The 50516-nt window shown below is 62.5% G+C and carries 47 protein-coding genes and 1 pseudogene; 27 read left to right on the forward strand and 21 right to left on the reverse strand.

Annotation, left to right across the window (positions count from 1 at the left end; genetic code table 11):
- Positions 1-99: 99 nt before the first annotated feature.
- Positions 100-2226, reverse strand: coding sequence for a TonB-dependent receptor (locus QMX97_RS16390; RefSeq protein ID WP_282397264.1), 2127 nt, complete (start codon positions 2224-2226; stop codon positions 100-102).
- Between the two features lie 93 nt (positions 2227-2319).
- On the reverse strand, positions 2320-2709 hold the full coding sequence (locus tag QMX97_RS16395) for a DUF2946 domain-containing protein (protein WP_065906318.1): 390 nt from the start codon (positions 2707-2709) through the stop codon (positions 2320-2322).
- Between the two features lie 92 nt (positions 2710-2801).
- On the opposite strand from QMX97_RS16395, the gene QMX97_RS16400 reads away from it, so the two are divergent.
- Together QMX97_RS16400 and QMX97_RS16405 are read left to right on the forward strand one after the other, a co-directional pair.
- Positions 2802-3239, forward strand: a complete 438-nt coding sequence (locus tag QMX97_RS16400) for a DUF3995 domain-containing protein (protein WP_065906320.1) — start codon at positions 2802-2804, stop codon at positions 3237-3239.
- A 1110-nt stretch (positions 3240-4349) separates the two neighbouring features.
- On the forward strand, positions 4350-6848 hold the full coding sequence (locus QMX97_RS16405; RefSeq protein WP_282397265.1) for a TonB-dependent siderophore receptor: 2499 nt from the start codon (positions 4350-4352) through the stop codon (positions 6846-6848).
- Between the two features lie 70 nt (positions 6849-6918).
- Here the strand turns inward: QMX97_RS16405 and QMX97_RS16410 are convergent, their stop codons facing one another.
- A complete protein-coding gene (locus QMX97_RS16410; RefSeq protein ID WP_282397266.1) occupies positions 6919-8304 on the reverse strand; it encodes a PLP-dependent aminotransferase family protein in 1386 nt (461 codons plus the stop codon).
- Positions 8305-8487: 183 nt separating this feature from the next.
- On the opposite strand from QMX97_RS16410, the gene QMX97_RS16415 reads away from it, so the two are divergent.
- Both QMX97_RS16415 and QMX97_RS16420 read left to right on the forward strand, forming a co-directional pair.
- Positions 8488-8928, forward strand: a complete 441-nt coding sequence (locus QMX97_RS16415) for a carboxymuconolactone decarboxylase family protein (protein WP_120448339.1) — start codon at positions 8488-8490, stop codon at positions 8926-8928.
- Positions 8929-9020: 92 nt separating this feature from the next.
- Entirely contained in the window at positions 9021-9350 is a 330-nt protein-coding gene (locus QMX97_RS16420; RefSeq protein ID WP_065906328.1) for a hypothetical protein, read from the forward strand.
- Positions 9351-9361: 11 nt separating this feature from the next.
- Here QMX97_RS16420 and QMX97_RS32120 read toward each other — a convergent pair.
- Positions 9362-9496, reverse strand: a pseudogene (locus QMX97_RS32120) (LysR family transcriptional regulator); the annotation flags it as partial.
- A gap of 125 nt (positions 9497-9621) precedes the next feature.
- On the opposite strand from QMX97_RS32120, the gene QMX97_RS16425 reads away from it, so the two are divergent.
- The 4 genes from QMX97_RS16425 to QMX97_RS16440 all read left to right on the forward strand — a co-directional run bounded on the left by QMX97_RS16425 (position 9622) and on the right by QMX97_RS16440 (position 12063).
- The gene (locus QMX97_RS16425) at positions 9622-10317 is read left to right on the forward strand and encodes a fumarylacetoacetate hydrolase family protein (RefSeq protein ID WP_282397267.1); all 696 of its coding nucleotides are present in this window, start codon (positions 9622-9624) and stop codon (positions 10315-10317) included.
- Between the two features lie 36 nt (positions 10318-10353).
- A complete protein-coding gene (locus QMX97_RS16430; protein WP_201144139.1) occupies positions 10354-11253 on the forward strand; it encodes a helix-turn-helix domain-containing protein in 900 nt (299 codons plus the stop codon).
- A gap of 99 nt (positions 11254-11352) precedes the next feature.
- Positions 11353-11799: a GNAT family N-acetyltransferase gene (locus tag QMX97_RS16435; protein WP_282397268.1), complete on the forward strand. Its 447-nt coding sequence runs from the start codon at positions 11353-11355 to the stop codon at positions 11797-11799.
- Between the two features lie 3 nt (positions 11800-11802).
- Entirely contained in the window at positions 11803-12063 is a 261-nt protein-coding gene (locus tag QMX97_RS16440; RefSeq protein ID WP_065906336.1) for a hypothetical protein, read from the forward strand.
- A gap of 264 nt (positions 12064-12327) precedes the next feature.
- Here the strand turns inward: QMX97_RS16440 and QMX97_RS16445 are convergent, their stop codons facing one another.
- Positions 12328-13272, reverse strand: a complete 945-nt coding sequence (locus QMX97_RS16445) for a GGDEF domain-containing protein (RefSeq protein WP_282397269.1) — start codon at positions 13270-13272, stop codon at positions 12328-12330.
- A 248-nt stretch (positions 13273-13520) separates the two neighbouring features.
- Between QMX97_RS16445 and QMX97_RS16450 the strand changes: the two genes are divergently transcribed.
- Complete coding sequence (locus QMX97_RS16450; protein ID WP_065906338.1) at positions 13521-13769, forward strand: DUF1652 domain-containing protein; 249 nt, start codon at positions 13521-13523, stop codon at positions 13767-13769.
- Here QMX97_RS16450 and QMX97_RS16455 read toward each other — a convergent pair.
- Positions 13766-13906 carry a hypothetical protein gene (locus QMX97_RS16455; RefSeq protein ID WP_162946075.1) on the reverse strand — a complete coding sequence of 47 codons (141 nt, stop codon included), beginning with the start codon at positions 13904-13906 and terminating at the stop codon, positions 13766-13768. The genes QMX97_RS16450 and QMX97_RS16455 overlap by 4 nt on opposite strands.
- 226 nt (positions 13907-14132) lie before the next feature.
- Here QMX97_RS16455 and QMX97_RS16460 point away from each other — a divergent pair, with 226 nt between their 5' ends.
- From QMX97_RS16460 to QMX97_RS16475, 4 genes are read left to right on the forward strand one after another with little or no spacing between them, the layout of a single operon-like run.
- Complete coding sequence (locus tag QMX97_RS16460; RefSeq protein ID WP_106804209.1) at positions 14133-14444, forward strand: YXWGXW repeat-containing protein; 312 nt, start codon at positions 14133-14135, stop codon at positions 14442-14444.
- 31 nt (positions 14445-14475) lie between these two features.
- A complete protein-coding gene (locus tag QMX97_RS16465) occupies positions 14476-15054 on the forward strand; it encodes an RNA polymerase sigma factor (RefSeq protein ID WP_201144142.1) in 579 nt (192 codons plus the stop codon).
- Positions 15051-15476, forward strand: a complete 426-nt coding sequence (locus QMX97_RS16470) for a hypothetical protein (protein WP_213550733.1) — start codon at positions 15051-15053, stop codon at positions 15474-15476. The genes QMX97_RS16465 and QMX97_RS16470 overlap by 4 nt, the downstream gene beginning before the upstream one ends.
- Positions 15473-15940 carry a periplasmic heavy metal sensor gene (locus QMX97_RS16475; RefSeq protein WP_065906345.1) on the forward strand — a complete coding sequence of 156 codons (468 nt, stop codon included), beginning with the start codon at positions 15473-15475 and terminating at the stop codon, positions 15938-15940. The genes QMX97_RS16470 and QMX97_RS16475 overlap by 4 nt, the downstream gene beginning before the upstream one ends.
- Before the next feature lie 215 nt (positions 15941-16155).
- Here QMX97_RS16475 and QMX97_RS16480 read toward each other — a convergent pair whose 3' ends face one another.
- Positions 16156-17589 carry a serine hydrolase gene (locus tag QMX97_RS16480; protein ID WP_282397270.1) on the reverse strand — a complete coding sequence of 478 codons (1434 nt, stop codon included), beginning with the start codon at positions 17587-17589 and terminating at the stop codon, positions 16156-16158.
- Positions 17590-17613: 24 nt separating this feature from the next.
- Positions 17614-18528 (reverse strand): LysR substrate-binding domain-containing protein, encoded by a 915-nt coding sequence (locus tag QMX97_RS16485; protein WP_065906350.1) that lies wholly within the window; start codon positions 18526-18528, stop codon positions 17614-17616.
- Between the two features lie 378 nt (positions 18529-18906).
- Here QMX97_RS16485 and QMX97_RS16490 point away from each other — a divergent pair, with 378 nt between their 5' ends.
- From QMX97_RS16490 to QMX97_RS16530, 9 genes are all read left to right on the forward strand, one after another.
- Positions 18907-20469, forward strand: a complete 1563-nt coding sequence (locus QMX97_RS16490) for an ABC transporter substrate-binding protein (RefSeq protein ID WP_065906351.1) — start codon at positions 18907-18909, stop codon at positions 20467-20469.
- Positions 20470-20471: 2 nt separating this feature from the next.
- Positions 20472-21413 carry an ABC transporter permease gene (locus QMX97_RS16495; protein ID WP_282397271.1) on the forward strand — a complete coding sequence of 314 codons (942 nt, stop codon included), beginning with the start codon at positions 20472-20474 and terminating at the stop codon, positions 21411-21413.
- On the forward strand, positions 21410-22288 hold the full coding sequence (locus tag QMX97_RS16500) for an ABC transporter permease (protein ID WP_016977188.1): 879 nt from the start codon (positions 21410-21412) through the stop codon (positions 22286-22288). The genes QMX97_RS16495 and QMX97_RS16500 overlap by 4 nt, the downstream gene beginning before the upstream one ends.
- Entirely contained in the window at positions 22285-23928 is a 1644-nt protein-coding gene (locus QMX97_RS16505; RefSeq protein ID WP_106804203.1) for an ABC transporter ATP-binding protein, read from the forward strand. The genes QMX97_RS16500 and QMX97_RS16505 overlap by 4 nt, the downstream gene beginning before the upstream one ends.
- A gap of 111 nt (positions 23929-24039) precedes the next feature.
- A complete protein-coding gene (locus QMX97_RS16510; RefSeq protein WP_065906358.1) occupies positions 24040-25293 on the forward strand; it encodes an OprD family porin in 1254 nt (417 codons plus the stop codon).
- Positions 25294-25489: 196 nt separating this feature from the next.
- On the forward strand, positions 25490-26608 hold the full coding sequence (locus tag QMX97_RS16515) for a succinylglutamate desuccinylase/aspartoacylase family protein (protein WP_213550723.1): 1119 nt from the start codon (positions 25490-25492) through the stop codon (positions 26606-26608).
- 131 nt (positions 26609-26739) lie between these two features.
- Positions 26740-27933: an ornithine--oxo-acid transaminase gene (gene rocD, locus QMX97_RS16520; protein WP_282397272.1), complete on the forward strand. Its 1194-nt coding sequence runs from the start codon at positions 26740-26742 to the stop codon at positions 27931-27933.
- On the forward strand, positions 27930-30584 hold the full coding sequence (gene acnA / locus QMX97_RS16525) for an aconitate hydratase AcnA (RefSeq protein WP_282397273.1): 2655 nt from the start codon (positions 27930-27932) through the stop codon (positions 30582-30584). The genes rocD and acnA overlap by 4 nt, the downstream gene beginning before the upstream one ends.
- Positions 30577-31290, forward strand: coding sequence for a transporter substrate-binding domain-containing protein (locus tag QMX97_RS16530; protein WP_065906367.1), 714 nt, complete (start codon positions 30577-30579; stop codon positions 31288-31290). The genes acnA and QMX97_RS16530 overlap by 8 nt, the downstream gene beginning before the upstream one ends.
- On the opposite strand, the gene QMX97_RS16535 is transcribed toward QMX97_RS16530, so the two are convergent.
- Positions 31276-31638 carry an NUDIX domain-containing protein gene (locus QMX97_RS16535; protein ID WP_282397274.1) on the reverse strand — a complete coding sequence of 121 codons (363 nt, stop codon included), beginning with the start codon at positions 31636-31638 and terminating at the stop codon, positions 31276-31278. The genes QMX97_RS16530 and QMX97_RS16535 overlap by 15 nt on opposite strands.
- Before the next feature lie 127 nt (positions 31639-31765).
- Here QMX97_RS16535 and QMX97_RS16540 point away from each other — a divergent pair, with 127 nt between their 5' ends.
- Both QMX97_RS16540 and QMX97_RS16545 read left to right on the forward strand, forming a co-directional pair.
- A complete protein-coding gene (locus tag QMX97_RS16540) occupies positions 31766-32746 on the forward strand; it encodes a Gfo/Idh/MocA family oxidoreductase (RefSeq protein WP_065906370.1) in 981 nt (326 codons plus the stop codon).
- Positions 32747-32780: 34 nt separating this feature from the next.
- Complete coding sequence (locus QMX97_RS16545; RefSeq protein ID WP_065906371.1) at positions 32781-33410, forward strand: ribonuclease T2; 630 nt, start codon at positions 32781-32783, stop codon at positions 33408-33410.
- Here QMX97_RS16545 and QMX97_RS16550 read toward each other — a convergent pair.
- On the reverse strand, positions 33407-33844 hold the full coding sequence (locus tag QMX97_RS16550; RefSeq protein ID WP_092488675.1) for an Rrf2 family transcriptional regulator: 438 nt from the start codon (positions 33842-33844) through the stop codon (positions 33407-33409). The two genes, QMX97_RS16545 and QMX97_RS16550, sit on opposite strands and share 4 nt — an antisense overlap.
- Before the next feature lie 144 nt (positions 33845-33988).
- Between QMX97_RS16550 and QMX97_RS16555 the strand changes: the two genes are divergently transcribed.
- On the forward strand, positions 33989-34873 hold the full coding sequence (locus tag QMX97_RS16555) for an NAD(P)/FAD-dependent oxidoreductase (protein ID WP_282397275.1): 885 nt from the start codon (positions 33989-33991) through the stop codon (positions 34871-34873).
- On the opposite strand, the gene QMX97_RS16560 is transcribed toward QMX97_RS16555, so the two are convergent.
- Positions 34863-35561 carry an SDR family oxidoreductase gene (locus QMX97_RS16560; protein ID WP_282397276.1) on the reverse strand — a complete coding sequence of 233 codons (699 nt, stop codon included), beginning with the start codon at positions 35559-35561 and terminating at the stop codon, positions 34863-34865. The genes QMX97_RS16555 and QMX97_RS16560 overlap by 11 nt on opposite strands.
- A 105-nt stretch (positions 35562-35666) precedes the next feature.
- Here QMX97_RS16560 and QMX97_RS16565 point away from each other — a divergent pair, with 105 nt between their 5' ends.
- Positions 35667-36116: a helix-turn-helix domain-containing protein gene (locus QMX97_RS16565; protein ID WP_120448353.1), complete on the forward strand. Its 450-nt coding sequence runs from the start codon at positions 35667-35669 to the stop codon at positions 36114-36116.
- Positions 36117-36158: 42 nt separating this feature from the next.
- Here the strand turns inward: QMX97_RS16565 and QMX97_RS16570 are convergent, their stop codons facing one another.
- Positions 36159-37001 carry an alpha/beta hydrolase gene (locus tag QMX97_RS16570; RefSeq protein WP_065906377.1) on the reverse strand — a complete coding sequence of 281 codons (843 nt, stop codon included), beginning with the start codon at positions 36999-37001 and terminating at the stop codon, positions 36159-36161.
- A 314-nt stretch (positions 37002-37315) separates the two neighbouring features.
- Here QMX97_RS16570 and QMX97_RS16575 point away from each other — a divergent pair, with 314 nt between their 5' ends.
- Positions 37316-37903 carry a LysE family translocator gene (locus tag QMX97_RS16575; RefSeq protein WP_106804195.1) on the forward strand — a complete coding sequence of 196 codons (588 nt, stop codon included), beginning with the start codon at positions 37316-37318 and terminating at the stop codon, positions 37901-37903.
- Here QMX97_RS16575 and QMX97_RS16580 read toward each other — a convergent pair.
- The 9 genes from QMX97_RS16580 to QMX97_RS16620 form a co-directional block, all read right to left on the reverse strand.
- Positions 37845-38738 carry an AraC family transcriptional regulator gene (locus tag QMX97_RS16580; protein ID WP_282397277.1) on the reverse strand — a complete coding sequence of 298 codons (894 nt, stop codon included), beginning with the start codon at positions 38736-38738 and terminating at the stop codon, positions 37845-37847. The genes QMX97_RS16575 and QMX97_RS16580 overlap by 59 nt on opposite strands.
- A 63-nt stretch (positions 38739-38801) precedes the next feature.
- Positions 38802-41264 carry a TonB-dependent siderophore receptor gene (locus tag QMX97_RS16585; RefSeq protein WP_282397278.1) on the reverse strand — a complete coding sequence of 821 codons (2463 nt, stop codon included), beginning with the start codon at positions 41262-41264 and terminating at the stop codon, positions 38802-38804.
- Positions 41265-41363: 99 nt separating this feature from the next.
- On the reverse strand, positions 41364-42314 hold the full coding sequence (locus tag QMX97_RS16590; protein ID WP_282397279.1) for a FecR domain-containing protein: 951 nt from the start codon (positions 42312-42314) through the stop codon (positions 41364-41366).
- Entirely contained in the window at positions 42311-42832 is a 522-nt protein-coding gene (locus QMX97_RS16595) for a sigma-70 family RNA polymerase sigma factor (protein ID WP_213550707.1), read from the reverse strand. The genes QMX97_RS16590 and QMX97_RS16595 overlap by 4 nt, the downstream gene beginning before the upstream one ends.
- Positions 42833-42955: 123 nt before the next feature.
- Positions 42956-44557: an ABC transporter ATP-binding protein gene (locus tag QMX97_RS16600; RefSeq protein WP_065906389.1), complete on the reverse strand. Its 1602-nt coding sequence runs from the start codon at positions 44555-44557 to the stop codon at positions 42956-42958.
- 1 nt (position 44558) lies between these two features.
- A complete protein-coding gene (locus QMX97_RS16605) occupies positions 44559-45578 on the reverse strand; it encodes an ABC transporter permease (RefSeq protein WP_065906391.1) in 1020 nt (339 codons plus the stop codon).
- 1 nt (position 45579) lies between these two features.
- Positions 45580-46653 carry a microcin C ABC transporter permease YejB gene (locus QMX97_RS16610; RefSeq protein ID WP_065906392.1) on the reverse strand — a complete coding sequence of 358 codons (1074 nt, stop codon included), beginning with the start codon at positions 46651-46653 and terminating at the stop codon, positions 45580-45582.
- Positions 46654-48492, reverse strand: a complete 1839-nt coding sequence (locus tag QMX97_RS16615; RefSeq protein WP_201144154.1) for an extracellular solute-binding protein — start codon at positions 48490-48492, stop codon at positions 46654-46656.
- Positions 48489-50318 (reverse strand): extracellular solute-binding protein, encoded by a 1830-nt coding sequence (locus tag QMX97_RS16620; RefSeq protein ID WP_213550705.1) that lies wholly within the window; start codon positions 50316-50318, stop codon positions 48489-48491. The genes QMX97_RS16615 and QMX97_RS16620 overlap by 4 nt, the downstream gene beginning before the upstream one ends.
- Between the last annotated feature and the right edge of the window lie 198 nt (positions 50319-50516).

Here is a 50516-nt window from a genome sequence, read left to right on the forward strand (position 1 = left end):
GGCTTGCTCGCGAAAGCGGTGCGTCAGTCGCTGGAGAGGCTGACTGGTCCACCGCCTTCGCGAGCAAGCCCGCTCCCACATTTGGGGTGTATTCCAAGGCTAGAACTTGGTCTGTACCGCCAGCTCAAACGTGCGCGGCGCGCCCAGGTAGTACGCCGGGGAGACATGGGCAAACTCGGCATAGACTTCATTCGTCAGGTTACGCACGCGACCGGTGATCGAGGTGTGTGCGTCGACCTTGTAGCGCAGGAACGTCCCGAACAGCGTGTAAGCCGGCACTGTCTGGGTATTGGCGTTATCCGCGTACACCTGTGCCACGTACCGCGCATCCACGCCGCCTTGCCAATCCTCGGCAAAATCATACGTCAGCCACACATTACCCACGCGCTTGGGCACGTTGGTAGGCGTATTGCCCTTGCGCGAGACCACCGCGCCGCTGGCGATTTTCTCGTTGAACTCGTCGTACTCGGCATCTACCCAGGCGAAGTTGCCTTCTGCCAGCAGCCTTGGCGTGATGCGCAAGGAGCTGGCCAGTTCGATGCCTCTGGACGACTGCGCGCCGACCGGAATGCTGCTGGTGGGGTCTTGCGGATCGGTAACCGCAAAATCCTTGCGCTCGATTTTGTAGGCCGCCACGGTGGCCGAGCCCCGGCCGTCCAGATAATCGAACTTGCTGCCCACTTCCCACTGTTTGCCCGTCGATACATCGAACACTTGCGTGGTGGTACTCGGTTGCTCGGCAGCGGTGCTGTATTGCACATAGACATTGGCCGAGGGGATGAACTGGTACGTCAAGCCCACACGGCCGGTCACCGGCTCCCAGCTGCGGGTGAAATGCCTTGGGTTGCTGGCGGTCACCGCGCGGTGGTTGGTGACATCCAGGTCGATGGCGTCATAACGCAGACCGGTCAGCAGCGACAATTTGTCAGTCAAACCCAGGCGATTCTCCACGAACAGCGCCTTGGTGGTGACTTCGCTGGTCTTGTCCTTGCCGAAGCTTTCCCGGGTGCGCGGGATGTCGTAGAAGTGCCCTGGATCGAAGTTGTTCGGATCCACTGTGCTGTTGCCCGACACATTCAGCGGGGTGTTGGTGGTGCTGTTGACCTTGTACTCAAAGCCGCCGGACCAGGTGGTCGACAAGCCGAAGAGGCTGTCTTCGTGGCGCAGTTCGAACTGGTTGCCGTGCTGTTCACCCTGATGACGCACCTGATAGGCAGTAGAGCGGTTCACCGCGCTGTTGTCGGCGTTGTACTGGTAGGTTTCCAGGTTGCGGTAATCGCGCTGACTGTCCAGGTGGTAGAGCGTGTTCTTCAGGGTGGTGCTGTCGTTGATACGGTAGTCGATGATCGAGCGCGCCCAGATCGTGCGTTGCTCGTAACGGCCATCGGCGACGTTGTAGTTGTTGAAACGGTTGTGCTTGTCGATCTTCAGCTCGCCGGCCTTGGGGTTGAGCACCGGCGTGCCCCAGTAGGGGCTGTCCTCGTGTTCATCCTGATATTCCAGGGCCAGCGTATGCGAAAGGTTGGGAGTGAGATCACTGAGCAGGGAAAACGCCAGGCTCCAGGCGTCGCGCTGGTCGCGATCGATGTAGCTGTGGTTGGTATTGCGGCTCACATCCAGGCGCGCGTAGTGCTGGACGTCGGCGCCAGGGTCGGTGAGCGCGTGGTTGACCCCCAAGGCCATGCCGACGGTGTCGTAGCTGCCGTAGGTCAGTTGGCCCTCGGCGGCCTGTTCCTCGCGGGTGGCCAACTTGGTCACGTAGTTGAGTGACCCCCCCACGGAGCCGGCGCCGTTGATCAGGGAGGAGGGGCCGCCGACCAATTCCACTCGGTCATAAATCCAGGCATCCACCGGTCGGGCCAGGCCCGTGGCGACGTTGATGCCATTGAACATCTGGGTGATCTGGTTGCTGGTGAAGCCACGATACGACACAAATCCGCCAAACCCCGGCGGCGCGCTGGCGTTGACGCCGGGCAGGGTGTTGGCCGCATCGCGGAAGGTCTTCGCCCCATGGCGCTCGATATCGTTGCGATTGGCAATCGCCACCGACGCCGGGGTTTCCCGCACGCTCAAGCCCAGCCGCGAAGCGACGCCGCTGGATTGGTCCAGGGCCAGGCCGGGCTCGGCGGTTTGTTCGCCATCAACGGTGGTAGGCGCCAGTTCAATGGCCCAGGTGCAGACAGGCAGGCAGCCGAAAAGGCCCGCCAACAGAGGTAAATGTTTCATGTTGAATCCTGAAAAACTTGGCTCGAAAACAACGCACGGCCGCCCGTCCTTCCTTGCGGAAACGGTGGTCAGTGCAGATCGGAACGCGAAGGATCAGGCGAGGGCGGGTGGCGCACGCGGATGGGCCGTGGGCCAGGTGAAACGGGCAGGGATGTCAGCGGCAGCAACGATCGCCGGCGGTGGCGCATGGGGTTGCGGCAACACCGCCACATTCAGGCTGGAATTGAGCGCCGGGCCCATGCCGCCGGTCGAGCACAACGGGCAACCAAACGCCTTGGACAGCGTCGGCAACTGCTCATCGGCGGAGTTGGACGGCTTGGGTGCCTGGGTACGCGGGTCGACGGTACAGAACTGCCCGCCGATGCCGTTGAGTTGCATCCCGACCATCTGCCCATGACCAATACTGCAGGCGAACACATTGAACAGGACGCAGCAATACAGCATCCAGGCAATGAGCGAGCGGTCGGCACGGGCGATTTTCATGGGGCGGCACTTTACCATCAGCCGCCGACGAAATGCCTGCAAAAAATCTCAGGGCGACTATCCTGTCTCGCATCTTTTCAGGGAGAACCGTCATGAGCTTTGTCATCGCACGATGGATCGTCGGCGTATTCACCTGTATCAGCATGGTGCACCTGTACTGGGCCGCCGGCGGCAAACTCGGCAGTCTCGCCGCCATCCCCCAACTACCCGGTGAATTCGCCAGCGGCCCACGCCCGGCGTTCAAACCCTCGGCGCTGGGGACCTTTCTGGTCGCGATGGGGCTAGTGGCGATCGCGCTGCTGGTGTGCCTGCGAGCGGGTTTGTATTTCTCGGCGGTGTCCCATGGGGCGTTGCAATGGGGAATCAGCGCGATTGCCGTGGTGATGTTTGCCAGGGCGATTGGGGATTCGGAGTTGGTGGGGTTCTTCAAGAAAGTCGGTGGGTCGAGGTTTGCGCGACTGGATACGTATTTTTATTCGCCGTTGTGTCTGGTGTTGGGGGTAGGGTTGTTGGTGGTGGCGTGGGGGTGAACTTGGCTTCGTTAGCCTAAGCCCAACTGACGCAGTCATGGTCGTCCATGTAAATCAAGAACGACAAACTTATGTCCGTCATCCTAAATGGATATCCCGTTCTTTCAGATAAAATACGTTCAAGTTGTCGGGAGTTTTCAATCGGTCGGGAAAATCGCACCCAGCGGCGTAAAAAGTTTCGCAAAGAGATATTATTAATACCTTCAACTCATCGGTGTTAAGTTTTCTGTTTTTGATCCATGGCTTTTCTAAAGCTTCATCAAGCTCTGTTTCTAAGTAAATCATTGAGTAATGCCAATGCTAGAGCGGCTTACGCGGAGTGGTTTAATCAAAAATGGCATTGGGTGAAGGGGGCGAATGGAGGCTGGCTACGGGGCATAGGAAGCCCATCATGTATTTATGAACTCAAAAAAATAATCATCAGCTCCGTTCATATAAATATTTGGTTCGCAAAGTGAAATGTATTTAGCCTTGAATTCAATTGATGCGTTTTTGTTGGTTGCTTGAAAGTAAAATTGATCCTCATTGCGTGTGATGGTCAAGAAAAACACTTTTCGGATGGGTAGGTTTTTTATTTTCAAGTCGCGAATGCCATGGCAATCAATCCCCATTCTGCAAGTGTTATAGCCTTTGCCCTCCTATTCTATCTGCAAAGAAAATAATGCGATTTTTCCAATCTCTACAGGTTTGATGAATAACTTCTCGAAGACTATATTTCTCTCTAGTTCATTCCAGTATTTCATTCTTATCCTGAAATCGTAATGTTCCTTGGCTGTGCGTAGGGCGCGAAAACAAAGCGTCCAGCTGTTGCGCAGAACCATCGCCCTGCACCCGTACTTGATAGCATCCGTGACGTCTCGGCAAAGGGCAAGGCATCGGATTCTGCCGCAGGAAAAAACCGCTGGATGAGCGGTTCCAAAAATCAGAAAAGGCCCACCCATCGAGGGAAAAGCCTCAAAAAAACACCCCCCGAAGCAACACAAAAAAGCGCCGCAGCTGATTGCAGTTGCGCTGGCAGAATGAATCTCAAATAAAAACTTCTCTCATTACTACCCGATTTCCGGACATGGCCGTCATGGTTTATAGAACCTCTCCTACACAGGATTTCCCATGTCGCGCCTCGCTCGTCCTTTGCATCCACTGGCCCTTTCAGTGGCGATAGCCTTTGCCGCCGTGCCGTTGCTGACCGTCCAGACCTCCTTCGCCGAAGAAAGCCGCGCGGTGCGTGGTTTCCAGATTCCGGCTGGCGACTTGAGCCAGGCTCTCAACAGCCTGGCCGAGCAGGCGGGCCTGGTGCTGGCATTCGACGCAAGCCTGACGCGAGGTAAGCACAGCAACGGCCTGAGCGGGCAATACGATATCGACGTGGCGCTGACCCAGTTGCTCGCCGGCAGCGGCCTGCAGGCCCTGAAGCTCTCCGCCGATCGCTACCGCCTGGAGGCCATCGCGCAGAGCGGCGGCGCCATGGAGTTGCAGGCCACCACCATCAGCGGCGCGTACCAGAGCGAAAGCCCCACCGGGCCGGTCTCCGGTTATGTCGCGACGCGCAGTTTGTCGGGGACCAAGACCGACACCGCGGTGATCGAGACCCCACAGTCGATCTCGATTGTCACCAAAGACCAGATGCGCGCGCAAAATGCCGAGAGCCTCAACCAGATCCTGCGCTACAGCGCCGCCGTGATCCCGGAAACCCGTGGCGCCACCGCGTCGCGCCTGGACCAACTGACCATTCGCGGCTTTGCCCCGGCCACCTACCTGGACGGCTTGCGGATGCCATCGAGCCGTGACGCCTTGCCACAAAAAGACGCGTTCGACCTGGAGCGCGTCGAAGTGCTGCGCGGCCCGGCCTCGGTGCTGTACGGGCAGGGCACGCCGAGCGGGGTGGTCAACATGGTCAGCAAGCGCCCGCTGGATACACCGTTCCACGAAGTGGGCGTTGAATACGGCACGTTCAACAAGAAACGCACCACCTTCGACCTGAGCGGCCCGATCGATGACCAAGGCGTGTATTCCTACCGCGTCGCCGGCCTTTTCGATGATGCGGACGGCCAGGTCGAACACACCGAGACTCGCCGCCAGTCGCTGTCCAGCGCATTCACCTGGCGCCCGGATGAGGACACTTCGCTGACCTTGCTCGGGCATTTCCAGAAGGATCCCAAGGGCGCGTCCTACGGTTCAATCCCGGCGTGGGGCTCGGTGCTGCATAGCCCGACCGGGCGCAAGATCGATGTGGATTTCTACGACGGCGAGAAGAATTTCGAAAAAAGCGACCGCGAGTACTACTCCCTCGGTTATGCGTTCGAACATCACTTCAACGATGTGTGGACGGTGCGCCAGAACGCCCGTTACCTGCGCACCGAGGGCCAGTACCGCAGCCTCTACAGCAACTACCTGTTGACGGACTACCGCACCATCCGACGCTCGACCATCGCCAGTGACGTCGACATGGATGCCTACACCCTCGACAACCAGCTGCAGGCCAAGTTTGACACCGGGCCGTTGCAGCACACGCTGTTGATGGGCCTCGATTACCAGAACACCAGCACCGACACCAAGTCCGGTTCGGGCGTTTACACCGCCGGGCCGACCCTCGACATTTTCAATCCGGTCTACGGCGCGGCCGTCCCGGTACCGGCGTACACCACGGATGGCACCTCGCGCAGCGAACAGACCGGCGTGTATCTGCAAGAGCAGATGAAGTGGGACAAGTGGGTGCTGCTGCTGGGTGGTCGCTATGACTGGGCAAGCACCGACAACAGCACGCAGACCCTGAGTACCGGTGCCAAGACCAAGTCTTCCCTGGACAGCAAGGCGTTTACCGGCCGGGTCGGCCTGGTCTACCTGTTCGACAATGGCCTGGCGCCGTATGCCAGCTATGCGGAGTCGTTCAACCCGCAGTCGGGCACCGGGTATGGCGGTTCGGTATTCAAGCCGACGGAAGGCAAGCAGTACGAAATCGGCATCAAGTACCAGCCGCCGGGCAGCAACAGCTTTATCACCGCGGCGATTTTCGACCTGCGCCAGACCAATGTACTCACGACCGACCCGGATCCGACCCACCTGTGCGGTTCCGGTCGCTGCCAGAGCCAGGACGGTGAGGTGCAGTCGCGAGGCTTTGAACTCGAAGGCAAGGCCAGCCTCAACGACAACCTGGATATCACCGCGGCCTATGCCTACCTGGATAACCGCATCAGCAAGTCCAACAGCACCGTGCGCTATGCACCGATCAGTGATATCGGCGTAGGCCCTGCCATCGACGCCGAAGGCACCACCACCTACGCGGTACCGCGCCACACCGCTTCGGCGTGGGCCGACTACACCTTTCACGACGGCCACCTCAAGGGCTTCGGCGTCGGCGCCGGCGCGCGCTATGTCGGTTCGTCCTGGGGCGATACCGCCAACACCCTGAAGGTGCCGGGCTACACGCTGTTCGACGCGGCGGTGCACTACGACATCCCGAATATCGCCAACCTCAAGGACAACCTGCGCCTGGCGCTCAACGCCACTAACCTGGCGGACAAAGAGTACGTCGCCTCCTGCTACTCGTACTCGTGGTGCTGGTATGGCTCGCAGCGCACGGTGCAGGCGAGCGCGACCTACCAGTGGTGATCTGAACAAAGGCCTTGGCGAACACGTACGCGAGCAGCATCGCCAAGGCTTGTCAGGGCGCGCGTGAACGCTAGCCCGTAAGGCATTCGAGGAGACGTTGACCCAAGGCCTCGGCGCTGGCCTGGGAATCGATATTGGCAAAGCCCAGCAGCAGGCCGGGGCCGGTTTGCTGCACCATGCTCCAATCGCTCAAGGCCTCGGCAAAAATGCCGGCGTCGGCCAGCTTCTTCACCAGCAAACGGTCCGATAGTGGAGCCTTGAGCCGCAGGACCAGGTGCATCCCGCCCGGCTGCGCATCGATGCCAATATGCTCGCCCAACACCTTGCGCAGGCCGTTGGCGGTGGCGTCGCGGCGTTCGCCATAGAGCTTGCGCATGCGCTGGATATGGCGGGCGAAATGCCCCTCGGCGATAAAGCTGGCGACGATCGCCTGGGTCAGTTCCGGGCAATGGCCGAGAAAGCTCTGGCTCACCTGCGCAAAGTGCGCAACCTGGGAGGAGGGTACCACCAAGTAGGCCAGGCGAATGCCGGGGAACAGCACTTTGCTGAACGTGCCGGCGTACAGCACGCGACCCTCGCGGTCCAGGCTCTTGAGGGCAGGCAGCGGGCGGCTGACATAACGGTATTCGCCGTCATAATCGTCTTCGATGATCCACGCCTGCTGGCGCGTGGCCCATTCCAGCAACTCCAGGCGACGCGGCAGCGACAGCGACACGCACAGTGGGCTCTGGTGGGCGGGGGTGACGATCACCGCACGGGCGTCGCCGGCCTGGCGCACGCACAGGCCATCGGCGTCTACCGGGAGCGGCACGGTGTTGATGTGCAGGTACTCGAGCAGGGAGCGTGTCGGCGGGTAGCCCGGGTCTTCCACCAGCACCCGGTCGCCGGGCTTGAGCAACGCGTGGGTGATCAGGCTCAAGGTGTTGCGATAGCCCGAGGTGACAAACACCTGCTCCGGCGTGCAGTGGATACCCCGGGCCACCTGCAAATAGCTGGCGATGGCGGTCCGCAGCGCGGGCAGGCCCTGGACCGGCGGGTTGGCCATGTCGGCCAGTTGCGTGGCGCGCACGCAGCGGGCGGCGATTTTCGACCAGATCTTGCGCGGGAAGGCATCCAGCGCGGGCAGGCCCATCTGGAAGGGCAGCACCGGCTGCTGACGGCGCACCGCGTGGTAGGGCGCGGCCACCACGCGCGTGGGCAGGGCGGCCTCGATACCCTGGGCCACCACCGTTCCGGCCTGGCCGCGCGACTCCAGGTAGCCCTCGGCGGTGAGCAATGAGTAGGTGCTGTCGATGGTGCCGCGCGCCAGCCCCAGCTCCTTGGCCAGGGCCCGCGCCGCCGGTACGCGCTCGCCCGGCTTGAGCAGCCCTTCGGCAATGGCACTGCGAAAGCGCCAGTAAAGCTGGCGGTAGATCGGTTCGGCGTCGGTGAGATCCGGCGGGGGCAGGGTGTACATGGGGCCTGGCTCCAGGTCGTGGCTGATCGCACTCTACCGGGGCCATGACCCATTCCCAAGTGCCATAACTGCTATTAATGACCAGGCCATCATGGTCTATGCATCAGCGCCATTCTTGGCTCTTCAGAGGTGAGCCATGGCGCCGCAAGATGGCCCCTTCACTCAACCGCAACAGGATTTACCATGACCACTCGCCTCGATTACACCCAAGCATCCCCGGAAGGTTACAAGGCTTTCGGCGGCGTCTACGTCTACCTGCAGAACAGCGGCCTGCCCAAGGCGCTGATCGACCTGGTGTACCTGCGCGTTTCGCAGATCAACGGCTGCGCGTTCTGCATCGATATGCACTCGCGGGACCTGCTCAAGCAAGGCCTGGCCGTGGATAAACTGGTACTGGTGCCGGTGTGGCACGATGCCCACGACGTGTTTACCGCGCGGGAACGCATCGCCCTGGCCTTCGCTGAAGCCGTTACCCGCAGTGATGTGTCGGACGCGGACTACGCTGCCGCCGCCGCCGAATTCAATGCCAAGGAACTGGCTGACCTGACTTACGGCATCGCCCTGATGAACGCCTTTAACCGCCTTGGCGTCACCTTTCGCACCACGCCCGCAGCGGCGGCCTGAAACATTGCGCAAGAAGGCAATTTAATGGCCCCCCTGTAGGCAAATCCTCGCCAAAATCACTTTTATTTTCAGGTGGTTAGGTGAGGAAGCAAATGCGCACTGTTGGAATCATGCTGATCGCCTGCTCATTGGCCGGCGGCGCGGCTGCCGTGCAGGCACGGGAGCTGCGCGAGGGTGACAAGTACATGTGCAGTTGGGGCGCCGGCACCGCCGCCAGGGCCCAGGAACTGAAGCTGTCGGGCGTGTCGCTGTATGCCGCGCGGCAGAAGATCCAGACCATCAAGTTCAGCAAATCGTGGATGCGCATGATGGCCATGGGCATCACCGAACAGACCTATGACAGCCGTTCACGGCTCAAGCCCGAGGCGATTCGCCAGAGTTTCTACCAGGATTGCCTGCGCTATAAAGTGGCGCGCAAATAACCTCCGGCGGTTTAAAACGACGGCGGTGAGCCGGCATCGTCCTGGAAAAATACGTTCGCCGTGGTGATAAACCACCGGTTCGCCTGGGACAGGTATTCAGCGGCGCGCCAGCACAGCTTGAAGTGCATGAACTGCGCAGGCTCGAATAATGATGCCGGGCAGTGCGCCGCAGGAGCAAACACCGCCCAGTGCAAAATCTGCGTAAGCCTGTCCAAGTTCGTCGCGGGCACCCTCGCCATACTGGTGCCAGGCAAACCAAGAGGCACAGACCATGACCGAGTATGTCTTCACCCCCGCGCAAACCCCCTCGTTGGCAGTCAAGGGCAGCGACGCGCGCTTCCCCTTGCGCCGGGTCTTTTGCGTCGGCCGCAACTACAGCGAACACGCCCGCGAAATGGGGCACGATCCGGACCGCGAACCGCCTTTTTTCTTCATGAAACCCGCAGACGCGGTGGTGCCGGCCGAGGGCGTGATCGCCTATCCGCCGCTGACCGCCGACCTGCATCACGAAGTCGAACTGGTGGTGGCGATCGGCAAGGGTGGGGTGGACATCAATCCTGAAGACGCCTTGTCCCACGTCTGGGGGTATGGCGTCGGCATCGACCTGACGCGCCGCGACCTGCAAGCCGAGGCGAAAAAGCTCTCACGTCCGTGGGAGTGGGCCAAGGCTTTTGACGAATCCGCACCGACCACCGCGTTGCAACCGGTGAGCGCCGTCGGGCATCCGTCCAGCGGCAAAATCTGGCTCGAGGTCAATGGTCAGCTCCGTCAGGTCGGCGACTTGGCGGACTTGATCTGGAACGTCAGCGAAGTGATCAGCCACGCCTCCAAATCCGCAGCCCTCAAGCCCGGCGACCTGATCTTCACCGGCACGCCTGCCGGTGTCGGTGCGGTGCAGCGCGGTGATGTGCTCAGCGCCGGCATCGACGGCCTTGGCGAGTTGCGTTTCACCCTCGGCCAGGGTTGAGGCTACAGTGGTGCCCAGGCCATCCGAGAGACCGTTATGCCAGGCACCCGCGTCACCACTTACGGCATGGAGCAGCGCAGCGACCGCCCCGACTTCTACATCCGCGACAAACGCGGCAGGGCGGCGCTGACCAGTCCTCATCGCCATGAGTATTTCCAGATCCAGATCAACCTTGGCGGCGACACCGTGCAGCATATCGGCGGCGCGGTGCGGCCGTTCCCGCGTAACGCCCTGGCATTCATCCTGCCGCATCGGCTGCATGTGATCCCGCATCCCGAGGATGGCGAGTTCTTGTTGATCAACTTCAGCCAGGCGTTTTTCCTGCCGCAGTTGACGTGCGATCCGCTGGACCTGGAAGACATCCCCATCGGCCAGGCGCCGGAACTGTCGCCGTTTCGCTTCCAGGAACAGCTGGACTTCATCCTCGACGATGCCACGTTCGAGCAGGTCAAAACCTGGCTGGCGCATATGCGCGACCTGGATGCCCATCGCACTTTCGGCGCGCGCGAGCGCCTCAAGGGCTATCTGTTCCAGCTGATCGGCCTGGTCTGCGAGCAATACGCCGAGCCGTTACAGGCGTTCGCTGCCAACAACGCCACCCGACGCGGGCGCAAGGATGCCCTGGCGCGGGTGCAGGCGCATATCCGCGAGCACCTGCATGAACCGACCCTCAACCTGACCGATACGGCCGCCGCGGCCTTTTTGTCGCCCAACTACCTGACCCACCTGCTGCGCAAGGAAACCGGCAAGCCTTTCTCGCAACTGGTGCTCGACCGCCGCATGCAATTGGCGCGCACGCTGTTGCTCAACGGCACGCAGATGATTGGCGTGATTGCACATCGCTGTGGGTTTACCGATGAGGCGTACTTTTCCCGCTGTTTCCGCAAGGCTCACGGCATGGCGCCGGGGCAATTCAGGCGTCAATCCACTGCATAGCGGCCGGCTTGCCGCCGCCTGTTAAGGCGTTTTACAAATCCACGACAATCGGTGTGTTTCTATTTGCATACAATTGCGCACTTCATCAGGGAGGCCAGTATGCAAACACGTATCCGCGTGGCGACGACGGATGACATCGACACGCTTTTTGCCATCCGCACCTCGGTGGTGCAGAACCACCTGAGCCGCGAGCAGATGGCCGGCCTGGGCATCACGCCGCAGGTGCTGGCCGACACTATCCAGGCAGCGCCCTGTGTCTGGATTGCCGAGGTTGAGGGCCAGCCGGTGGCGTTTGCCATGGTCGACCTGGCGCAGGGAGAGGTGTTTGCAATGTTCGTCTTGCCGTCGCACGAGCGCCTTGGCCTTGGACGCCAGTTGATGGCCGTGGCCGAGGCGGCGCTGTTCAAGCATCACCAGCGACTGTTCCTGATCACCGATGGTGGTGCCGACATTCGCGCCAACGGTTTCTACCAACGCCTGGGCTGGTCGGTAGTGGGCCGGGTCGAGGGTGACGACGTGCGTTATGAAAAGAGCAGGGTGGACTGAACCATGAGGCCCCTTGAGCCGCAGCCGTCCAACAGCCTGCGCTACTATGCGGTCGGGGTGCTGTGCGTGGCGGTGCTGCTCGGGGGGTATTTCATGCAGCTCAACGCCAAGGCGGATCGCCAGCGCGAGGAGGCCGCCGAGCGCCTGGCACTGTGTCGGCAAGTTGAGCGGGTTGCCAGTGTGGCAGTGTCCGGCAGCCTTGAACTTCGCGATAGCTGCAAACAGTTGAGCGAACAGTCGATCAGCAGAGGCGCACCGAATTAATCAATAACCCTTTCTTATACGTGGATATATAGCGGAAGTTGCACCAAAAAGTGGCATTAATACCGCTGACTCCCTTTAAAAAAGTGTGGTTATTGAATGACTTACAACACTTTTAATCCGACGAAAGGATTAAAATAATCTTGTTACGGCTTTTTACAATCGGTAATATTGCCGGGCGTTCACCTCCCACGGTTTATGCATTTTTAAATCCCAAGTTTCCATCAGCTACTTGGGATTTTTTTTGCCTGTGATTTGACCTCGGCGTCAAACTTCACCCTCGGCAAACTCTGCGCGCATGCGTCCATTACGTTTGGCCTGGTACAGCAACTTGTCGACGTCTTCGACAAACCCCAGCATCGCACTCTCGGGTGTGACGATCCGCGTACCGACACCCAGGCTCAAGGTCAGTTGGTTGGCGACGGGCGAAAAGCCGTGTTCAATCTGCTGCTGGCGGATCAGATGCAGGCAGCGTTGTGCCACTTGCCGGGCCGACGCCGCGTCGGTTTCCGGCAGCAGCCACACGAACTCTTCACCGCCGATACGCGCAATGAAATCCCGTGGGCGATTGGCCGCCTGCGACAGTGTGCGTGCCACCTGGCGCAGGCATTCGTCACCCTTGATATGCCCGTAGTGGTCGTTGTACTGCTTGAAAAAATCGATATCCAGGATGATCAACGACAGCGGCAACTGGCTGCGCTGGGCGCTGGCCCATTCGCGCTCCAGCACGGTGTCGAACATGCGCCGGTTGGCGATGCCGGTGAGGCCGTCCTGGTAGGAATATTCCTCGAGTTGTTTCTGCAGGCGCACCAGGTGTTCTTCGGTCTTCTTGCGCTCGCTGATATCGAACATGAAGCCAATCAGTGCCTCGACTTCACCCTCTTTGCGCACCACATGCACCACGTCGCGAATCCACACGTAGTCGCCATTCGCCGTCAGCGCGCGGTAATCAGCCTCGTGGTCGACGCCGGCGCGCGATTGCGACACGCAGAAATTCACCACGTATTCGCGGTCATCCGGGTGCATGCGTTCGACCCAGTCATCGACGCTGACCCAGCTTTGCGGGGTCCAGCCGAGCAATGCCTCGATCTGCGGGCCGATATAGCTGAAGGTCATGGTCTGCCAATCGATGCGCCAGGGGATGGCCTTGGTCGACTCCAATAGCGTCTTGTACACGTCACTGTCGGGCTGGCTCGGAGGGGCGGTGCGCATGCTGGAATGCTCGAGATGATGGCCAAAAGCCAAGAGCGTCTTTTGATCCACGCCTGGAGTCAAGCCCGGGCTTTGGCAGTAGACGAGAGGTCTGGTTGACCGCTTTTCTGACGCCAGCGAACCGGCGGTTTCGGGGCAAAATGAGTCAGGGTTGGCACTTTTGCGCGAATAGCCCCATCCCCTGCAAAACCTCATCTACTCTGTCTGCATCACAACTACCGGGTGAGGCCCAGGGAAGGGGACTTATCATGATTTCCATCGTCGAATTCAACCGCATCATGGCCTCCGGCTTCCTGCCGCTTGCGTGCGATTGCACGGTGAACAGCGACGGTTCGCTGCGCATCAGCGTGTTCGAGCCAGTGTCCGGACGCGTCGACCTGCTGCTGACGCGCGTGTCCCCCGAGGGTCTGGACAGCATCCGTTCCATCGCAAACCTGATCGGCGAACTGCGCACCGAGCTCAAGGCCGGGCGCCGTGGATTTGCGGCGGTCAGTTAGCTGTCGACGGTGTGGCTGGGCGTGTCGAGCGCGCCGTAGTAGCGCCAGCAGCAATGGCGGTGCTCCGGCAGGATCACGCAACCGCTGAGGCTGACGATCAGCAGGGCGGCAACCAGCATGGTAAGGCGACGGTACATGGTGTTTCCTCTTGGTTTTACCTGCGTTAATCCTTCAACGCGGCCACCCGCGTAAATCCGTCGCGAAGCTTTCAGATATTTCATCAAGCCCTCTCATTCCCTGCGCAATACTGCTGGCGAGCACTGCCCGAAAATAAATCCGCGCGGCCCGCGACGGATTTTTTGCGCACCCGCCGTTCAACCCATCAGCAACCCGCACTTTCGCCGGTTGCATGAAGGAGTTGCCATGAGACCCCTGGCCAAATTGCGTTTTGCCTTGCTTGCTCCGCTGGCCCTCGCCGCGTTTGTGAGCACCCCGACTTTTGCCCAGACCGAAATCATCATCCAGCAGGCACCCCCGCCGCAGCGTGTGGAAGTGATTCCCGCCCAGCGCCCCGGCTACGCCTGGGACCGAGGCCACTGGCGCTGGGAAGGGCGCGGCTACGGTTGGGTGCCGGGTCACTGGCAGCCGGTGATGCGCAATGCGCGTTGGGAGCCCGGCCACTGGGAAGCCCATGGTCCGAACTGGTACTGGCGCGAAGGGCATTGGATCCGCTGAAACTTGACCCTTGGCCCCGAGAACTACCCGATTGAAAGACACTGATCCGGACGTTGAACTGCTGGCGCGTATCGGCAATAACGAACCTGCCGCCGTCAACGAAATGGTGACGCGCAAACTCCCGCGTTTGCTGGCGCTCGCCAGTCGGATCCTGGGCGATGCCGATGAGGCCAAGGACGTGGCCCAGGAAAGCTTCCTGCGCATCTGGCGCCAGGCGGCCAACTGGCGCAGTGGCGAGGCGCGTTTCGACACCTGGTTGCACCGGGTCGCGCTCAACCTGTGTCACGACCGCCTGCGCCGGCGCAAGGAGCGCCCGCTGAGCGACGAGGACACGGCAGAACTGGCGGACAGTGCGCCGCCACCGGATGAACAGCTGGAAACCCTGGACCGCAGTGCCCGCATGGCCGCCGCGTTGGCGGCCTTGCCCGAACGCCAGCGCGAAGCCATCGTGCTGCAGTACTACCAGGAGCTGTCGAATATCGACGCCGCGGCCCTGATGAATATCAGCGTCGAGGCACTGGAGAGCCTGCTGTCGCGGGCCCGACGCCAGTTGCGCAGTCAACTTGCCGACACACCCGGGCTTGCCCGCCCAGGAAGGGGAAAATCATGACACCCGAACGCTTTGCTTATCTGGCCGACGTGTACGGGGCGGACCTGCAGCGCTGGCCCGACACCGAACAGCCCGCCGCCCAGGCGTTGCTCGACAGCGGCAATCTGCATGCGCGCGACGCCCTGCAGCAGGCGCGCTGGCTCGACCATCAGTTGGACAGCCATCAACTCGCGTTGCCCGACCCGGCGCTGGTGCGGCAGATACGTCAATCCGCGCCACGCTCATTCTGGTCACGCTACGCCAGCTGGTTATCGCCCGCCGGCCTGGTCGGCGTGGGCATTGCCGGCATCGTCACCGGGATGCTGGTGGCGTCCATGAGCGTGCCGTTGCCCATGTTGTCATCCGAAGTGCTGCCCAGCGTCTTCGACCAGGGCGACGCCGAAGTCGTCTTTACCGTCAACGCTGAGGAAACCGAGCAATGACCGTCAGATCCCTTAAACCGTGGTTGTTCGTTTCGGTGTTGCTCAATGTGTTCTTGATCGGCGGGGTCGGCGGTGGCCTTTACCACTGGATGGCCAGCGCCAAACCGGCGCAAGTGCTGGTCAACCAGCACGGCCTGCGCCAGGCCATGATCAACCTGCCACCGGAACGGCGCAGGGAACTGCGCCAGTTGCTGCGACGCAACAGTGCCGACAGCCAGCCGTTGATCATGGCCGGACGTGAGGCGCGCATGGGGGTGATCAAGCAGCTGGAGGCACCCACGCTGGACCATGAAGTGTTGGTGGCCGAGTTGGCGAAGGCGCGTGAGGCGGATGCAGCGCTAAGGGCGTTGGTGGATGGCACCCTGGCGCAGTTTGCCGGGACCTTGCCGCAGGATGAACGGCAGAAACTGGTGGAGGCGTTGTACCTGCGCGGGCAGGAGCGGGGGAAGAAGCCTCGGTCTTGAGTCCATATCCGTTGCTGCGGTCGCGGTTGCCATGGGTTGCGCTTTTACAGCGGGTCACTTTGGAAAAGAGCCGGAATGCCGGCCCAGCCCAAAGTAACCCAAGGGCTCGCATGGCGACCACGGTCAACCTGTAGAAGCTGGCTTGCCGGCGATGCCGGCACCTGGGTGTTACGCCCAGCCAGGTTCTAAAGGTTCTATGTGGTGAGCGGGTTGACTTACAGGCGTTTGCCCACCAGCACTTCCTGCTCTCGCTCTGCGCTGTTGACGTTCACCGTGCGGGCGAGGCTCACGTTGTTGCCTTCAAACACACATTTCACCCGATCCCTGAATGCGGTCTGCGGATAGATCCAGGTCATCTCCAGCGTCTTTTGATCCAACCAGCGGGCACCGGCCACGATCTGTGCGTGGTTGAATTCATAGCCATGGTGCAACGCACGGCCCGGCATGCTGGTGAGCCCTGTGAGCCAGTGGTCGATGCCGATCTGCAAGCGATGGGTGGCCTGGCTGTCGGTCAGTTCGAAGGTGAGTACATGGCCTGTAAACGCGAACGACAGTTGGCGCACGCCAAGCCCGTTTTCGGCCACGGCAAATACGCGTATCGAATCCTCGGGCGCTGGGCAGTCTGAAACCAGTAGAGGCTGCTCAGCCATGCTCGCCAGCCGTTGCTCCAGCCGTGCATCGGCTTCGGGTTTCACGCTGCAATCCTCGCTGAAGGCTGCGGGAAAATAACGCTCGATAAACGGCACGATCTCTGCCGAGTTTTTCATCCCACCTACCAGCACCAAGGTTGCGTTGTGTTCGCGGTACACCGCGGCCATCTGTACGAACACCCCCAGCGCGCTGAAGGCTGGGCGCGGTTTCATCATCCAGTGGTAGCCGTAGCGGCTGTCGGGGCCGCCCTGGGGTTGGGTAGCGGCCTGGACCCACGCCGCCGGCAATACCTGCCGGCCGTCCCAGACACCGTTCTGGGCATGCAATACCGCCAGTTTCAGCGCCGCCGACACGGGCGCGGTAAGGCCGTTGCCGCCGGGGTTCACGCCGTCCGGGCCGATGTCCCAGGTTTCATTGTGAATATCCAAGGGGATGAACAGGCGTGGCTTGAGGTAGTCGTGCAGGGTTTGGCCGGCGACGCGGTTGATCAGCGCCGAGAGCATGTAGCTGGCCGCGCTGGTGTACACGTATTCGGTGCCCGGCGCGTAGGCCAGGGGGATCTTGAAGAACTCGGCGATCCAACTGGTGCTGATGCTGCGCCACACCGAGCCGGAGGTGTTGCTGGCGTGCCCGGTGCGCATGGTCAGCAGGTGTTCGACAGTCATGTCGGCCAGGCGCGGGTCGGCGTTCGCGGGGACTTCATCGGGGAAGAAACGCACCAGCCGATCATCGAGATTGAGCAAGCCTTCTTGGATGGCCAGGCCGATGGCGCAGCCGGTAAAGCTCTTGGCCATGGAGTGCAGCACGCGTGGCTCATTGGGATCTACCGGCCACGTCCAGCCTTCGGCAACCACGTGGCCGTGGCGGTGCAGCATGAAGCCGTGCAGGTCGAGGCCGGCGGCCTTGACCGCATCGAGAAACGCGATCAAACGGTCGGGGTCAGTACCAAGGCTGCTGGCGCTGGCGCGGGGCAGACCATCGTAGGAAGTCAGGGGCATGAAAAGGCTCGGCAAGGGTGGCGATCAACGGCTGCGGTGTACCAGCCGGGAATAGGAAATCAGCATGCTGGTGAGTTCCTGGCTGACCCCGGTGAGGGGCGCTGAACGGCGGCTGATCAGGCACACATCCCGGGGCGCCAGGGGTTCTTCGATGGCGATGGTGGTGAGTGCGCTGGAAAACAGCTTCATCCCCGGCAGCATGCGCGGTTCGATGGTCAGGTAGTCGGTTTCCGAGACGATGTGCAGGGTTTCCAGCAGCGAGTCGGTGGTAATCGCGATCTTCGGCGGCGCCAGGCCCTGAGTGCGGAACAGCTGGACCAGGCGGTTTTCCGCGCCACCGATGACACCGGTGGAGCGCACGCTGATCCATTGGCAGTCCACCAGTTCCCGCACCGATCTGGCCTGGCCCAACGGATGGCCCTTGCGCGCGATAATGCCGGCGCTGGAGCTGTAGAGACGGTCGATGGACAGGTCGATATCGGTGACATTCGGTGCCAGCGGGCACAGCACGAAATCCAGGCGACCATCGCGGACCTTTTCGACCAGGCCCTTGGTGGTGCCGCTGGCCACGTGCACCTGGATGCGCGGGAAGCGTTGGGTGAAGTTGCTCAGCACCGGCACCAGCAGCTCGGCCAGGGGCTCGGAGGTCACGCCCAGGTCGATATGGCCTTCGGGCTCGCCTTTCCAGGGTTGCAGGTCGAGCAGCGCGCGTTCGCAATCGAGGGTGATGGAACGGGCGCGCACCAGGAACACTTCGCCAGCCGACGTCAGGTTGATGCCTTGGTTCGAGCGTTGCAGCAAAACCACGCCGAGTTCTTTTTCGAGGGTCTGGATCGATTGGGTCAGGGTGCTTTGCGCCACATCCAACTGGCGCGCGGCAGAGCGGAAACTGCCTTTTTCGACCACGGCACAGAACGCACGAAGATGGGTGAGTGTCATGAAGGACGGCCTCGGGTTTGAGCATTTGAACCATTGAATACCCGCCAGCTTATCTGATGGCTCCAGGTGCGCACAGATCGGTTTGGCCGATCAGGTTCATTATTTCTGAACGCGCGCAAACGGCTCCGGGCCCCGATTTTTCGGTAGGCTGGGGGCAGGTTGTGAACGGCTCGGAAGGTGATCGGAAAAGCCGAGCCTGATCACCTGGAGCGTTCTTCTCAAGCTTGCCGCGTGAAGAATAAGATCGGTCCAGGAACATTCGCCGACCGTGAAGGCGACTAAAACAACAACAACTATCCAGGTGTTCGGCCGTGCCTCTTTTTGGGTCCTGCCAGCGTCCGAACCCCAAGCGTAAGGATCATTTAAGGTGCATTTATCATGAACAAGACTTTAATCCTGGCAGGCGCTTTGTCTGCGGCGCTGGCGGGTACTGCCCACGCCGAAAGTGTGTTGAAGGTGGCGCTCAACGCCGATATCCGCAGCACCGACCCCGGTGTCAACCGTGACACCAACTCCGACGCGGTGATCATGCACCTCACCGAAGGGCTGGTGGCCTTTCGTGAAGACGCCACCGTCGGCCCGCTGCTGGCCAAGGACGTGCAGGTGTCCGACGACGGCCTGCGCTACACCTTCCACCTGCGCGACGGGGTGAAGTTCCAGAATGGCAAGGCGCTGACCTCCGCTGACGTGCTGTGGACCTGGAAGCGCTTCCTCGACCCCAAGACCCAATGGCGCTGCGCGCCTGAATTCGATGGCCATGGTGGCGCCAAGATCGTCGACATGAGCGCCCCGGACCCACTCACCGTGGTGTTCACCCTCGACAAGCCCAATGGCCTGTTCCTTACCAGTACCGCACTGCCGGAGTGTGGCGGCAGCGGCATCCTCTCCTCGGACTCGCTCAACGCCGATGGCAGCTGGAAGGCCCCGGTCGGCACCGGCCCGTTCAAGCTGGGCGAGTGGAAGCCCGGTCAATACGTCGAACTGCTGCGTAACCCCAACTACAGCGCCCGCGATGAACAACAGCCCGATGGCTACACCGGCAACAAATCCACCACCCTCGACCGCGTGCGCCTGCTGGTGATCCCGGACCCGGCCGCCGCCAAAGCCGCCTTGCTGTCGAAAAACGTCGACTTGCTGATCGACGTCACCCCGCTGGACGCCACCGAACTGGCGGCCAACCCCGGCGTGCGTGTGACCTCCAGCGGCACCATGTCGGTCAACGCCTTGCTGTTCCAGACCCGCGACCCGCTGCTCAAGGATGTGCGCCTGCGCCAGGCCATCGCCCATGCCCTGGATTCGGCGCAAATCGTCGAAGCCCTCACCGGTGGGCGTTCCAAGGCCAACAACTCGATGGTCGCCAGCGGCAGCCATTACCACACGGCCGTCGAAGACCAGGGCTACACCTTCGACCCGGCCAAGACCGCGCAGTTGTTGCGTGAGGCTGGCTACAAGGGCGAGCCGATCAAACTGATCGTCAACAAACGCTACGCCGCGATTTTCGACATGGGCGTATTCGTGCAGGCCATGGCCAAGGCCAGCGGCATCAACCTGGAGCTGGAGACCCTGGAGTGGGGCACGCAACTGGAGCGCTACCAGAGCGGCAACTACCAGATGATGGCGTTCCCGTACTCCGAGCGCCTCGACCCGGCCCTGAGTTTCGATTCGATGACCGGCGACAAAGACAAGGAAGCCCGCAAGGTCTGGGACAACCCCCAGGCCCGTGAATGGCTGCGTGAAGCCCAGCGCGAAGGCGACATTACCAAGCGCCAGGCATTGTTCGATCAACTGCACCAACAGATGATCAAGGATGTGCCGATGATCCCGATGTACAACGGCAACGCGATTGCCGCCAGCCGTGACTACGTCAAGGGCCTGCGCACTTGGCCGGTGTCCAAGCCGCGCCTGTGGACCGTCAGCGTCCCTGCTTCCGGGAGCAATTGAGGATGTTTCGTTTTATCTCCCAACGCCTGGCGATGTCTGTCCCGACCTTGCTGCTGATCTCGCTGATGGTGTTCGCGATCATCCGCCTGGTGCCTGGTGACCCGGCCCTGCTGATGCTTGGCGACATGGCCGACGCCCATAGCCTGGAGGTCGCGCGTGCGTCCCTGGGCCTGGACCAGCCGCTGCCATTGCAGTTTGTAATCTGGTTGAAGGCGGTGCTCAGCGGCGACCTTGGGCATTCGATCACCACCAATGAGGCGGTGCTACCGCTGATCCTCGATCGCTTCCAGGTGAGTGCCGGGATTGTGTTGGTGTCGGTGTTGCTGGCTGCCTTGATTGCGGTGCCGGCCGGCTTGCTGTCGGCGTGGAAGCAGGACAGTGCACTGGACTTTGGCGTGGTGTCGACCGCCACGCTGCTGCTGTCGATCCCCAGTTTCTGGCTCGGCCTGCTGTTGCTGTATGCGTTTGGCATCAAGCTGGGCTGGTTGCCGGTGGTGGGTTACGTGTCGTTCGGCCAGTCACCGTGGCAGGCCTTGAGTTTCATCGTGTTGCCGATCGTCACCCTGACCTTGGTGGAGCTGGGTGCAATCACCCGCATGGCGCGGGCCAGTGCCATCGAGGTGTTGCGCCTGGAGTACATCACCCATGCCCGCGCCAAGGGCCTGTCGGAACGTGCGGTGCTGTGGCGCCATGCGTTGCGCAACTCGTTTGCACCGACCCTGACCCTTATCGGCCTGATCCTCGGCAACCTGCTCAGCGGCATTGCCGTGCTGGAAACCGTGTTCACCCTGCCGGGCATCGGCCGCCTGATGGTCGACGCCATCTACGCCCGTGACTACCCGGTGCTGCAGGGCTGCCTGCTGCTGGTGACCTTTGTCTATGTGCTGGTCAACCTGTTGGTGGACCTGCTGTACCCGCTCTTCGACCCCAGGGTTAAGTTATGAATAAGCCACTGCCTGTTGCACCCGAGGTGCTACTGCCTGCACCGGTGCGTGCCCCCAGGGCCTGGCGCGTGCCGCCGTTGAATGCGCTGATCGGTGCGTTCCTGTTGGGCTTGCTATTGATCATGGCCGCGCTCGGCCTGGTATGGACGCCCCATGATCCGCTGGCGCTGAACCTGCTGGCGCGGTTGCAGGCGCCGACCGCCGCGCACTGGCTGGGCACCGATGAATACGGCCGCGATGTCTTGAGCCGCTTGATGATCGGCGCGCACACCAGCCTGTGGGTGAGTGTGCTGACGGTGAGCATGGCGATTATCGCCGGCACCTTCCTCGGCTTGCTGGCCGGCTTCCTGCGCGGCTGGGTCGACCGTGGCCTGATGATGATCAACGACGCGCTGCTGGCGTTCCCCGGCATCCTGCTGGCCCTGGGCTTGATGGCGATCATCGGTCCGAGCCTGTACGGCATCGTCTTCGCCTTGAGCCTGGCCTATACGCCGTCGGTGGTGCGGGTGGTGCGCGGCACGGTGTTGTCGCTGCGCGAGAAGGAGTTTGTCGAGGCTTCGCGGGTGATCGGCAACTCCGAGCTGTACACCATGCTGCGCCATATTGCGCCGAACTGCGTGGCGCCGGTGTGCGTGCTGGCCACCAGCATGTTCGGCTGGGCGATCCTCGCGGAAAGCTCCCTGAGCTTCCTTGGCCTGGGCGTGCCGCCACCGGCGGCGACCTGGGGCAACATGCTCGCGGCCAGCCGGCCGTATATCGCCACGGCCAGTTGGCTGGGGCTGTTTCCCGGTGTCTGCATCGCCATGGCGTTGCTGGCGTTCAACCTGTGTGGCGATGCCTTGCGTGACCGCCTTGATCCACGGATGAGTAAATGACCATGACTGATGTATTACTGGCAGTCGATCACCTGAAAATCCGCGTCGGCACCCACGGCCCGCTGGCGGTCAACGACCTGAGCTTCACCATCGCGCCGGGGGAAATCGTCGCGTTGGTGGGCGAGTCCGGCAGCGGCAAGACCATGGCCGCCCGCGCCGCCATCGGCCTGCTGCCGCCACCGCTGCAACACTGCGGCGGCCAGGTGCGGTTCCAGGGCCATGACCTCAACAGCCTCAAGCCCGAGCAACTGCGCCAACTGCGCGGGGCCAAGATCGGCATGGTGTTCCAGGAACCCATGGTGTCGTTGAACCCGTCCATGAGCATCGGCGAGCAAATGGCCGAGGGCCTGCGCCTGCACACCAAGCTCACGGATGCGCAGATCCGCGAACGCAGCCTGGAGATGCTCGGCCATATCGGCATCAAGGACGCCGAACGTTGCCTGGCGGCGTTCCCTCACGAGTTCTCCGGTGGCATGCGCCAACGCATCATGCTCGCTTCGGTGATGCTGCTGCGCCCGGCGCTGCTGATTGCCGACGAACCCACCACGGCCCTGGACTGCCTGGCGCAACTGGACGTGTTGAAGCTGATGCTCGACCTGACCCGCGAGCAGGGCACGGCGATTCTGTTTATCAGCCATGACCTGTCCCTGGTGGCGCGCTACGCCGACAAGGTGGTGGTGATGCGCGAAGGCCGTGCGGTGGAGCAGGGCACCATTGAGCAGATCCTGCTGGCGCCCAAGGCCGAGTACACCCGCCAGTTGCTCGAAGCCTTGCCGCGCCGTGGCGTGTTGGCGGACTTGCCCCAGGCCGACGGCCCGCTGCTGACGGTCCGCGACGTGTGCATCGAACACCCTGGCCCGCGCAGCCTGTGGGGCCGCACGCCGTTCAAGCGCGTGGTGCATTCGGCCAACCTCAGCATCGCACCGGGCGAAACCCTGGCGCTGGTGGGCGGCAGCGGCTCTGGCAAGACCACCCTGGGCCGCGCGATTGTCGGCCTGAACAAAGCCTGTGCCGGGGCCATCGAGTTTGAGGGCGTGGACATCCTCAAGTCCGGCAACCGCGAACACCGTTTGCAATGCCAGATGATTTTCCAGGACCCGTATTCGTCCCTCGACCCGCGCATGAAGATCGGCGACATCCTCGCCGAACCGCTGCGCCATGTACCGGGCATGAGCGCCGAGCACAAGCGTGAACGCGTCACCAGGACGCTGCTGGATATCGGCCTGGCCGAGCAGTTTGTCGACCGCTTCCCGCATCAATTGTCCGGTGGCCAGCGCCAGCGTGTCGCCATTGGCCGCGCGCTGGTGCGCCACCCACGGTTGGTGATTGCCGACGAGCCGATCTCGGCCCTGGACATGACCATCCAGAAGCAGATCCTGGAGCTGTTCGAACGCCTGCAGGCGCAGTACGGCTTCGCCTGCCTGTTCATCTCCCACGACCTGGCGGCGGTGGAGCGCATCGCCCACCGGGTCGCGGTAATGAGCGAGGGCAGGGTGGTGGAAATGGGCGCGCGGGATGAGATCTTTGACCGCCCGCAGCACCCCTATACCCGCAAGCTGCTGGCCGCTGCCAGCCCCTTGGAGAAACTTGAAAACGGTGGCTACCGCATTCGCCAAGGCCCTGTACCGCTAGCGCTGTAACCCAGGACTGACGTCACCCGCCGCGCAAATCGCCGATTTGCGCGAACGGCGAAGCCATGCCCGAAGAACAATAAAAACCCCCAACCATGACACTGCCAGGAGCTTAAAAAAATGAAAAAATCCCTGACTCAACTCATCACCGGCGTGGGCGTCGTGAGCAGCGGGTTGATCCCGTTCGCCGCCCATGCAGATTTCATCAAGGACAGCAGCGGTACGCTGGAATTGAAGAACTACTACTTCAACCGTGACTACCGCGAAGAAGCCAGCCAGTCGGTGCGCGCCGAATGGGCCCAGGGCTTTCTGCTGGGGATCAAGTCCGGCTTTACCGAGGGCACGGTAGGTTTTGGCCTGGACGCCATGGGCATGCTCGGCCTGAAGCTCGACTCCAGCCCGGACAAATCCGGCACCGGCTTGCTGCAACGTGACAGCGACAAGCGCGCTTCCGACAGCTACTCCAAGCTCGGCGTGACCGCCAAGGCACGCTTCGCCAAGAGCGAACTGCGCGTGGGCTACCTGGTGCCGGATCTTCCGACCCTGCAACCCAATACCAGCCGCCTGTTCCCGCAGTCGTTCAGTGGCACGCAGCTGGTGTCCAATGACATCAGCAACCTCAAGCTCAGCCTCGGTCAGTTGGACCAGGCCAAGGACCGCGATTCCACCAACTACGAAGACATGAAGCTGACCACGGTCAGCAAGGTCTACAAAAGCACGGCCCTGAGCGATCAGTTCCGCTTCGCCGGCGGCGATTATTCGCTGACCCCCAACACATTGCTCAGCTACCACTACGCCGCGCTCGACAGCATCTACCACCAGCAATACGGCGGCTTCAAGAACAGCTTTGGCCTGGGGCCGGGCAGCCTGAAGACCGACGTGCGCTACTTCAAGGCCGACAAGGACGGCGCTGGCCTCGCGGGTGATGTCGATAACCGCGCCTTGAGTACACGCCTGACCTACCAGTATGGCGGCCACAGCATCGGCGGCGGCTTCCAGCGGCAGTTCGGCACCACGCCGTTCACCTACCTGGATGGTTCGATCAGCTACCTGTTCACCGAGTACCAGTTCACCAACTTCACCCAGACCAAGGAGCGCGCCTGGCACGCTCGCTACGACTACAACTTCGCCGACCTGGGCCTGCCGGGCCTGCTGTTCGGGATCAAGTATGCCAAGGGTGATTCGGCCGAGGTGATCGGCTTCAACGGCGAAGGCCGTGAATGGGAACGCGATCTGGACATCAGCTACGTGGTGCAGACCGGCCCGTTCAAGGGGGTGTCGATGCGTTGGCGCAACGCCCTGGCCAAGGGCAACTTCTACAACGACGTCAACGAGAACCGCGTGCTGCTGGGCTACACCCTGGCGCTCTGGTAAGCGTGTGTCTGAGGCTTAGTTGTGATGAGCGGGGCAAGCCCGCTCATCACACTGTCCCCGATCGGCATCACAACTGATCGGTTTTGCAGATCAAGATAGCCCCGGCCGCCCTTACAGGCGATCACCCGGTCTCGATACTCTTTTCAACAGCATCTTTTCTCCAGAACCATCACTCGAATATCGAGACTCCTGCGTTATGAAACTTAATCAACACCCCTTGCTGCAAGCGACACAAGGTACCCACAGGCACGTGGAAAGCGAGCATTACGGTGCAGTGGGTGCGGGTCGAAAAATCTATATCCAGGCGGCGCTGCATGCCGATGAAACCCCAGCGATGCTGGTGGCTGCGCACCTGCGCCGGCAACTGGCCGCGCTGGAAAATGCCGGCCGCCTGAATGCGCAGATCGTGCTGGTGGCCGTGGCCAACCCGGCCGGTCTGGGCCAATACATCATGGGCGCGCCTAGCGGACGCTTCGAGCTGGGCAGTGGGCGCAATTACAACCGTGGTTTCCCGGTGCCGTACGCGGAAATCGCCAGCCGGATCGAACACCTGCTCAGCCAGGACATCGACGCCAACCGTGAACTGATCCGCCAAGCCTGGGGCGAATGCCTGCGCGCCGCCCAGCCGATGGACGAATACCAGTCGCTGCAACAGACCCTGATGCTGCTGGCCCACGATGCCGACATCGTGCTGGACCTGCACTGCTCCCGCGAAGCGGCCATGCACCTCTACACCGGCGAATCGGTGTGGCCGACCATCGAGCCGTTGGCGCGCTACATCGGCGCCGAAGCGACCCTGCTGGCTACCGATTCCCAGGCCAATTCCTTTGATGAAGCGCTCTACCTGCTGTGGGTGAATCTGCGCGAGCGGTTTGGCGAGCGATTCCCGATCCCCGACAGCAGCATCGCCGTGACCGTGGAACACCGTGGCCAGCGGGATGTGTCGTATGAACTGGCAGACCATGACGCCACTGCGATCATTGATTACCTGACCCACCTGGGCGCCATCGAAGGCACCCCACGACCGTTGCCCGCCTTGCGCAACCCGGCCACGCCGTTGGCGGGCAGCGAGCAGTTCTATGCGTCGAGCGCCGGGGTGCTGGTGCACCGCGCGGCGGTGGGCAGTCGTATTGAAGCGGGGCAGGCGTTGTTCGATATCGTCGATCCCCACAGTGGCAAGACCGTGACGATCAACAGCCACACCACCGGCGTGTTGTACATGCGCCGCGATGTGCGCTTTGTGAAGCCGGGCGATCCCTTGGGCCGCGTTTCCGGCGCCACGCCGATCCGCAGCGGCAAGCTGCTGAGTGCGTGAATTGAAAGGCGATCACTGTAGGCGCCGGCGTGCCGGCGATAGCGGTGTGTCAGAAGTACCGCCATCGCCGGCAAGCCAGCGCCTGCAGTAGATCCTCACTATTTTTAGATTTTTATCAGGCAGGACACTCCATGCACCCCAACCCGGCAATCACCCTCGAAAACCAATTCTGCGCCCACAACTATTCGCCGTTGCCGGTGGTCATCGTCAAGGGCGAGGGCGTATGGGCCATTGGCGATGATGGCAAGCGCTACCTGGACATGATGTCGGCCTATTCAGCCGTCAGTCATGGCCATGTGCACCCGCGTATCCGCGCCGCCGCCGTGGCGCAGATCGACAAGATCAGCGTGGTGTCGCGCGCGTTCTACAGTGAGCCACTGGGTAACTTCCTCAAGACGCTGTGCCGCATCAGCGGCTTCGATTCGGCATTGCCGATGAACAGCGGCGCCGAAGCCGTGGAGACCGCGATCAAGGCCGCCCGTCGCTGGGGCTATCGGGTCAAGGGCATCGCCGCGAACCAGGCGAAGATCGTGGTGGCCGACAACAACTTCCACGGGCGCACCTCGACCATCGTCGGCTTCTCGTCCGAGCCGGACTACAAGGCGGACTTCGGTCCGTTCTGCGACGGCTTCACCGAAGCGCGGTTTGGCGATATCGAGAGTTTTCGCCACGCCATCACGGCTGATACCTGCGCGGTGCTGATCGAACCGATCCAGGGCGAAGCCGGTATTCGCGTGCCGCCGGCCGGGTTCCTGCGTGAGCTGCGTGCACTGTGCGACGCCACCAACACCTTGCTGATCCTTGATGAAATCCAGTCGGGCCTGGGCCGCACCGGCAAGTGGTTTGCCTTCCAGCATGAAGGCATTCGCCCGGATGCGCTGATCCTTGGCAAGGCGCTGGGTGGCGGGATCATGCCGGTGTCGGCGTTTGTCGCGGACCATTCGATCATGGACCTGTTCGATGCCGGCAGCCATGGTTCGACGTTTGGCGGTAACCCCTTGGCGGCGGCCGTTGGCCTGGAAGCCCTTAACGTGCTGGAAGATGAAGGCTTGATCGATAACAGCGCGCAATTGGGCCACTACCTGGTGGAGCGCCTGCGGGCGATGAATTCCCCGGCGGTCCGGGAGGTGCGTGGTCGCGGTTTGTGGGTGGGGGTGGAGCTGGACCGTGATGCCCGGCCGATTTGCGAAGCGTTGCTTGCCGAAGGCCTGCTGACCAAGGAGACCCATGAAAACGTGCTGCGTATCGCGCCGCCGTTGTCCATCACCCGTGAGGAACTGGATTGGGGCCTGGCGCGTATCGAGCGGGTGTTCGGCCAACTATGAGCGACGCTCTGAACCATCTGGACATTGGCGGGCAGCGTTACGCCTATATCGATCTGCATAAACTGCTGACCCCGGTGCAGCTGCATCGGCTGCCTTATTGCCTGCGCATCCTGGTGGAAAACATCGCCCGTTGTGCCCCGGCCTCATTGCCGTCGGTGCTGGCGCGAGCCACCGGCAGCGGGCCGGACTGCGAGGTGCCATTCCAGCCCAACCGCCTGATGTTTCACGACACCACCTGCCTGCCGGCCCTGGCGGACTTTGCCGGCATGCGTGATGTGGTCGCGGAGCTGGGCGGCGACCCGACGGCGGTGAACCCGGCGATCCCGGCCGTGTTGACCATCGACCACTCGGTGATTGTCGAGCACTACGCCGAAGCCGGCGCGGTGGACGCCAACCTCGACATCGACTTTCGCCGCAACAGCGAGCGCTACCGGTTTATCAAATGGGCCGAGGCCAGCCTGGACAACTTCAAGGTGATCCCGCCGGGGACGGGGATCATCCACCAGATGAACATGGAATCCATCGCCCAGGTGGTCTGGGAAAGCCCGGCCGCCGAGGGTGGCGTGCTGCTGCACCCGGACTGCATGGTTGCCACCGACAGCCATACGCCGATGATCAATGCCATCGGCGTGCTGGGCTGGGGCGTGGGCGGGCTCGAAGGGCAGGCGGCGATGCTCGGTGAGCCGGTGCCGATTGCCTTTCCCCAGGTCGTGGGGATTCGCGTCAGCAATGCCTTGCGGGCCGGTGTGACGGCGACGGACCTGGCCTTGAGCGTGACCGAGTTGCTGCGCCAGCGCAGCATGGTCGGCAAGTTTGTCGAGTTCACCGGGCCGGGGCTGGCGTCGTTGAGTTGGGCGGCGCGGGGCACCGTGGCGAACATGGCGCCGGAGTATGGCGCGACGGTAGTGTTTTTCCCGTTTGATGACGAGACCCTTGCCTACCTGGAATTGAGTGCGCGGCCGGCGCCATTGTTGGCCAAGGTGTCGACCTATATGGCGGCACAGTCGCTGTGGCGCCAGGCCGGCGAGCCCGAGCCGCAGTTCGATGAACTGATCGAGCTGGACTTGGCCCGGATTGAACCCAGTGTGGCCGGGCCACACCAACCCCATCAGCGCCAGTCGCTGGCGCAGGCGGGCCCCTCGTTTCATCAGCATGTGCACGCTGAGGCCGGGCAGCAGTTCTTCGAGCCGTCCTTTGAAGCGCCGTTGACCCACGGCGCGGTGGTAATGGCGGCGATCACCAGTTGCACCAACACGGCCAACCCGGCGCAGATGATCCAGGCCGGATTGCTGGCACGTCGTGCACGGGCACGCGGCGTGGGGCGCAAACCCTGGGTGAAGACTTCGCTGTCGCCGGGTTCGCGGGTGGTGGCGGACTATCTGGATGCGGCGGGTTTGTTGGAGGATTTTGCGGCGCTGGGCTTCGACCTGGCGGGCTTTGGCTGCATGACCTGTATCGGCAATTCCGGAAGCCTGGAGGCTCATGTGGAGGCCTTTGCCGAGCAAGGCCTCAAGGGTGTGGTGGTGCTGTCGGGCAATCGCAATTTCGAAGGACGGGTCAACCCCAAAGTCCCCGCCGGGTACCTGGCCTCGCCGGCGCTGTGCGTGGCCTATGCGATTGCCGGGAGCATTGATATCGACCTGTCCAGCAGTCCGCTGGCGTTGGATGCCCAAGGCACGCCGGTGTACCTGGAGGAGCTGATGCCCAGTGATGCCGAGGTGGCGGCGCACGTGGCGCAGGTGGTGCGCCCGGTGTTGTTCCAGCAACGCAGTGAACTGCTCTGGCAGGGCACGCCGCACTGGCAGGCGCTTGAGGCCGACGCCAGCGTGAGATTTGCCTGGAACCCGGATTCCACCTATTTGCGCCGCCCGCAGTACCTGGCGCAGGTGCCGCCCGTGCCGGCGGCGCGCCTGTCGGTGCGCAACGCGAGGGCGTTGGTGGTGCTTGGTGATAACGTCACCACGGACCATATTTCACCGGCGGGCACCATCCCTTCCGAGAGCCTGGCCGGTGCCTGGCTGCGCGAAAGGGGGGAGGCCGAGGCGGATTTAAACCAGTACTCGACACGGCGCAGCAACCACGAAGTGATGGTGCGCGGGGCCTTCACCAACCCGCGCTTGAACAACCTGCTGGATCCGACACAAACACCACGCCGAGGTGTGTGGGCGTGGAATGCCGACCACACGGACTACCAGCCGTTGTACCTGGCCGCGCAGAGCTACGCCGGCACGCCCACCGTGCTGTTTGCCGGGAGCAACTACGGCGCCGGTTCCAGCCGGGATTGGGCGGCGAAGGTGCTGAGCCTGTTGGGGATCAAGGCGGTGGTGGCGCGCAGTATCGAGCGCATTCATCGCAGTAACCTGATCGGCATGGGCGTGTTGCCGTTGGTGTTCAGCGCCGGGACGACGGTGCAGGACCTGGCGCTGGATGGCAGCGAGCGCTTGACGTTCCTGGGGCTGGAACACCTGCAGGTTGGCGAGAACCTGATCACCCTGCAGATCGATCGCGCCGATGGCCGTGTTGTCACGCACCGGCTGGTTTTGCGCCTCGACTCGTTGCAAGAGCTTGGGTACCTTGAGCACGGCGGCGTGCTGCCGTTTGTGATCCGCAAGACCGTGCAACGAACCCGCCCAGGAGCGCTCGATGATTGATCCCGCTGTACTGCAACAACTGGCCCCCGATGGCGTGCTGCGTGCCGCCATCAACTTCGGCAACCCGGTGCTGGCGCAACGCGGCGCGGGTGGTGAGCCACAGGGGGTGTCCGTGGCGTTGGCCAAGGCCTTGGCTGAAGAGCTGGGTGTCGAGTTGGCGCTGATCACCTTCGAGGCGGCGGGCAAGGTCTTTGCTGCGCTGGCCGAGGATGCCTGGCGCGTGGCGTTCCTGGCCATCGAGCCGGTACGTGAGCAGGAGATCGCGTTCAGCGCACCTTACGTGGCGATCAAGGGCACCTACCTCGTGGCGACGGATTCGCCCTTTACCCACATCGCCCAATTGGATGCAGCGGGTCGACGCATCGCCGTCGGCCAAGGCGCAGCCTACGACCTGTACCTGAGCCGTACGGTGGCGCATGCCGAGCTGGTACGGGCGCCTACGTCGGCAGCAGCGGTGGACTGGTTTATCGCGCAAGGTCTGGATGCGGCGGCGGGGGTGCGGGACTTTCTGCGCACCCGCGTGAGCGCGCAATGGCGCCTGGTCGAGGATGACTTCATGACCATCCGCCAAGCCATGGCGGTACCGGTGGCGCATGCAGCCGCTGCCGCGTTCGTCAGGTCCTTTGTCGAACGGCAGAAAGAGAAGGGTGTGGTAAAGCGAGGTCTCGAGGCCAGCGGGCAGAGCGCTGAATTACAGGCGACGTAGAAAGGATTTGACGATGTGCCGGGTGGCGTCGGTGGTGTCCAGTTCATCCACGGCGCCATAGGCGTACCACTGGCAATCGATGATTTCGTTGCACGGCCGCGCGTCGGCGATGTTCACCACCGAGGCCTCGAACACATGGTGTACGGTGTCGCGGGCCTTGAGCTCCTGCAGGTACAGCAAGCCGTCCACATTCAACCCGGTTTCTTCTTTCAGCTCGCGTTCGGCCGCGCCGACCGGGCGCTCGTTCCGTTCGACCTTGCCGCCCGGCAATGCCCATTTTGACCTGGCCTTGCGCACGAAGAGGATATGTCCCTCGTGTTCGCAAATGACCGTTGCGCGTATTTTCATCGTCTGTGCCCCCGCAGCGGGATGAATGTCATAAAAGTGTAATGCAAATGTCATGCTAAGTGGTTATGGCGTACCGGGTTGGGGATGTGGATACTGCCTGATTGATGAAAACGGACGAGGACAACAGATGAACACCGTACGCTGGGGCATGATCGGCTGTGGCAGTGTCACTGAACTGAAGAGTGGACCCGCCTTCTATAAAGCGCCAGGTTCGGCGCTGGTCGCCGTGATGGGGCGCCGCGAGGCAGCCGTGCGCGATTATGCGGCGCGCCATGGCATTGCCCGTTTCTATACCGACGCCCAGGCACTGATCGACGACCCTGAAGTGGACGCGGTGTATATCGCCACACCGCCCGACAGCCACCTCGAGTACAGCCTGATGGTGGCGGCGGCCGGCAAGCATTGCTGTGTCGAGAAGCCCATGTCGCTGAATGCCGAGCAGAGCGCGTTGATGCAGCGCACGTTCGAACGGGCCGGGCTGCACCTGTTTGTCTCCTACTATCGTCGCTCGCTGCCGCGCTTCCAGCAGGTACGCGAGTGGCTGCAGGCGGGACGCATCGGCCAACTGCGCCACCTGACCTGGACCCTGTGCAAGCCTCCGGGGGCCGACGACGCCAGCGCCGCCAACTGGCGCACTGACCCACTGATTGCCGGTGGCGGTTACTTTGCCGACCTGGCCAGTCACGGCTTTGACCTGTTCCAGTACCTCGCCGGGGATATCGTCGAGGTCTCGGGCTTTACCGCGCGCCAGGCCGGGCGCTATGCGGCGGAAGATGCAGTGACGGCCTGCTGGACCTTTGGCTCGGGCGCCCTGGGCATGGGCTGCTGGAACTTCGTCGCGGACCGCAAGGAAGACCGCGTCGAGCTGATCGGCAGCCGTGGTCGCATTCAGTTCTCGGTGTTCGAAGACCAGCCGCTGCGCCTGGAAGCCGAGACCCAGGAAGTGCTCGAAGTACCGTGCCACGCGCATATCCAGTGGCACCATGTGTTGGCGATGAATGCACACATTCGCGGCGAGGCCGAGCATCCTTCGCTGGCCATCGAGGCGTTGAAGACTGATCGGATTCTCGACAAGGTGCTATTACGCAACCCCCACCATCCTGGGTAGTCGCGATAAAAAGGTTTTTTCAAGGAATAGACCGATGAAATACTGGATGGTGGTGTGGCTGGTGCTGGCGACCGGCGCAGTGGCGGCCCCGCGTGAACAGGGCACGCCGGGGGAGTTTGATTTCTATGTGCTGTCGTTGTCGTGGTCGCCGACGTTTTGCCTGACGCACCCGGACAACGAACAGTGCTCGGGCAAGGGCTACGGGTTTGTGCTGCACGGCCTGTGGCCGCAGTACGCGCGAGGAGGGTGGCCGGCGAGCTGTGCGCCGCAGTCTTACCTGAGCCGGGAAGCAATGGACAAGGGCGCGACGTTGTTCCCCACGCGTGCGCTGCTCAAGCACGAATGGGCCAAGCATGGCACCTGCAGCGGGCTTGAACCGCTGGCGTACCTGGAAAAAACCGACGCGGCGTTGGGCGTGGTTGCCATTCCACACCAATTGCAGCCGTTCAACACACCGCCGTCGTTGCCGGCTCGCGAGATCGAGGCGCTGTTTCGCCAGAGCAACCCGCGCATGGGCAATCACGGTGTGGCGGTCATCTGCAAAGGCAAGGTGCTGTCGGAGGTGCGGGTGTGCCTGACCAAGGACCTGGCCTTCGCCGGCTGTCCGCGCAGTGTCAAAAGCCAGTGCCGCGAGGGTGAAATCCGCATTCCGGCCCAGCGCTAGGGCAGCATCGCCACGCGATAACGCTCATCAAAATCCTCGGCCAACTGCGCCAGGGTGACCTTGCCGAGGCGCTTCAACAGCAGCGCCTGGGCTTGTTCGAAGGCGTCAGTGAGCGCCGCGTTCACGGCCTGTTCCACCAGGCATTCCGGGTGATCGGTGGACAGGCCGATGGCGAAGATCGACGGCGTGCCCAGGGCGTTGTGAATGTCCAGCAAGGTGATTTCACTCAAGGGCTTGCCCAAGCTCCAGCCGCCCTGATGGCCTTTTTCCGAGCGCACATACCCTTTTTCCTTGAGCAACCCGAGGGTGCGCCGCACCACCACCGGATTGGTGCCGAGCATCTGCGCGATGGTCTCCGAAGTCGCGCGTTCTTCATGGCGGCCCATATGGATCAGCACATGCAGCATGCGCGACAGGCGCGTGTCGTTTCTCATCAAAAAACCTCAAGTTGATTCGCGCCAAAGTATCGTTCGTAACCTAAAAAGTTGCGAGAGTCTTGACGCGCTATTTTTACGTAACTTATGGTGTGTCGTGAAAGCGCGCGGATAACCGCGTGCACTCACCATAGGGTCACTCTCATGATCTACGACGTGATTATTGTCGGCGGCAGCTACGCCGGTTTGTCAGCGGGCCTGCAATTGGCGCGGGCGCGGCGCCAGGTGCTGGTGATCGACGCGGGGCAGCGGCGCAACCGGTTTGCGGCCACGTCCCACGGGTTTCTTGGGCAGGACGGCCAGTCGCCGCAGGCCATTGCCGCCGAAGGGCGCAGCCAGTTGATGGAGTACCCGACGGTCACCTGGGTGCAGGGCAGCGTGGTTCAGGCGACATTAGAACCGCAGGGCTTCAGCCTGGGCACTGAATTCAACGGTACGTTCCAGGGCAAGCGCCTGATCCTGGCCACCGGCGTGGTCGACGAATTGCCCGCCATTGAAGGCCTGCAGGAGCGCTGGGGCACGCGGGTGTTCCATTGCCCTTACTGCCACGGCTATGAGCTGGACCAAGGCCGTATCGGCGTCCTCGCCACGTCTTCGCTGGCGATGCATCACGCATTGATGCTGCCGGACTGGGGCGCCACGACCTTGTTCACCAACGGCGTATTCACCCCGGATGCCGAGCAGCAGGCGCAGTTGGCGCGACGTGGGGTCAGTGTGCAAAGCGCCGGCGTACGGCGAATCAGCGGCGAGCGTGCCGACCTCGAACTGGATGACGGCCAGGTGTTCAAGCTCGACGGTATCTTCACGATGTCGCGGACCCGGCTCAGCCCGTTGGCCGCGCAGTTGGGCTGTGCACTGGCCGATGGCCCCAGCGGCGCTTACCTGCACACCAACGACATGCGCCAGACCTCAGTGCCGGGCGTGTTTGCCTGTGGTGACGCGTCCCTCGCCGCCGGCTCCGTGGCGCTGGCCGTGGCCGAGGGTGTGCGCGCCGGGGTCGGCGCGCATTTTTCGCTGGTCAGCGGTTGAGGTAGACCGGGCTGTCGGTGGACAGCGACGCCTTCACTGCGTGGGTCATATCGGTGATCAACACTTCTTCGCGGTCCTCGCCCAGGGCTTGCAGGGTGAGGGCGACCACTTCCTGGGGCGTGCTTTTAGGCGCCTGCACATCAGCGACCATGTCGGTGTCGATGTAGGCCGGGTGCACGCCGATCACCAGGGTGTTCTGCTCGCGCAACTCGCCGCGCAGGCCGTTGGTCAGGCCCCACTGGGCGGATTTCGAAGTGCTGTAGCCACCGGCGCCCGGCGGGCTCAGCCAGCTCAGCACCGAGAGGATATTGATCAGCGCGCCGCCGCCCTGTTTGGCCAGGATCGGCGCAAAGGCACGGCTCAGGCGCAGGGTGCCGAAGGTGTTCACGTCAAAGTGCTGTTGCAGGTTTTCGACACTGTCTTCGGCCAGCAACGAACCGTACTTCAGGAAGCCCGCATTGTTGATCACCACACTGACGTCCGCGCACTGCTCGGCGGCGTGCTGCACGCTGGCCGGGTCGGTGATGTCGAGGGCAATCGGGGTGCTGCCGGGAATGTCCACGCTGCGCGGATCCCGCGCACCGGCGTAGACCTTGGCGGCGCCGGCTGCCAGCAGGGCGGTGACGAAAGCTTTACCCAGGCCGCGATTGGCGCCGCTGACCAATACCACTTTTCCACGAATATCCATGATGAACTCCAGGCTGCGAATTAGGTTTAATAATGAAACCGTTTTTATCCTGAGGCTGTTGGTCCTATAATGCAACCAGATTTTTCAATGCCGGGAGGCCCGACGATGAAACGCAAATGCCTGGAAGGCGATGGCTGCCCCGTTGCCCGTGCCCTGGACGTGGTGGGCGACTGGTGGACGCTGTTGATCATCCGCGATGCATTCGCCGGCGTGACGCGCTTCGGTGATTTCCAGAAGCACCTGGGCGTGGCTAAAAACATCCTTGCCACGCGCCTCAAGGACATGGTCGAGCAGGGCCTGCTGCAAACCAGTGAAGTCGGTGCGCGCAGTGAATATCAGCTGACCGACAAGGGCCGCGCGCTGATGCCGGTGCTGGTGACGCTGGCGCAGTGGGGGGAGGCGCACACGCAGCCCGAACAGGCCGGCGCGCGCGTGCTGGATGCGCGCTCGCTCAAGCCGCTGCGCAAGGTCGAGATCCTGGCCGAGGATGGCCGGGTGCTGGGCCTCGACGATATCGTCACGCAGGTCAGCCAGGCGCGATTGCCGTCTATGTGATCTGTGGGCGCGCAGTGAGTGCGCGCCGACAGGGGGCGGGGTCTATTTGCTATCGAGGAAGCCCAGCAGCGCTGCATTGAACAACGCCGGGTCCTGCAGGAAGGCAAAGTGGCTGGTGTTCGGCAGGATCAGCAGGCCGGCCCCTGGGATGGTGGCCGCCATGTACTCGGTGTGCTCGCGCTTGATCGCTTCGTCATGGTCGCCGTCGGCGATCAGGATTGGCGTCTTGATGCTCGCCAGCTGGGCGTCGGTCCAGTTCGGTTGGCTGGCCCACATATGGCTGATCTGCTCGACGAATGCATCGTACTCTTTAGGCGTCGGCGACAGCTTGGCGTACTCCTTGCCGGCGCGTTCGATGAAGGCCGCGAAGGTCGGGTTTTTCTCTACGCCGTCCTTGACCCCGGCGGTCTGGGTGTTGGCGGCGAACGCGAACACCTTGCCGATCCGGTCCGGATGACGCAGGGCCAGGTCGATGCCGATGATGGCGCCGTCGCTCCAGCCGACAATATCGGCACGCGGGATCTTCAGGCTGTCGAGCACGGCCACCACGTCATCGGCCATCAGGTCGTAGCCGTAGGGTTTATCGTCCCGCGAGCTGCGCCCGTGGCCACGGCTGTCGAGGCTGATTACTGTGTGCTTGGCCGCCAGCGCCTTGACCTGGTTGCCCCAGTAATCGGAGTTGGACAGCCCACCGTGCAGCAGCACCACCGGCGATCCATGCCCGGTGCGGGTGTAGTAGACCTTGATGCCGTTGACGGCGGCGTAGCCGGTTTTGGCGCCGGCCACCGGGGCCGGCGTCGGCGGCAGGGTTTCCCAGCGTTCAGCGGCCTGGACCGCAGAGAAAGACAGCAACAGGCAGGCAGTTGCCAGCAGGCGACGTGACATGGCGATTCCTTTGAATGCAGTGAGTAGGCGCTGAACTCTAGCACCGGCCCAGGCGTGGGAAATACGCATTTTTGCCTATTGAGATCGGCATTCTGAAAGAAAAAAATGCAGTTATATCAATGGAATAAAAGCGTCTAAAGCGCCCGGGCCAGAACGGTTTCGCCGCCGTTGTCTGTCCCGCGCCGTGAGCGGTGCGAGGCCACTCCAGGGGCGCACACAAAATACTTCGACAAGGGTCATTTTGTTCAATACCCCGCGTGCCTTGCCCTTTAACGTGGCTCCATTGTCATCTGCCCGAATAAAAAGGAACTGCAATGAGCTTGATCATTTCCATGGCCGCCTTCGCACTGGCCACCTCGATCACACCCGGACCGGTCAATGTGGTGGCCCTGAGTTCAGGCGCGCGCTTCGGTTTTGTCGCCAGCCAGAAACACGTGTTCGGCGCCGCCGTCGGCTTCACCTTGTTGCTGGTGTTGATTGGCCTGGGGCTGCATGAAGTGCTGGTGCGCTGGCCGCTCCTGACGCAGTTGATCCAGTGGGGCGGGGTGGCCTTCTTGCTCTACATGGCCTGGAAACTCGCGGTGGACGATGGCCGCCTGGACGCGGACGGCAGCGCGACGGCGCCGTCGATGCTCTACGGCGCGATCATGCAATGGCTCAACCCCAAGGCCTGGCTGGCCTGCGTGGCGGGCATGGGCCTGTTTGTGGCGGACGGCGATGCTCGGCAGGTCTGGCTGTTTGCCGGCCTTTACCTGGTGATCTGCTACCTGTCGGTGGCGTGCTGGGCCTATGCCGGCACGTTCCTGCGCCGCTACCTGGGCAACCCCCAGGGTGTGCGTGTATTCAACCGCTCGATGGCCGCGTTGCTGGTGGCCAGTGTGGGTTATTTGCTGATGGCTTGAGGACGTCGCGGTACTGCCCCGGCGTGGCCGCGAAATGCTGCTTGAAGGCGCGCTGGAAATGCGCCTGGTCGGCAAAGCCTGCGGCCAGGGCGACATCGGCGATCAGCTTGCCGTTGCGCAGTTGGGTGCGTGCAAACTGGATGCGCCGGTTGACCAGGAAGGCATGCGGGGTCAGCCCGTAATACTGTTTGAAGGCGCGGATCAGGTACGACGGCGACAGCTCGGCGGCCAGGCAGATATCTTCCAGCTTCAGGGCCTGGGTGCAGTGTTCGCGGATGTAGTCGGCGGCCCGTTCCAGCTTGTGGTTGACCTCGCGCATCGGGGCGGGTGAAGGGTTCAGGCGTTGCTGCACTTCGCTGAAATAACTCACCAGTGCGCTTTGCTTTTGCAGGTGTTCGGCCTGCTCATCCACCAGCATCCGGTACAGCTCCAGCAAGCCCTCGTACAGTACCGGGTCGCGCGTGTAGGGCGTATTGAATGGCCGGTAACCCTGGTCGGTGCTGAACCCCAGTTGGTACTGCAGGTCGGTCAGCCAGGGCGTGTCGATGTACAGCATCTTGTAGGACCATCGCTCGTTGTCGATGGGATTGCAGGCGTGCACATCGCCGGGGTTCATCAACACCACCGTGCCGGCGCTGATCTCGAACGTCGCTGCACCGTAGTGGTAATAACTGCGCCCCGTGGTGACCACCCCGATGGAGAAGTGCTCGTGGGCATGGCGCGTGTAGGTGACCTTGCGCCCATCGGCGATGGTGCGCGCTTCGATGAACGGTAAGCGCTCGTCGCGCCAGAAGCGCGGCGAGTGCGAAGGGTGAGCAAGGCTGTTCAGCGACATGGCGGCAGTTCCATCCCTTGAGCGAGTGAAGGGATGATTGCACAGACCGCCCGGGGCGTCAGCCTAGAAATCCCACTTGGTCGCCAGCTGCAGGCTGCGCGGTTCGCCGTAGAAGCCGGTGCCGAAGTTGCCCAGGCCCGTGTAGTACTTCTTGTCGAAGAGGTTCTTCACGTTCAGCGTGGTGCTCAGGTGGTCGTTGAAGCGATAGCGTGCCATCAGGTCGACCAGGTAGTAGCTGTCCTGGGTGATGCGCGAATCGTGGCCGAAGTTGACCGTGTCATTCGGGTCCGGCTGGAACACCTTGCCGAAGAACTCACTCTGCCAGTTCACACCGCCGCCCACGGTGATGTTGTCCAGGGCGCCCGGCAGGCGATAGGCGCTGAACAGCCGTACGACTTGTTGCGGCGTGGTGGTCTGCAGCACCGAGCTGTAGACGTAGCCGTCATTGGCATCGCGGGTGTGCTGGTAGGTGTAGCCGGCGGAGATATTCCAGCCGTCGAGCACTTCGCCCGACAGCTCGGCTTCGAAGCCTTTGGTGGTGGCGCCGGCGATGGGGCGGTAGATCGAGTCGCTCTCGAAGCCCGAGACGTACTCGGCCACGTTGTCCTGTTCGATGCGGAACGCGGCGAAGCTGGCATTCAGGCGGCCGCCGTAGAACGCTGCCTTGAGCCCCGCTTCATAGGTCTGGCCTTCGACCGGGTCGAGCAGCTTGCGGTCGGCATCCTTGCTGGTTTGCGGGCGATAGATCTGGGTATAGCTGGTGTAGACCGACCAGGTGTCGTTCAGGTCATAGACGACCCCGGCATAGGGCGTGACCACGCCACTCTGGTGGTAGGTGGCGCGGTTGTCGGCCTGGGCGGGGTCAAAGAAGTCGGTGGTGTCGGTACCGCTGAAATTGCTCACGCGCGCGCCGAGGATCACCGCCAGGTCATCGGTCGGTTTCAGGCGAGTGGCGAGGTAGGCGCCGGTCTGGCGTTGCACGATATCGTTCTGGCCGCTGCGTGGGATGTCGGGCTTGGGGTATTCGCCGTGCCAGTCAAAGATGCTGCCGCCCACCGGTGGGTAGATCGAACCGTATACCGGCACGTCCTGTTTCGAGCGGGTGGCCATGAAGCCCATGATCAATTCGTGCTCGCGGCCGAACAGGCTGAACGGCCCGCTGAGGTTGACGTCCAGGGTGTTCTGCACCTGGTCGCCCTTGTACTTGCCCATGAACATGTACATGCCCTCGCCGCTGACCGGATCGGGATTGCCGCCACTCGCGGAGGCGAGCAGGGTGTCGTGCTGGCTGCGCTTGCGGTCGAGGCTGACTTTGAGCGACCAGTCATTGGCGAGCTTCTGCTGCACCGAGGCGAAGATCGTCTGGTTCTGGAAGTCGCGACGGCTCCAGTCGGCGGCCGGGTTGAACGATCGCGAGAAGTTTGTGCGCGAGCCGTCGCTGAAATACATCGGGAAACCGGTCCAGCTGGCGCCGCGCGAGCGGGTGTCCTGCTGGTCGATACCGAAGGTCAGCAGGGTGTCGGGGGTGAGATCCGCTTCGAGGATGCCGTAGGCGATGTCCTTGGTGTTCTGGTAGTGGTCCAGGTACGACTGGCGATCCTGGTACACGCCGACAAAGCGCCCGCGCACATTGCCGGACTCGGTCAGGGGGCCGGAGATATCGCCTTCGGTGCGGTAGTTGTCCCAGGAGCCGAAGGTCTGGGTGACCGACGCCTTGAAGTCGCGGGTGGGTTTTTTGCGGATCAGGTTGACCGTGGCCGAGGGGTCGCCGGAGCCGCTCAACAGGCCCGCCGAACCCTTGATGATTTCCAGGTGGTCGTACACCGCCATGTCGGTACTGGTGGTGCCGTAGTCGTACACGCCGTCATAGGTGGAGTTGACGCCGTCGTACTGGAAGTTGGTGATCGGCAAGCCCCGGCTGGAGAACTCCCAGCGCTCGCTGTCGTAGTTCTGCACACTGACGCCCGGGGCGCGGCGCAGGGTGTCGGCGATGCTGTTGGAGCCTTGGTCGTCCATCTGCTGGCGGGTGATCACGGTGACCGACTGCGGGGTTTCGCGCATCGACAGCGGCAGGCCGGTGGCCGACGCCATGGAGCCTGTGGTGTAGGCGTGGGTGTCTTCGGTGGTGGCGCCCAGGTCCTGGCCGGAAATGGTGGTAGCACCCAGCTCCAGGGCGCCGGTGTTGGCCGGGATCGGTTCGAGTACGTAGCCGTTGTTGCCTTGGGGCAGGGCTTGCAGGCCGCTGCCCTGCAACAGGCGCTGCAAGCCGCTGGCCGCGGTGTAGTTGCCATTCAGGCCTGGGCTGGTTTTACCTGCGGCGAGGCTGTTGTGCCCGGCGATGAAAATACCCGACTGCTCGGCGAAGCTGTTCAGCACATTGACCAGGGTGCCGGCGGCAATACGGTAGCTGCGCGCGGCTTCCTGGGTCGATGGCGTTTCGGCGGCGTGCAGCGTCGGTGCGCCGAGGCAAAACAGCGAGGTGGCCAACGCCAGTGGGCGCAGCGCGAAGCGAGCAGGTTGCGGCATGAATGTTTCCCTTTGGATCAAATCGATCGGCGAATTGAAAGCGTCTGCAGGGTTAACCGAACGAGTTTTGAAAAAGGGCACTGGCGGTTGAAGATTTTTTTACTGGGGGCTGACGGTGACCCACCACGGCAGCAACCGGTCGACGCGAATCGGCAACGCGGCTTGCAGCAGGCGCAGGGCGTGGTCGCTGTCCTTGAGCGGGAATGAACCCATTACCGGCAACTGCGCCACGGCCGGGTCGCAACCCAGGTGGCCGGGACGATAACGGTTGAGCTCGGCGACCAGCTCGCCCAGCGCCAGGTTGTCGGCCAGCAGCACGCCACGGCTCCAGGCCTCTCGGGCGGGAGAGGCCGGGGCGGTGGGGTCGAAACCGTTGCGGGCGAACCGGACCTGCTGGCCTGCCTCGATGATGCGCACCTGCTGGTTGAGGGTGCTGACCTGCACCCGGCCTTCGAACACGTTGAGCTGGGTATGCTCGTCGCCCTGCAGCACGCTGAAGCGGGTGCCCAGCGCCTGCAGTCGGCCGTGTTCGGTGTCCACCAGGAATGGGCGGCTGGCGTCCTTGGCCGTATCGATCAGCACTTCGCCAAAGCGCAGGCGCAGCAAGCGTTGCGTTGAATCGAAGCGCACATCCAGCGCGCTCAGGGCGTTAAGCCATACATGGCTGCCATCAGCCAGCAAGGCGTCGCGGGTTTCGCCGCTGGCAGTGGCGTAGTCGGCGCTCCAGCCGCCCACCAGCCGGGGCAGGGCGGTGTTGCGCCAGGTGCCCCAGGCCAGCGTCGAACCGGCGCACAGCACCAGCAAGGTCTTGAGGGTCTGGCGCCGTGAACTGCGCAGTGCACGGCCGGCGCCCTGGGAATGCTCCATCAACGGTGCGAAGCGCTGGCTGACGCGTTCCACATAGTGCCAGGCCGCCAGGTGCTCGGGGTTCTGCATCAACCAGGATTGCCAGCGTTGCTGCTCCTGGGCGCTGTTCGGGTCCTGCAGGCGCACGTACCACTGTGCGGCCTGTTCGAGGCTCGCGTGGCTGAGTTTGCCGGTGCGGCTCATTGCACCAGCATCCCGTCGAGCTCGGCTTCGAGGATCGCGCAATGCAGCAAGGCCTGGGCCATGTACTTCTTGACCATGCGCTCGCACACGCCCAACTGTTGCGCGATCTGTTTGTAGGGCAGGCCATGCAGTTGCGCGAGCAGGAAGGCTTGGCTGACCTTTTTCGGCAGGCGGGCGAGCATGGCATCCACTTCGTAGAGGGTCTCGACGATGATGGCGCGCTGTTCCGGCGATGGCTGCGTCGCCTCCGGGCACAACGCCAGGCTGTCGAGCCAGGCTTTCTCCAGCTGGCGACGACGCCAATGGTCGATGCACAACCCGCGGGCAATGGTGGCCAGGTAAGAACGCTGGCGCACATGATCGGTCTCGGCGAGGGGCCGGCTGAGGATGCGGATAAAGGTGTCGTGAGCCAGGTCAGCGGCATCCCAGCGGTCGTTCAGGCGTCGGCGCAACAGGCCAAGCAACCAGCTGTGGTGGGAACCGTAGAGGTGGGTGAAAGAGGTCGACACAATATCCATCCAGCGCAAAAGAATTGGCGTAAATAAGAATTGGTCGCGATTAAAGCAAAGGGCGGGAAGGTGCGCAAATGATATTGGTTTGCTTCCAGGTGGGAGCGGGCTCCCACCTGGGAGTGCAGTGCGTCAGGCCGGTACCAGGAAGGCAGCCTCCAGCAACTGCCGGGTGTAGGCGTGCTGCGGGTCGGCGAAAATCGCCTGGGCGTCGCCTTGTTCCACCACCTGCCCCTGCTTGACCACCATCAACTGGTGGCTCAGCGCCTTCACCACTGCCAGGTCATGGCTGATAAACAGGTAGGTCAGGTTGTACTTGGCCTGCAGGCTGCGCAGCAATTCCACCACCTGGCGCTGTACGGTGCGGTCCAGCGCCGAGGTGGGTTCGTCGAGCAGGATCAGGCGTGGCTTGAGCACCAGGGCGCGGGCGATGGCGATGCGTTGACGCTGGCCCCCGGAGAACTCATGGGGGTAGCGATTGCGCGACGCCGGGTCGAGGCCGACCTCTTTGAGCGCAGCGATGATCGCCGCTTCCTGCTCGGCCGGTGTGCCCATCTTGTGGATGCGCAGGCCTTCGCCGACGATCTCGCTCACGCACATGCGTGGGCTGAGGCTGCCGAACGGGTCCTGGAACACCACCTGCATTTCGCGGCGCAACGGGCGTACCTGTTGCTGGCTGAGCGTGTCCAGTTGCTGGCCTTCAAAGCGGATCCCGCCCTTGCTGGCGATCAAGCGCAAGATGGCCAGGCCCAGGGTGGATTTACCCGAGCCGCTTTCACCGACGATGCCCAGCGTCTGCCCCTGCGGCAGGCTGAAGTTGATGCCGTCCACCGCCTTGACGTAATCGACGGTGGTGCGCAAAAAGCCTTTCTTGATCGGGAACCACACCTTGAGGTCATCGACCTCCAGCAGCGGCGGACCGATAGCGTTGCCGGCCGGCCCGCCGCTGGGCTCGGCTGCCAGCAGTTCCTGGGTGTAGGGGTGCTGCGGCGCCTGGAACAGCGTCTCGCAATCGGCCTGTTCAACGATGCAGCCCTGTTGCATCACGCACACCCGATGGGCGATGCGCCGCACCAGGTTGAGGTCGTGGCTGATCAGCAGCAAGGCCATGCCCAGGCGTGCCTGCAGCTCCTTGAGCAACTCCAGGATCTTCAACTGCACGGTGACGTCGAGGGCGGTGGTCGGCTCGTCGGCGATCAACAACTCCGGCTCGTTGGCCAGTGCCATGGCGATCATCACCCGCTGGCGCTGGCCGCCAGACAACTCATGGGGCAGGGCCTTGAGGCGCTTGTGCGGCTCGGGGATGCCGACCAGTTCCAGCAGTTCCAGGGTGCGCTGGGTCGCGACCTTGCCGGTGAGGCCTTTGTGCAGGCCGAGTACCTCGTTGATCTGCTTCTCGATGTTGTGCAGCGGGTTCAGCGAGGTCATCGGCTCCTGGAAGATCATCGCAATGCGGTTGCCGCGAATGTGCCGCAGGGTTTTTTCCTTGAGCGTCAACAGGTCTTGCCCGGCGTACTCGATGGTGCCCGACGGATGCCGAGCCAACGGGTAGGGCAGCAGGCGCAGGATCGAGTGGGCGGTCACCGATTTGCCGGAGCCGCTTTCGCCGACCAGCGCCAGGGTTTCGCCGCGCTTGATGTCGAAGCTGACGTTGTTCACCACACGGTGGTGATGCTCGCCGGTGACGAACTCGACAGAGAGGTCGCGGATTTCGATCAGATTGTCCTGATTCATCTCATTTCCTCGGGTCGAAGGCATCGCGAGCGGACTCGCCGATAAACACCAGCAGACTCAACATGATCGCCAGCACGGCAAACGCGCTCATGCCCAGCCACGGCGCCTGCAGGTTGGATTTGCCCTGGGCCACCAGTTCACCCAGCGACGGCGAGCCTGCCGGCAAGCCGAAGCCGAGGAAGTCCAGGGCGGTGAGGGTGCCGATGGCGCCGGTGAGAATGAACGGCATGAAGGTCATGGTCGAGACCATGGCATTGGGCAGGATGTGGCGGAACATGATCGCGCCGTTCTGCATGCCCAGTGCCCGGGCCGCGCGTACGTATTCCAGGTTGCGCCCGCGCAGGAACTCGGCGCGCACCACGTCCACCAGGCTCATCCAGGAGAACAGCAGCATGATCCCCAGCAGCCACCAGAAGTTGGGCTGCACGAAGCTGGCGAGGATGATCAGCAGGTACAGCACCGGCAACCCGGACCAGATTTCCAGGAAGCGCTGCCCGGCCAGGTCGACCCAGCCGCCATAGAAGCCCTGCAGGGCGCCGGCGATCACGCCGATGATCGAGCTGAGCACGGTCAGCGTCAGCGCGAACAGTACCGACACACGAAAGCCATAGATCACCCGCGCGAGCACGTCACGGCCCTGGTCATCGGTACCCAGCAGGTTCACCGCGGACGGTGGCGCCGGGGCCGGTACTTTGAGGTCGTAGTTGATGCTCTGGTAGCTGAACGGGATGGGCGCCCACAAGGTCCAGGCATCCTTGGCCTTGAGCAATTCCTGGATATACGGGCTCTTGTAGTTGGCTTCCAGCGGGAATTCGCCGCCGAAGGTGGTCTCCGGGTAGCGCTTGAGCGCCGGGAAATACCAGTCGCCATCGAAGTGCACGGCCAGCGGCTTGTCGTTGGCGATCAACTCCGCGCCCAGGCTCAGCACAAACAGGATCAGGAACAGCCACAGCGACCACCAGCCACGCTTGTTGGCCTTGAACCGCTCGAACCGGCGGCGATTGAGGGGGGATAGATTCATCTCAATGCTCCCGGCTGGCGAAGTCGATGCGTGGATCGACCAGGGTGTAGGTGAGGTCGCCGATCAGTTTCACGATCAGCCCCAGCAGGGTGAAGATGAACAGCGTGCCGAACACCACCGGGTAGTCGCGGTTGATGGCCGCTTCAAAGCTCATCAGGCCGAGGCCGTCGAGGGAGAAGATCACTTCGACCAGCAAGGAGCCGGTGAAGAAGATGCCGATGAACGCCGAGGGGAAGCCCGCGATCACCAGCAACATTGCATTGCGGAACACGTGGCCGTAGAGCACGCGGCGGTTGGTCAACCCCTTGGCCTTGGCGGTGACCACGTACTGCTTGTTGATCTCGTCAAGAAAGCTGTTCTTGGTCAGCAGGGTCATGGTGGCGAAGTTACCGATCACCAGCGCGGTAATCGGCAGCGCCAGGTGCCAGAAGTAGTCGAGAATCTTGCCGCCCCAGCTCAGCTCATCGAAGTTGTTGGACGTCAGTCCGCGCAACGGGAACCAGTCGAAATAACTGCCGCCGGCAAACACCACGATCAACAGGATCGCAAACAGGAACGCCGGGATCGCGTAGCCGACGATGATCGCCGAGCTGGTCCACACATCAAAATGGCTGCCGTGTCGCGTGGCCTTGGCGATCCCCAGCGGGATCGACACCAGGTACATGATCAGCGTGCTCCACAGCCCGAGGGAAATGGACACCGGCATCTTTTCCTTGATCAGGTCGATGACCTTGGCGTCGCGGAAGAAGCTGTCGCCGAAATCCAGCGTGGCGTAGTTCTTGACCATGATCCACAGGCGTTCCGGCGCCGACTTGTCGAAGCCGTACATCTTCTCGATTTCCTTGATCAGCGCCGGGTCCAGGCCCTGGGCGCCACGGTAGCTGGAGCCGGCCACCGCGACTTCGGCACCGCCGCCGGCGATGCGGCTGGTGGCGCCTTCAAAGCCTTCGAGCTTGGCGATCATCTGCTCGACCGGCCCACCGGGCGCGGCCTGGATGATGACAAAGTTGATCAGCAGGATGCCGAACAGCGTGGGGATGATCAGTAACAGGCGGCGAATAATATAGGCCAGCATTCAATCGCCTCCGCTCGCCGGATCGGCGGTCTGGGTGGTGTCCACGGTTACCGCCGGCTTGGCATCGGGCTTGGCCCACCAGGTGGCTGTGCCGACGTCATAGCGCGGAGAGACCTTCGGGTGGCCGAGGTGGTCCCAGTACGCCACGCGGTAGGTCTTGATGTGCCAGTTGGGGATCACGTAGTAACCGAACTGCAGCACACGGTCCAGGGCCTTGGCATGGGCCACCAGGCTTTGGCGCGAGTCGGCGTCGATCAGCTCTTCCACCAGTTGGTCGACGGCCGGGTCCTTGAGCCCCATGTAGTTGCGGCTGCCGGGCTTGTCGGCGCTGGACGACGACCAGAATTCGCGCTGCTCGTTACCCGGTGAGGTGGACTGCGGGAAACTGCCGACCAGCATGTCGAAGTCCCGCGAGCGAATACGGTTGACGAACTGCGAGACGTCGACCCGGCGGATCACCAGGTCGATGCCCAGGTCGGCGAGGTTGCGCTTGAATGGCAGCAGGATGCGTTCGAACTCGGTCTGGGCGAGCAGGAACTCGATGGTCACCGGTTTGCCGGTGGTGTCGACCATCTTGTCGTCGACGATGCGCCAGCCGGCTTCCTGCAGCAGTTGATAGGCCTCGCGCTGCTGGGTGCGGATCATGCCGCTGCCGTCGGTTTTGGCCGGTTCGAAGGCCTGGGTGAAGACCTCGGCGGGGATCTTGTCGCGCAGCGGCTCGAGGATCTTCAGCTCATCCGGTCCGGGCAGGCCGGTGGCGGCCATTTCGGAGTTTTCGAAATAACTGCGGGTACGGGTGTAGGCGCCGTTGAACAGCTGTTTGTTGCTCCATTCGAAGTCCAGCAACAGGCTGATCGCCTTGCGCACGCGCACATCCTGGAACATCGGCTTGCGCGTATTGAACACAAAGCCCTGCATGCCGGTGGGGTTGCCGTTGGGGATTTCTTCCTTGATCAGCCGGCCCTGGGCTACTGCCGGAATGTTGTAGGCGTTGGCCCAGTTCTTGGCACTGAACTCCAGCCAGTAATCGAACTGCCCGGCCTTCAACGCTTCCAGGGAGACGGTGCTGTCGCGGTAGTAGTCGGTGATGCGGTTATCGAAATTGTAGAAACCTTTAGTGATCGGCAGGTCCTTGGCCCAGTAGTCCTTGACCCGCTCGTAGCGGATCATGCGCCCGGCCTTGACCTCGGCGACCTGGTACGGCCCGCTGCCCAGCGGCACTTCCAGGTTGCCCTTGGCAAACTCGCGCGTGGCCCACCAGTGCTTGGGCAATACCGGCAGTTGCCCGAGGATCAGCGGCAATTCACGATTGTTGGTGCGCTTGAACTTGAACAGCACGCGCAGTGGATCCTCGGCGACCACTTCGTCGACGTCGGCATAGTAGGTGCGGTAGATCGGCGAGCCTTCCTTGAGCAGGGTCTGGAAGGTGAACACCACGTCTTCGGCACGGATCGGGTGACCGTCGTGGAAGCGCGCTTCGGGGCGCAGGTAGAAGCGCACCCAACTGTTGTCCGGGGCCTTTTCGATCTTGCCGGCGACCAGCCCGTACTCCGTGATCGGTTCGTCCAGGCTCTGCATGGCCAGGGTATCGTAGATCAACCCCAGGTTGTCGGCGGGCACGCCCTTGCTGATGTACGGGTTGAGGCTGTCGAAGCCGCCCATGCTCGACTCGCGGAAGGTGCCGCCCTTGGGCGCGTCCGGGTTGACGTAGTCGAAGTGCTTGAAGTCGGCGGGGTATTTCGGCGGTTCGTTGTAGAGCGTCAACGCATGTTGCGGGGCGGCCTGGGCCGCGGTGCACAGCAACAGGCCGCCAAGCAGGGCAGTACGCAAATACATCATTGGGCTTTCTCCGAAGCTTTCAGCCACCACGCGCTCAGGCCCAGGCTATAGGGCGGCGTGGTGACAAAGGCGAACCGGTTGCGGTACGCCAAGCGATGATAGTTGAGGTACCAGTTGGGAATACTGTAGTGCTGCCACAGCAGCACCCGGTCCAGGGCGCGACCGGCCGCCAGTTGTTCTTCGCGGGTCTTGGCCGCCAGCAGTTGTTCCAGCAGGTGATCGACGATGGGGTTGTTGATGCCTGCGTAGTTCTTGCTGCCCTTGATGGCGGCCTGGCTGGAGTGGAAGTACTGCCATTGTTCGAGGCCGGGGCTCAAGGTCTGGTTGAGGGTGATCAGGATCATGTCGAAGTCGAACTGGTCCAGGCGCTGCTTGTACTGCGCGCGGTCAACCGTGCGCAGGCGCGCGTCGATGCCGATGCTGATCAGGTTCTCGACGTACGGCTGCAGGATGCGCTCCAGGTTCGGGTTGACCAGCAGGATCTCGAAGCGCAGCGGTTGCCCGTCCTTGTCGAGCAGGCGTTGCCCCGACAGCTTCCAGCCTGCTTCGCCGAGCAGGGCGAGGGCGCGGCGCATGGTTTCGCGGGGGATACCGCGTCCGTCGGTCTGGGGCAGGCTGAAGGCCTGCGTGAACAGGTTGGGCGGCAACTGGTCGCGGTAGGGCGAGAGCATCAGCCATTCATGGCCGGTGGGCACCCCGGTGGCGGCGAATTCACTGTTGGGGTAATAGCTGAGGGTACGTTTATAGGCGCCGCTGAACAGCGTGCGGTTGGTCCACTCGAAGTCGAACATCATGCCCAGGGCTTCGCGCACCTTGGTCTGGCTGAAGGTCGGCCGGCGCGTGTTCATGAACAGGCCCTGGCTCTGGGTCGGGATCTGGTGGGCGATCTGTGCCTTGATCACGTCGCCCCGGTTAACCGCCGGGAAGTTGTAGCCATTCGCCCAGTTCTTGGCCTGGTGCTCGATATAGATATCGAACTCACCGGCCTTGAATGCTTCGAAGGCCACGTCGCTGTCGCGGTAGAACTCCACTTCGACCTTGTCGTAGTTATAAAAACCCTGGTTGACCGGCAGGTCCTTGCCCCAGTAGTCCTTGACCCGCTCGAACACCAACTGCCGCCCTGGGGTGACCTTGCTGATACGGTACGGCCCACTGCCCAAAGGGGGTTCGAAGGTGGTGGCCTTGAAGTCGCGATTCTTCCAGTAGTGCTGGGGCAGCACCGGCAACTCGCCCAGGCGCAGGATCAGCAGCGGATTGCCGGCGCGCTTGAACACAAATCGGATGCGGTGCCGGTTGAGGATATCGACCCGCGCCACTTCCTGCAGGTTGGTGCGGTACTGGGGGTGGCCTTCGGTCAGCAGGGTGCGATAGGAAAACGCCACGTCATACGCGGTGATCGGCTTGCCATCGTGAAAGCGTGCTTCCGGGCGCAGGTTGAACACCACCCAGCTGCGGTCCTCGCTGTACTCCACCGACTGGGCAATCAGCCCGTAGCTGGAAGTGGGTTCATCGCCGGACGGCGCGTACTGGCCAGTGCCGACCATCAACGGCTCGTTCAGCTCATTGACGCCGTACTGGAGGAAATTGGGCGTGGAAACCGGGCTGGAGCCCTTGAAGGTGTAGGGGTTGAGCGTATCGAACGTGCCAAATGCCATGACCCGCAAGGTCCCGCCTTTCGGCGCTGCAGGGTTTACCCAATCGAAGTGGGTGAATTTGGCCGGGTACTTGAGCGTGCCGAACTGCGTGTAACCGTGGCTCTCGGTAATCGTCGCGTTCGCACCAAAGCTCAAGGCCAGACTTATTAGTAAAAGGAGGGGACGCTTCAAGTCAGGAATCCGATCCAGGCAGCTTGGGCTTTATGATCGGTACAGTAACAGCTTGTTCCGGTTGGAAAAAGGCTGTTGCGGGGGCTGACTGAGGGCCGGCGAGGTCTTGAGCGGTATGACGGACAAATGTGGGAGCTGGCTTGCCTGCGATAGCATCGGCTCGGTATCACCGATACACCGAGGTGTCTGCATCGCAGG

This window comes from Pseudomonas sp. PS01298, from assembly GCF_029959745.1.
In the GTDB taxonomy this organism is placed as follows: Bacteria; Pseudomonadota; Gammaproteobacteria; order Pseudomonadales; family Pseudomonadaceae; genus Aquipseudomonas; species Aquipseudomonas aylmerensis.

Coding starts and splice junctions, on each gene's coding strand:
- QMX97_RS16595 (WP_213550707.1), bottom strand. CDS start 42,832: ATGGATATTGTGTCGACCTCTTTCACCCACCTCTACGGTTCCCACCAC.
- QMX97_RS16495 (WP_282397271.1), top strand. CDS start 20,472: ATGTTTCGTTTTATCTCCCAACGCCTGGCGATGTCTGTCCCGACCTTG.
- QMX97_RS16410 (WP_282397266.1), bottom strand. CDS start 8,304: ATGTACACCCTGCCCCCGCCGGATCTCACCGACGCCGAACCGATCTAC.
- rocD (WP_282397272.1), top strand. CDS start 26,740: ATGCACCCCAACCCGGCAATCACCCTCGAAAACCAATTCTGCGCCCAC.
- QMX97_RS16485 (WP_065906350.1), bottom strand. CDS start 18,528: ATGACACTCACCCATCTTCGTGCGTTCTGTGCCGTGGTCGAAAAAGGC.
- QMX97_RS16440 (WP_065906336.1), top strand. CDS start 11,803: ATGAGGCCCCTTGAGCCGCAGCCGTCCAACAGCCTGCGCTACTATGCG.
- QMX97_RS16515 (WP_213550723.1), top strand. CDS start 25,490: ATGAAACTTAATCAACACCCCTTGCTGCAAGCGACACAAGGTACCCAC.
- QMX97_RS16545 (WP_065906371.1), top strand. CDS start 32,781: ATGAAATACTGGATGGTGGTGTGGCTGGTGCTGGCGACCGGCGCAGTG.
- QMX97_RS16575 (WP_106804195.1), top strand. CDS start 37,316: ATGAGCTTGATCATTTCCATGGCCGCCTTCGCACTGGCCACCTCGATC.
- QMX97_RS16460 (WP_106804209.1), top strand. CDS start 14,133: ATGAGACCCCTGGCCAAATTGCGTTTTGCCTTGCTTGCTCCGCTGGCC.
- QMX97_RS16450 (WP_065906338.1), top strand. CDS start 13,521: ATGATTTCCATCGTCGAATTCAACCGCATCATGGCCTCCGGCTTCCTG.
- QMX97_RS16405 (WP_282397265.1), top strand. CDS start 4,350: ATGTCGCGCCTCGCTCGTCCTTTGCATCCACTGGCCCTTTCAGTGGCG.
- QMX97_RS16560 (WP_282397276.1), bottom strand. CDS start 35,561: ATGGATATTCGTGGAAAAGTGGTATTGGTCAGCGGCGCCAATCGCGGC.
- QMX97_RS16470 (WP_213550733.1), top strand. CDS start 15,051: ATGACACCCGAACGCTTTGCTTATCTGGCCGACGTGTACGGGGCGGAC.
- QMX97_RS16505 (WP_106804203.1), top strand. CDS start 22,285: ATGACCATGACTGATGTATTACTGGCAGTCGATCACCTGAAAATCCGC.
- QMX97_RS16445 (WP_282397269.1), bottom strand. CDS start 13,272: ATGCGCACCGCCCCTCCGAGCCAGCCCGACAGTGACGTGTACAAGACG.
- QMX97_RS16570 (WP_065906377.1), bottom strand. CDS start 37,001: ATGTCACGTCGCCTGCTGGCAACTGCCTGCCTGTTGCTGTCTTTCTCT.
- QMX97_RS16480 (WP_282397270.1), bottom strand. CDS start 17,589: ATGCCCCTGACTTCCTACGATGGTCTGCCCCGCGCCAGCGCCAGCAGC.
- QMX97_RS16600 (WP_065906389.1), bottom strand. CDS start 44,557: ATGAATCAGGACAATCTGATCGAAATCCGCGACCTCTCTGTCGAGTTC.
- QMX97_RS16400 (WP_065906320.1), top strand. CDS start 2,802: ATGAGCTTTGTCATCGCACGATGGATCGTCGGCGTATTCACCTGTATC.
- QMX97_RS16555 (WP_282397275.1), top strand. CDS start 33,989: ATGATCTACGACGTGATTATTGTCGGCGGCAGCTACGCCGGTTTGTCA.
- QMX97_RS16530 (WP_065906367.1), top strand. CDS start 30,577: ATGATTGATCCCGCTGTACTGCAACAACTGGCCCCCGATGGCGTGCTG.
- QMX97_RS16395 (WP_065906318.1), bottom strand. CDS start 2,709: ATGAAAATCGCCCGTGCCGACCGCTCGCTCATTGCCTGGATGCTGTAT.
- QMX97_RS16540 (WP_065906370.1), top strand. CDS start 31,766: ATGAACACCGTACGCTGGGGCATGATCGGCTGTGGCAGTGTCACTGAA.
- QMX97_RS16565 (WP_120448353.1), top strand. CDS start 35,667: ATGAAACGCAAATGCCTGGAAGGCGATGGCTGCCCCGTTGCCCGTGCC.
- QMX97_RS16605 (WP_065906391.1), bottom strand. CDS start 45,578: ATGAATCTATCCCCCCTCAATCGCCGCCGGTTCGAGCGGTTCAAGGCC.
- QMX97_RS16425 (WP_282397267.1), top strand. CDS start 9,622: ATGACCGAGTATGTCTTCACCCCCGCGCAAACCCCCTCGTTGGCAGTC.
- acnA (WP_282397273.1), top strand. CDS start 27,930: ATGAGCGACGCTCTGAACCATCTGGACATTGGCGGGCAGCGTTACGCC.
- QMX97_RS16590 (WP_282397279.1), bottom strand. CDS start 42,314: ATGAGCCGCACCGGCAAACTCAGCCACGCGAGCCTCGAACAGGCCGCA.
- QMX97_RS16535 (WP_282397274.1), bottom strand. CDS start 31,638: ATGAAAATACGCGCAACGGTCATTTGCGAACACGAGGGACATATCCTC.
- QMX97_RS16585 (WP_282397278.1), bottom strand. CDS start 41,264: ATGCCGCAACCTGCTCGCTTCGCGCTGCGCCCACTGGCGTTGGCCACC.
- QMX97_RS16475 (WP_065906345.1), top strand. CDS start 15,473: ATGACCGTCAGATCCCTTAAACCGTGGTTGTTCGTTTCGGTGTTGCTC.
- QMX97_RS16580 (WP_282397277.1), bottom strand. CDS start 38,738: ATGTCGCTGAACAGCCTTGCTCACCCTTCGCACTCGCCGCGCTTCTGG.
- QMX97_RS16610 (WP_065906392.1), bottom strand. CDS start 46,653: ATGCTGGCCTATATTATTCGCCGCCTGTTACTGATCATCCCCACGCTG.
- QMX97_RS16430 (WP_201144139.1), top strand. CDS start 10,354: ATGCCAGGCACCCGCGTCACCACTTACGGCATGGAGCAGCGCAGCGAC.
- QMX97_RS16455 (WP_162946075.1), bottom strand. CDS start 13,906: ATGTACCGTCGCCTTACCATGCTGGTTGCCGCCCTGCTGATCGTCAGC.
- QMX97_RS16500 (WP_016977188.1), top strand. CDS start 21,410: ATGAATAAGCCACTGCCTGTTGCACCCGAGGTGCTACTGCCTGCACCG.
- QMX97_RS16420 (WP_065906328.1), top strand. CDS start 9,021: ATGCGCACTGTTGGAATCATGCTGATCGCCTGCTCATTGGCCGGCGGC.
- QMX97_RS16490 (WP_065906351.1), top strand. CDS start 18,907: ATGAACAAGACTTTAATCCTGGCAGGCGCTTTGTCTGCGGCGCTGGCG.
- QMX97_RS16615 (WP_201144154.1), bottom strand. CDS start 48,492: ATGATGTATTTGCGTACTGCCCTGCTTGGCGGCCTGTTGCTGTGCACC.
- QMX97_RS16550 (WP_092488675.1), bottom strand. CDS start 33,844: ATGAGAAACGACACGCGCCTGTCGCGCATGCTGCATGTGCTGATCCAT.
- QMX97_RS16435 (WP_282397268.1), top strand. CDS start 11,353: ATGCAAACACGTATCCGCGTGGCGACGACGGATGACATCGACACGCTT.
- QMX97_RS16510 (WP_065906358.1), top strand. CDS start 24,040: ATGAAAAAATCCCTGACTCAACTCATCACCGGCGTGGGCGTCGTGAGC.
- QMX97_RS16390 (WP_282397264.1), bottom strand. CDS start 2,226: ATGAAACATTTACCTCTGTTGGCGGGCCTTTTCGGCTGCCTGCCTGTC.
- QMX97_RS16415 (WP_120448339.1), top strand. CDS start 8,488: ATGACCACTCGCCTCGATTACACCCAAGCATCCCCGGAAGGTTACAAG.